The sequence below is a fragment of the Bacillus sp. ok061 genome, from assembly GCF_900108285.1.
GTDB classification, from domain to species: domain Bacteria; phylum Bacillota; class Bacilli; order Bacillales; family Bacillaceae_G; genus Bacillus_A; species Bacillus_A thuringiensis_S.
The window spans coordinates 1-57671 of the sequence record NZ_FNUW01000004.1; the positions used below are offsets into that span (position 1 = coordinate 1).

Sequence of the window (57671 nt, forward strand, 5' to 3'; positions counted from 1 at the left end):
TAAAAGATGTCCTTCTTCACTCGGATCAAGGAAGTATTTATACAGCAAAAGAATTTCAAGCGTATGCCAAAGAAAACGGCATGATCACCAGCATGTCCCGGAGAGGAAATTGCCATGATAATGCCGTCATGGAAAGCTTCTTTGGTCATTTAAAAAGTGAAGCTTTCTATTCACAAAAGATAACAAAAGTATCCAACACAACTGTGCGAAAGATTGTGCTAGAATACATTCATTACTACAATTGTGTGCGAATTCAAGAAAAATTAAACCACCTATCCCCTAAAGAATTTAGGGAACAAGTGGTTTAGGTGTTTTGATTGGTGTCCCGTTTTCGGGGTTCACTTCAAAATCTCCTCAGCTTTTTTTTATTACTTCGTTACGATACCGTGTACTAAAGTTGGTGCATCTACGTGTTCTTTAGAGATCTTCATGTTCTCATAAATTTTCGCTTTTACATCTTCAACATTTTCGCGGTTTGCGTAAATTGTAACAAGGGATTCACCTTGCTTCACGCTATCGCCTACTTTTTTGCGCAGCATTAAGCCAACTGCTAAATCAATTTCTGACTCTTTCGTTGCACGTCCTGCTCCTAAAAGCATTGCTGCTGTTCCGATTTCGTCTGCAACGATCTCTGATACATATCCGTCTTCTTTCGCTTCCACTTCAATTTTAAATTGTGCTTGTGGCAATTTAGAAGGGTCATCAACAACAGATGCGTCGCCGCCTTGCGCTGATAAGAACGTTTTAAATGATTCTAGCGCTTTTCCGTTGTTCATTACTTCAATTAGCTTTTCACGTGCATCTTCTAAAGATGAAGCTTGTCCAGCAAGGTACACCATTTGACTTCCAAGTGTTAAACATAGCTCTTCTAAATCTTTCGGCCCTTTACCTTGTAATGTATCAATTGCTTCTTGTACTTCTAATGCGTTACCGATAGCTTCACCGAGTGGTTGACTCATATCAGAAATAACTGCCATCGTATTACGACCAACGTTATTACCGATGCGTACCATTGCTTCTGCTAAACGTTTTGCATCTTCATCCGTTTTCATAAATGCACCTGCTCCAGTTTTTACATCAAGAACAATTGCATCTGCACCAGCAGCAATTTTTTTACTCATAATCGAACTTGCAATAAGCGGAATTGAGTTTACTGTTGCTGTTACATCACGAAGTGCATATAACTTTTTATCAGCAGGTGTTAAGTTACCACTTTGGCCGATAACAGCGATTTTGTTTTCATTTACAAGACGCATGAATTCATCGTTTTCAATTTCCACATGGAATCCTGGAACTGCTTCTAATTTATCAATTGTACCACCAGTATGTCCTAAACCGCGTCCAGACATTTTCGCTACTGGTACATCTAAAGCAGCTACTAATGGACCTAATACAAGTGTCGTCGTATCACCAACACCACCTGTCGAATGCTTATCTACTTTTACACCTTCAATAGCTGATAAGTCAATTGTATCGCCGCTATTTACCATTGCCATCGTTAAATCCGCACGCTCTTGATCGTTCATATCTTGGAAGAAAATTGCCATTGCAAGTGAACTTACTTGATAATCAGGAATATCACCATTTGTATATCCTTCAACAATAAAGTTAATTTCTTCTGTCGTTAATGCATGTCCGTCACGTTTTTTTGCAATTAGGTCCACCATTCTCATTGTGAAGTCACCCCTTCATTTGTTTTACGATTGCTTTTACTAATGCTAAGAAGTTAGCTTTAACACGTTCTGTCGTTTCAATTACTTCATCGTGATGAAGTGGCTGATCTAAAATACCAGCTGCCATATTTGAAATACAAGAAATACCTAATACTTTCATTCCAGCATGACGTGCTACAATTACTTCAGGTACTGTTGACATACCAACTGCATCTCCGCCAAGTGTACGAAGCATACGAATTTCAGCAGGTGTTTCATATACAGGACCTGTCATTCCAACGTATACACCTTCTTGTACTTTAATATTTAAGTCTGCTGCAACTTGTTTCGCCATTTCACGAAGTTCTACTGTATATGATGTAGACATATCAGGGAAACGTACGCCCATTTCAGAATCATTTGGTCCGATTAATGGATTCGTACCCATGAAGTTAATGTGGTCTGAAATTAACATAAGATCGCCTGGCTCGAATGATGTATTTACACCACCAGCTGCGTTTGTTACAACAACCGTTTCTACACCTAGTTCTTTCATAACACGAACTGGGAATGTTACTTTTTGCATGTCGTATCCTTCATAGAAGTGGAAACGTCCTTGCATTGCTACTACTGTTACACCTTGAAGTGTACCAAATACTAGTTGACCTGCATGGCCTTCTACAGTTGATACTGGGAACTCAGGGATTTCACTGTAAGGTACTGTTACTGCGTTCTCAATTTCGTCTGCTAATACACCAAGTCCTGATCCAAGGATTAGTCCTACTTGTGGTGTCTCTTGAAATTTCTCTTTTAAGTATGAAGCTGATTTTGTAATAAGTTCACGATTCATTTGTTTATCCCCCTATTTCTTTAGCTCGTTTAAGAAGCTTGTTCCGTATTCTGGCATTTTCACACCGAAGTTTTCTGCTACTGTTGCACCAATATCAGCAAATGTTTGACGAAGTGGTAACTCTTGTCCGCCTTCTTTCATACTTGGGCTATATGCTAATAATGGTACATATTCACGTGTATGGTCAGTACCAGGGTGAATTGGATCATTACCGTGGTCTGCTGTAATTAATAATAGATCATCTTCTTGTAGTTTTGCGAATACTTCTGGAAGACGTGCATCATATTCTTGCAGAGCCTCTCCGTATCCTTGTGGATCACGGCGGTGGCCGAATAATGCATCAAAGTCAACTAAGTTTAAGAAGCTAAGACCTGTAAAGTCCATATTTAATGTATCTACAAGCTTATCCATTCCATCCATGTTAGACTTCGTACGAAGTGATTCCGTTACCCCTTCACCATCATAGATGTCAGAGATTTTACCGATAGCAATTACATCGTAGTCACTATCTTTTAATTCATTCATTACTGTACGGCCGAATGGTTTTAATGCATAGTCATGACGGTTTGGTGTACGTGTAAAGTTTCCAGGTTCACCAACGAATGGACGAGCAATAACACGACCTACCATGTATTTCTCATCTAATGTTAATTCACGTGCAATTTTACAGATTTTATATAACTCATCAAGTGGCACTACTTCTTCGTGTGCTGCAATTTGCAATACGCTATCAGCAGAAGTATAAACGATTAAAGAGCCGGTTTCCATTTGCTCTTGACCAAGTTCATCAAGAATTTCAGTTCCAGAAGCTGGCTTATTACCGATAATTTTACGGCCTGTTTTTTCTTCTAATTCATCAAGTAATTCTTTCGGGAATCCTTCCGGGAACACTTGGAATGGTGTATCAATGTAAAGGCCCATGATTTCCCAGTGACCTGTCATTGTATCTTTACCAGTAGATTTCTCTTGCATTTTTGTGTAATATCCAAGTGGTTTCTCTACTTTAGAGATACCTTTCATTTCACGAATGTTACCAAGACCCAATTTCACCATGTTAGGCATTTGTAAACCATTCATATGTTCAGCAATGTGACCAATTGTGTCAGATCCTAAATCACCAAATTGCTCAGCATCTGGTGCTTCACCGATTCCCACAGAGTCCATTACGACTAGGAATATACGTTTATATTTATTCATAACTGCGACCTCCTATAAGTTCAGTTCTACTTCTTGTAGTATGTTCAAAACGCTATAAAGTGAAACTGTTATCCATAAGAATTCTCATTGTCAAACAGTACTTCTTTAAACCATTCTCTAACCTATTTCGTTTTACTTGAAACGACTCAAAAACATTTCTAGTTTTTTCTAAGTCAGATGTCAGACATCTGATACTGATATCATAACATGTTTACGCTTTCTTTTTAATACATTTTCGTAGAATTTCTCATTTTCTTCACACTTCTATTGTAATCCATTCTGCAACGAAGTGCTAATTATTTTATGATTTATTTCTTCATAACAAAAATAAAAAGTAGCTCTAAAGAGCTACTTTTTATTTTACTTCTACCGTTTCTTCTTTATGTTCATGCAATTCGCCTTTTCTTACATGCACTTTCACTTTGTAAGCACCGTTCTCTTTGAAAGTATGTTTCGTTTCATACTCTCCTTTATTCCCTTCTTTCGCTGGAATAAATTCGTGTTTTTCAACACCATCTTTCCAAATCTCTAGTTGTACTTCAGCACCAGTTAATGCTTCTTCTTTTTGCTTTAAATGAACTTTCATTGTAGATTCAGCATTTGCCTTTATGTCTCCAGCCATAAGATGGATCATTGTGTCACTTTTATGATCTCCATGTCCTGCACTGTGGTCGCTGTTTTCTTTTTTCGCATCTTCTACTTTCGCATTTCCTACAGCAACTTTATGTTCTGGCATAACGTGCATATCGCGTGCATTTGTATGAGGAATAATATGATATACTCCGTCAGTTTCAAATGTTTTCTCTACTGCATAAACACCTTTTCCTTTATGCTTACCATCTAACATCTCATGTTTCTCGTCGCCATCTTTCCAAATTTCAAACTTTACGTCATCAGCATCCGTTACTCTTTCTTTTCCTTGTGTAACAAGTGCTTGTACTTCTGTTTTTTCACCAGGTTTAATTTCTTTCGGATTCGTTTGAATCGCTACGTTTACACTTTCAAGTTTCTTTTCTTTTTTCGGTTCTTCTTTGTTTGTATTACAGCCAGCCAACGCTAGCATCGCGATAAATAAAATCATAATAAGTTTTTTCATCATCATTTCCTCCTTTATACTTTATTTAGTATAGAGGAAATACATTGTAATATTCCAGTCTTCTGCTGAAAACAATATACGAAATGTTTGTGAAGTTTCTGTGAAACGGTCTTCCCCTCTTAATCTATGAAAAAAAGAGCATAGTAACTATGCTCTTGGATGAAACTGTTTATATACATCTTTTAATCTAGTTTTTGAAACGTGCGTATAGATTTGCGTCGTTGAAATATCTGCATGGCCAAGCATTTCTTGTACAGCACGTAAATCTGCTCCATTTTCTAATAAGTGCGTAGCAAACGAGTGACGCAACGTATGAGGTGTAAGCTCTTTTTCAATATTTGCTTCTTTCGCTAATCGTTTTAATATTTTCCAAAATCCTTGTCTTGATAATCGATTACCATGGTGGTTTAAAAAGAGTGCATCTACTACTTTTTTCCCCATTAATTCTCTTCTTCCTTTTTCAATATACTTTTGAATCGCTTCCGTTGCTAAACTTCCTAGTGGAATAATTCTTTCTTTATTCCCTTTCCCTATGCAACGAACAAATCCCATCGTTAAATGTACATCTTCTAAATTGAGTGCAATCAATTCTGAAACACGAAGTCCTGTCGCATACAGTAACTCTAGCATCGCCTTATCACGAATCCCAAAAGCACTTGTCATTTTTGGTGTTTGAAGTAACGCCTCTACTTCATCAACTGATAATACTTTTGGTAATTTCCGTTCCCCTTGCGGCGTTTCAATATGTACGGATGGGTCGTGTTCTACCGCTCGTTCACGAAGTAAAAATTGGTGGAACGAACGAATTGATGCGATATGACGCGCCAATGTTTTCGAAGATTTTCCGTTCTCTTTTAAATACTGCAAAAAGTTAACAATGTGTAAACGGGTCACTTCATGAAAAGTTTTCGTCTGTTCCACATTTTGCAAATACTTTACGTAGCTTTTTAAATCCCGTTCATAAGATACTACTGTATTCTTTGCTAATCCTTTTTCGACAACCATATAATGAATAAAATCTTTTAATTGATCTTCCACTCTACACTACTCCCCATTTTCATAGAAAAACATCATTCTATTTACGAAAGCATCCTTTGCCGGTTCTTCATTCCCTGATACTTTTTCTACAGTCTCTTCTTTAGGTTTTTCATAACGATGATAGCTTTCATATTCTTCATTTATCCATAGTATAGCGAAATAAAACAAAATCGTACAACTTGTAAATAATAAAAATACTTTTATTCCATCAAAAGTTAATTTTAAAGCTCGGCGCATTGTAAATTCCTCCAAAATATAAGTTATTACAACATATGCCAAGCTTTCATAAATTTATACCTTATTCAAATAAAAAACCTCTTCCTAGATAAATAGGAAAAGGTTATTTTTCATCCGTTTCATTTTCTTGACAATTTTTACAAATCCCATGGAATGTTAAACGATGATCTTTCACCTTAAAGCTCCAGTCTCGCTCTACTTTCCTTTCCACTTCACCAAGTAAATCTTCTTGTATTTCTTGTACAGCACCACATTGTGTACAAATCAAATGATGGTGGAAACGCTGCGCACCTTCTTGGCGTAAGTCATAGCGTGAAACACCGTCTCCGAAGTTAATCTTATCGACAACTTTTAACTCAGATAATAGTTCTAAAGTTCGATAGACGGTTGCTAATCCGATCTCTGGCGACTTTTCTTTTACAAGGAGGTAAACATCTTCTGCGCTTAAATGATCTTCTTCATTTTCTAGCAGCACACGAACTGTTGCTTCACGTTGCGGTGTTAATTTGTAGCTCGCTGCATGTAATTGCTTCTTAATTCGTTCAATTCTTTCTTCCATTCGGTACTACTCCCTCCTCGCCACTCTTACACCATTATATCAGAAGAAGGGCTTCTGTCAAAAGAAAAACAATAAAAACAAATTGATAATTATTCTCAAAAAATATTTATTTTTTATTGATAGCCTCAACAACTTCTTTCATTAAAACTGGTGATGCGTAAGCCTCCACACTAGAAGCAAGTGCTAACACCACTCCAATTACAAGAAAGAAACATGTATACCGGATTAATAATGGTAATAGTGGCTCGGTTATTTTTCTAATAAATTGATGCCTAATCATCCGTAAAGAAAAACTTGCAGCAATGGTTGTCATAATGAGAAAGACTGGAATGATAATTAAATTTTGTGGCAAAACAGATACAAATGCTAATAATAGTCCATTCCATCCATGCTGACTTACTAAAAAACCAACTGTAAATCCAACAACAACTCCTTTTACAAATAATAAAATAAAAATAAGTGGTAATCCAATAATTGAAATCCCTAAAATCCAAATAAATCCGATGTATTTTAATTGCGAAAAGTAACTTTCTCGAAACATTTCGCCCGCAATGGCAAATTCTCCTTTAGAGACTTGTCCAAAAAAACGTTGTAAATAAAATGATAAATCTTGTTTTTGATTGATTTGTAAACTATTCACAAGAATGGCTCCAAATATTACTCCCATCAATAATAAAACAGCGTTAAATATATATAATGAAGAGTTTTCCTGTATGTGAGACATTACACGGTCTTGCCAATTTTTTCGCCACATTTTTCTTCCCTCCGTTCACACTCTTATTAAAAATGTATGAAAGAAAGAAAAAAGTATGACGAATTAACATTGAAATTCCGCTCTACTTTGCTAAACTAAAAAGTAGAGAATAGGAGGGATTTCTCTTGAAACCATTATTATTAGATTTTCCAACATTATTTCAAACTGAACGCTTGCAAGTTCGTAAACCATTTCCAGGTGATGGTGCAGAAGTATATGAAGCAATCCAAGCTTCTCTAGAAGACTTAGTACCGTGGATACCAATTAACGCTGAAACAGAAGAGAGTGCTGAAGAAATTGTTCGCGAAGCTCACGGACAGTTTTTACTTCGTGAAACACTTGATTTTCACTTATACGATAAAGTATCTGGTACATTCATCGGAGCAATTACACTAAAGCCTGAAAACTGGGATATTCCAAAGTTTTCACTTCACTTCTGGCTACATAGTGCCTATACAAAACAAGGCTATATGACCGAAGCTGTTAAAGGTGCAATTCAGTTCGCCTTTGATAAACTAGGCGCTAGAAGAATTGAAATTCGTACTGATGCAACAAATATAAATGCATGTAGCTTAGCAGAACGTCTAGAATTCATTCTAGAAGGTACAATGGAAAATGATTTCCTAGCACCAGACGGTAGCTTACGTGATGCACGTGTATATGCAAAAATCAATTAAAAAACACTCGCCTTTGGCGAGTGTTTATTTTTGTAGTTGTAAATATTGTACTGCAAACATCGTCTTCGCATCATGAATACGAAGATTTTTCATAAGAGTAATCGCTTCTTCTAACGATACTTCCATTAATTCCACAAACTCATCTTCATCTAACTCAGCTTTATTTTCTTTTTTTGTCAAACCTGTCGCTTTATATACATATAAAATTTCATCTGCGAATCCTGGAGATGTATAGAAAGAAGTAATAAGCTCCATATTTTCACATACATATCCTGTTTCCTCTTCTAATTCACGAACTGCTGTTACCTCTGGTTTTTCACCAGGCTCTAACTTGCCGGCTGGAATTTCTATAATCGCCTTTTCAAGCGCTTTACGATACTGCTCAACAAGCACAATTTTCCCCTCATCCGTAATAGCAATAATCGCAACTGCACCAGGGTGATTTACAATTTCACGTTTACTCATTTCTCCATTTGGTAATACTACATCATCAACACGAACTTTTATAACTCTACCATCAAAAATCGGCTCAGTTTTTACTGTTCTCTCTGTAAGATTACTCATACTACTTCATCTCCCTGTTCTATTTCCTATTCTTTCTTCATACATTTTACCACATTGAAAGGAGCGTGATAGAAATGAAAGTTTATATTTTACCAAATCGCATCACGTTAGTCGGAAAAGCATGGCAAATTCGCCATAAGCTAAAACAATATAGCAAAGAGTATACAACTGTACAAGAGTGGATTACAGCAAATAAAGTGAAACATTAATCCGTTAAGCTCACATTAATTATGCTTTTGCGGGCAGTTAATGCGAAGCGAAAAGGAAACGTTTGTCAACCTCTTTTCCCTCTCGTACAATAAAGGTAAGGAGGTTGACCTATGAAAAAACGTCAATTAGGAAACTCAGATTTATTTGTTACAGAAATGGGCCTTGGCTGTATGTCTCTCGGTACATCTGAAACAGAGGCTATGCGTATTGTCGATGAAGCAATCGATTTAGGAATTAATTTTTTTGATACAGCAGATTTATATGATTACGGATTAAATGAAGAATTTGTTGGAAAAGCCTTGAAGGGGAAACGAGACAAAATTGTTCTTACAACGAAGGTTGGAAATCGTTGGACAGAAGAAAAAAACGGCTGGTCTTGGGACCCTTCTAAAGCTTACATAAAGGCTGAAGTAAAAGAAAGTTTACGTAGACTTCAAACTGATTATATTGATCTTTACCAACTTCATGGCGGAACGATTGAAGATCCAATAGATGAAACAATTGAAGCTTTTGAAGAATTGAAAAAAGAAGGTATTATTCGCCATTACGGTATTTCTTCTATTCGTCCAAATGTAATCCGTGAATATGCAAAACGCTCAAACATCGTTAGTATACTAATGGAATATAGCCTTTTAAATCGTCGTCCAGAAGAATGGTTCCCGCTTCTGAATGAACACCAAATTAGCGTCATTGCTCGCGGACCACTTGCAAAAGGAATTTTAACTGATAACAATGCAAGAAAAATAGAAAGAGTAAAGGAAAAGGATTACCTCTCTTATTCTTACGATGAATTACATACAACTCTAGCGAGTGTAAAAGAAACGATTGGAGAAAGCTCTTTAACAGGAACAGCTATTAAATATTGCTTACATAATAAGACTGTTGCAGCTGTTATACCTGGCGCAAGCTCTCTTCAACAATTGCAGGAAAATATACGAGCTAGCCAACAGTTACCTTTAACTAAAGAAGAATATGTACAACTTCAAAAAATTTTTAAATATGACACATATGCTTTGCATCGTTAAAAATATCGAATTACCGATAAACAGAAGACTGTCTCCTTTATTAGGAGACAGTCTTTTTTATAACGTATCATATTTATCAGGATTTGTGCCTACATGTAAATCGCGATTCAACGTGTTAATTTGATTTATCTCTTCTTCAGTTAGTGAGAAATCAAAAATAGTAAAGTTTTCTTTAATACGAGATGGTGTAACAGATTTAGGAATTGTAACAATCCCGCTTTGAATATCCCATCTTAATATAACTTGCGCAGGTGTTTTTTCATATTTGTTAGCAATAGCCTGAATGATTGGATGCTGAAATACTTCTCCGCCCCTCATTAACGGACTCCACGCTTCCATTTGGATTTGCTCACCTTGACAATAATTACGCAATTCAAATTGCGTTAACATCGGATGAAGTTCTACTTGGTTCACCATCGGCTTCACTTTGCAATTTGGTAATAACAGTTCTAAATGATGTTTATGAAAATTAGAAACACCAATTGCACGCACTTTACCTTCTTCATATAATTTTTCTAACGCTCGGTACGTATCCACATACTTCCCTCTTACCGGCCAATGTATTAAATATAAATCTACATAGTCCATTTGTAATTTCTTTAAGCTTTTTTCAAACGCCTCGAGTGTCTCCTCGTATCCTTGATCGTCATTCCAAACTTTTGTTGTAATAAATAGGTCTTCTCTTGGAATTCCTGATTCACGAATCGCTTCTCCGACACCGCTTTCATTTTCATACACAGTTGCTGTATCAATCGAACGGTATCCAACTTCTAACGCTGTTTTTACTGCTTGTTTTACTTCGTTGCCTTCTTTTGCTTTATAAACGCCTAGACCAATCATCGGCATTTTCACACCATTATGAAGTGTAGTTGTTGGAATATACACAGTCGTCTCCCTTTCATTGTTACATTTTTATAAACCATAACTTTATTTCAACAAGATTCATTCAAAAAGTCAAAACATACGTACAGTTTACATAACACATTTATATAGCTAAAAAAATAACGTGAACTCATTTATTCACGTTATTTTCTCTCCATTCTTTCGCTTTTTCATCCACATTGCGCACAAACTCATTTTTCCCTTCCGTATATAACGTGCCATCATATGTATACTTTTCGGCTAATTCTTTCTTTAAGGTTGCATATGCCTCTGCTTCTTCACAATGAGCCATCATATAATCACGAAACGCTAAATGCCTTACTATCTCTGGGTTTCCTTTTTCAAACACGTGTAAATGATACGAACGTTTTTCTTCCGTTCCATGGATAAAAAATCGGCGTCCTGAAATACCATTTTCCCCTTTTACGATGTAACCAAGCTCTATAAATCGTTCATTCCACCTATCTACCCTTTCGATACTTTCTACTTCCATGATCATATCAATAATAGGTTTAGCTGCCAGTCCTGGCACTGACGTACTTCCAATATGATGAATTTTCACCCTTTCTGGCATCGCTGTTTTTAATCTTTCAGCCTCCATTTGAAATTTTTCACTCCAATGATTTTCATGCGGAACAACTACAATTTTCCTCATACTAACTCCCCTTTTCTTACAAGCTCGTCAAAAAATGATCAGTGAATTTCACTGATCATTTTTTTATTATTTAAAGTCTTTCCAAGTAAGGTTACTTTCACTTAGCAGTTCTTCAAATGATTTATTCTTTTCACGTTCTTTTTGTTCTTTGCGCTTTCTTTCCAGTTCAGCTGCCTCTTTTTCCTCTTCTCTCACTTGCAACTCTTTCTTCTTACTCTTTAATTGTTGCATGAGTGAATCATTTAATTGATCGCCTAATGTAAGTGTTTCTTTCTTTGGTTGATTCACTTGCGATTGTCTTTGCATTTGTCTTTGTTTCTTTTTCTTCATGCTACTCACCTTTTACTTTTTTCTCCATTATAGTAGATACACGATGAAATCGACAATAAAAAAGGGTCTTTACTCTATTATTCACTTTTTGTAAATGTGTTAATTTTTCGAAAAGACTAAATTTTTATGTAGCTATAATTCTATGAATCTATTAAAATTATGTCGTATGATGTCAGATTATAAAAAAGGAGAAATGAACTATGTGGAAAAAAATTATTCCTGCCGTTGCTGTTTTAAGCACTATTACTTTTTCAAGCGTATTTGCCGCTCCCCCATCTCAGAATCCAGCTGAACAAAACCGCTACATAGACGTACAAATGCTTGGTATTAATGATTTCCATGGACAACTAGATACTGTTAAAAAAATTAATAATAAAGAAGCTGGTGGCGCTGATTACTTAGCTACTTATTTAAAAGAACGTAAAAAACAAAACCCTAATACACTTCTCGTACATGCTGGTGATATCGTCGGAGCTAGTCCACCAGTTTCAGCATTATTACAAGATGAACCGACGATTGAATTTTTAAATGACTTAAAATTTGATGTTGGTACAATCGGGAACCATGAATTTGATGAAGGCATTGATGAAATGAAACGCCTCATTTACGGTGGATATCATGAAAACACAGGGAATTTCAAAGGGGCTAACTTCCCCTATGTAGCTGCTAACTTCTATAACAAATCAACTGGCCGCTTATTTTTACCACCATTTACTGTAAAAATGGTAGATGGTGTTCCTGTAGGATTCATTGGTGTTGTTACAACTGATACACCAAATGTCGTTATGCCTACGATGCTTAAAAATGTACAAATTACTGATGAAGTAGAAGCAATTAATAAATCAACACAACAATTAAAACGCCTCGGCGTTAAATCTATCGTCGTTCTTGCTCATGTCGGTGGAACAACCGATGAGTCTGGGGTAACAAATGGCGACCTTACTCGAATTGCAAATGAAACAGACCCAGAAGTTGATGTTATTTTCGGTGGACATAGTCATACGTATGTAAATGGTACAGTAAATAATAAACTAATTGTCCAAGCAAATTCTTACGGCACGGCTTTCTCAGACGTGGATGTAACAATTGATCGTAAAACAAAGGATATTATAAAGAAAAAAGCTGAAGTTGTTACAACGTATCATGAAGGTGTAGAACCTGATAAACAAGTAAAGAAAAAACTAGATCAATATAAAGAAAAAATCGCACCACTTGTAAATGAGGTGGTCGGAAAATCTACAGCATCTATCGACCGTAAACAAAATGATGCTGGTGAGTCCACTCTTGGAAATTTAGTTGCCGATGCTCAACGTCAAACGATGCAAACTCAAATCGCCCTCATGAATCCTGGTGGCATTCGTAATGACTTAGATGCTGGTGATATTACGTGGGGTGAGTTATACGGCATTCAACCTTTTGGAAATCAATTGATTAAAGTAGATTTAACAGGTCAAGACATTCGCGATATTTTAAATCAGCAATGGCAAAAAGGAACAACAAGAATGCTTCAAATTTCAGGTATTCAATATGCATGGGATGCAAATAAACCAAACGGTGAAAAAGTTACAAATATACGTTTAACAAACGGAGAAGAATTATCTCCATCTAAAACGTATAGCGTAGTTGCAAATGCTTTCTTAGCTTCTGGCGGTGACGGATTCGTATCATTTAAAAATGGTAAAAATGCAGAAACTGGTCCAAACGACTTTGAAGCGTTAGTCGATTACGTAAAACAATTAAAAGAACCAATTCAGCCAGTTATTGATGGAAGAATCCAAAAAGTAAATTAAGTGTTTCTCTAATAAGAAATTTCATTTTTCACGCTATAAAGGATTTGCACTGATCCTGTATTTATACGTAATATACATCATAAAAAGGATACTCGTTCTTCCAATGAACATAGTATCCTTTTCTTTAGTTATCAAAATGTGATGTTTTGTTAAATTCATATTGCTGTAAAAATTGTTGCAACGCCTCTTCTACAATTTTAGATTTTTGAATTCCTTTCGATTCTGATATAAGGTCCAATCTTGCTAATATTTCTGTATTAATAGAAAAGGTGCGTCTCTTTTTCTCTGTACTTTTACTCATAATTGGTGCAATTACTTCTTCTCTTCTTCTTAATAATTCATAAATACTTTGTAATTGCTCATAAATTAATAATTGATAATCTGTTTTCTCATATTGAAGGGCGGTCGCTTCTTGGAGTTGTAAGTGACGTGGTTCTTCTCCATCTCCTACAAAAATACGTTTCTTCTGCTCTCCATCATATTCGTATCCAATCAATCTTAATTTCTTCGATAATGTATACGGGCTTATTTCAAGACGTTTTGCTATAATAGCGATGGATTCACGCCTATTTAAACCATCTATAATTTCTCCAATCGTCACAATTTCCCTCCTCCCGTGTTGAAATGACACTAGTATGGTATGTTACAATGATTTTCTAACAGTATATGCAAAATGAATAGCCTGTGCGATTCATACGATTTCACAAAAGGAGGTTTTCAATATGCTTTTGCGTAGCTATACCCCTCAGTTCTATAATGAAAACAAACAACTCATTCCTAATAGTATCGCTACGATAGAAAGCGTTATGATTAATAATCGAAAACAAACTCTCCTTATGCGTGGGCAAAACGTAGAGCAGCCTATTTTATTATGCTGTCATGGTGGACCCGGCATGGCACAAATCGGATTTATTCGTCATTTTCAAAAAGAATTAGAGAAGCACTTTATTGTTATTAATTGGGATCAGCGCGGGGCAGGTAAATCTTTTTCAATGAAAGATTTCGGAGCAAATTTTACAATCGAACACTTCGTTTCCGATGCAAAAGAAGTGATTCAATATGCACTTAGAAGGTTCAACAAACAAAAACTATTTCTCGCTGGTCATTCTTGGGGAAGTATTATTGGGCTTAACATAGCACATCAATATCCAAAGTATATCGAGGCTTACATCGGTATTGGGCAAATTGTACATATGAAACAAAATGAAGAATTACTATATCAACATTTAATTCATTCTGCAAAAAAACATGATCATAAAAAAGCATTAGCTTCCCTTTTAAAATTAGGCAAACCACCATTTTTAGATACGAGACGTCTCATTATTCAAAGAAAGTGGCTTGGCACATTTGGAGGCGCAATCCAAAACGGATCTTCCTTTTCTTTCATACGAAAAGGTTTCTTTTCTCCTGAGTATACGCTATTAGATTGGTTCAAGTTTCTCGCAGGAAATTTAAAATCTGGTGTTTTATGGGAAGAAATGCTGACAATCGATTTCTTTTCTTCTATCTCAAGTTTATCTATTCCAGTTTATTTTTGTTCTGGTCGCTATGATTATCAAACTCCTTATGCACTCGTTCAGGAATATTGCGATATTATTGAAGCGCCTATAAAAAAGATGATTTGGTTCCCAAATTCAGCACATTCTCCTGATTTAGAAGAACCAGAATTATTCGCCAATTCTTTGCGATCAATTAAACAAGAGCTAGCTTTTCAGCATTAGTAACAAAAGGCTCTTTTACATTTCATAGAAAACATTTTATAATAATATGTCGCAAGTATGTATAAATATAGCAAAATGTTTCATATTTACTTGTCTTAACAGAATAAAAATTTAGGGAGATTACATTTATTATGAACGCTGTACTCGTCGCAGTAGCAATTATGCTATTGCTTAGTTTGTTACGTGTCCAGGTCATTGTCGCCATCATTGTTGGAGCTTTAACAGGCGGAATTATCGGCGGACTCGGTATTTCAGAAACGATTAACACTTTTACAACTGGTCTTGGAAACAGTGCTCCAATCGCTTTAAGTTATGCAATGCTTGGTGGTTTCGCTATTTCCCTTTCCAAAACAGGACTTCCAGATGCTATGATTCAAACTGCATTAAAATGGATTGGCAATGAACAAGACACGAAAAAACAAGTTTATTCTAAAATACTTATTTTATTCATTATTTTAACGATGGCTTGTTTCTCACAAAATGTGATTCCTGTTCACATTGCTTTCATCCCCATCTTAATTCCAGCACTTTTAAAAGTATTAAATGAGCTGAAAGTGGATCGCAGACTTGTCACATGTATTATTACATTTGGATTGATTACTCCTTATATGTGGATCCCTGCAGGATTCGGAAAAATTTATCATGACGTATTACAAACCAACGCTGCGCAAAGCGGCCTTACATTTAATGTCACACTTATTCCAAAAGCAATGACTATTCCAGCAATTGGTATGATTATTGGATTATGTGTAGCGGTATTCATTACGTACCGAAAACCTCGTACGTATGAAACAGAACAAATTCATTCTACCGAAAATGAAATCGTTCCCTATACAAAACGTAGCATTACTTTCGGGTTATTATCTATCATTGCTACATTAACTGTTCAATTAACAACAGAATCAATGATTTTCGGTGCTTTAGCAGGTATTATCGTCTTATCAGTTAGTGGCAGTCTACCACTTAAAGAAGCAGATGCGATATTAACAAGCGGAATGCGTATGATGTCCTTCATTGGCTTTGTTATGATTGCTGCCGCTGGATTCGGCGCTGTTCTTCGAAAAACAGGACATGTTGAATCTCTGGTGCAAACGAGTGCACATATAATCGGAAATAACAAACCACTCGCTGCATTTCTTATGCTCGTTATTGGACTTCTCGTTACGATGGGAATTGGTTCATCCTTTTCAACCATCCCTATCTTAACAACCATTTTTGTACCTCTTTGCATTCAGCTTGGATTTAGTCCAATGGCCACAATTGCAATTATCGGTACAGCCGGAGCACTAGGTGACGCAGGATCTCCAGCATCGGATAGTACCCTTGGACCAACATCCGGTTTAAATGCTGATGGTCAGCACCATCATATATGGGATACATGTGTACCCACTTTTCTACATTACAATATACCGTTACTTATATTTGGCTTTATTGCCGCAATTACATTATAAAAAGGTGCGTATAAAACGCACCTTTTACTTTTTTATTTTTCCTTTTAATTGTTGAAAAGCTACTTTTCCGTTATCTTTGACATAGCTTTCAATTGTCGGTAGTGATGAACCTATCCATTCACACTCTATACTCCCATTGGGTCCAACAATTTTTAATTTATCTGGTATATGTATATTTAGAAATCTCGCTGACCGAATTAACTCAATAGCAATCTGATCACTTGAGGCTACAATTCCATCTACATACGGATTGTTTTGCAATAATGTAATAAATTGTTTATTTGTATACCCTTGTACACATTCTTCTCGATAAGAGATTCCTTCATCCCAAACAGCGTCTAAAAACCCTGCTATATGATCTTCCATTTCTTCACTTTCTTCTCCCTCACCGAAATATGCAAGAAAGTGACACCCTTTCTCTTTTAATAAAGAAACAGCTCTCTGTCCACTTTCATAATAATTTCCATGTGATTGTTGCTCATCGATCACAACAAACGGAAATGGAATTTTTCCTACACTTTTAAAAACTGCTCTTGTCAAAATAACACCTGCAATGTTATTTTGCTTCAGCATATGTATGTATCTATCTTTATTCTCTATATTACAAATAATGATTTGATAACCTTCTTTATATGCTATTTCCTCAATACAATGTAGCAAAGTGATGTTTGATTGGTTACATAAATTATCTACAAGTAATGCAATTATCGTTGAATTCTCTTTAAATAGTGGCTTCGCTGCACTGTTTGGCCTATAACGTAATTCTTCAATTGCTTCCTTTACTTGTTTTACTGTGTCCTCATGAACGTATCCTTTTTCATTAATAACTCGTGAAACGGTTGCGACTGAAACACCTGCCAATTTTGCAACATCACGTATAGTTGCCACATCGTCACCCCTTAATATGGTAATAGATTACAATTTTACGGTAAACTAAATTACACTATCCGTCAAGATTAATAACTCACATTTCTGAAAATTGTTACATCATTTCACTAAACGATACTCCAACTGAATTTCATGTAAAATTGGGATATTATCATATCCAATACGTGGAATTTCTTTCTTTATTTTTCGTGCCTCCTCTACCGCATTCACATATAAATTAGTCATTACAAAATTACGTTTTTGGTAAAATCGTAACGCATTCATATTATCATTTGTTGTAATAAGGCAAACCTGTCTGCACCGTTCTTCTTCTGCAACTTGTAATACACAATCCACAAGTTTCGTCCCTATTCCTTTTCTTTCTTCAAAGCTATCTAGCGATACAATTTCGCACATATTCCCGGTCACTTCATACGTTATAATTCCGATTATTCTGTCATCTAAGAGCGCAACAAATCCTGGCAACTCTTCTAACTGATGTCCCTTACCACGTGAAACCATCAATGAACTTCCCCAGTTCTCACACATGAACATTCGGATTGTTTCTTTCATCGCTGGCGTAATTTTTTGTATATGCAGCATTTCCTATTTCTCCCCTTTTATATCATTGTGATACAATATAAGTGTATCACATGTAACGGTATTTGGAGGATGAGGTAAAGTATGAAACGTTTTTTTGCAGCATTGTTTACTATACTAGGTGCAATAACTGCCCTTGGGATTTTCTTTACAAATAAAGTGATGTACTTAAAGAAAAAAACAGAGGAAGAAGTACTCGAAAGAGAAACGAAAAAACATTTTCGTATAGAGGATTTTGATGCTCTTCATAAAGAAGAAATTCATATCCCTTCACAATTCGGATACGACCTTCACGGATATTACATTCCTGCTGGTCATTCCACCAATAAGTTTATGGTTTTTTGCCACGGTGTAACTGTAAATAAAATAAACTCTGTAAAATATGCAAACTTATTCTTAAAAAGAGGATATAACGTCCTCATTTACGATCATCGTCGTCATGGTAAAACTGGCGGAAAAACAACAAGCTATGGATACTATGAAAAACATGATTTAAAATCCGTAGTTGACTGGCTAAAAAACCGTTTTGGCACCAATATTACACTTGGTATTCATGGTGAATCTATGGGAGCTGCAACACTTCTTCAATACGCAGGACTTGTAGAAGATGGTGCTGATTTCTATATTGCAGATTGTCCTTTCTCTGATTTTCACGGACAATTACAGCACCGTTTAAAGGTTGAATTCCATTTACCAAAATGGCCTTTATTACCTTTAGCAAACGCATTTTTGAAAGTTCGTGACGGTTATACAATTCGTGAAGTTTCACCAATCGACTGTATAAAAAACATTAACAATCCCGTTCTCTTTATTCATAGTAAAGATGACGACTATATTTTAGCTGATATGACAAAAGCGTTATATGAAGCGAAAGAAAATAATAAGCAGCTTTATATTGCAGAACACGGTGCACACGCTTGCTCTTATAACGAAAATAAAGAAGAGTACGAAGCAGCCGTCGATCAATTTTTAAACACATATGTGAAAGAAACAAAAAACAGGCTTGCATAAGCCTGTTTTTTATTGCGCTAAAACGTCTGTAACTTGTTCCATATTTTCAGAAATCCATTGCATTGCATCATCTAACGTTGGGAATTCTGTCGTTTGAAATGTTACTTCATCTTGAAGTAACCAAACATCCTTTGCCTCTTGCCCTACACCTGCAATGGACCAATGTAACAAACTATATGGATGATTATCATTCAAAAATGATGCCCACGTGCGCTCATTTGCAATGTTTCGTAATGTATGTAATTGTTTATCCATCTCTCGTCACCTTACTCTAGTCAGTTATGAAAACTATTATAACACTCTCTTCTTTCTCAAACAAAGTGCTCTTTTTTCCCCGCTATTTGCGGGCAGTAAAACTCCCACCTCAAAATTCGGCTGAAACAAAGACGTTAGGTGGGAGATTAACTGCCCCTAAAAGCCCGATTGGTTCAACTAATAATTAGTGGGGGATGCCTCCCCCACTAATTAAAGTTTCACTTTATATTGCCAAGCACTTCCCTTGATTATATGATGAAATTAAGCGTTTGGGAAGGAGGGATAACGTTGGCAAAAGTACAAATTAAAGTAAATGATAATGGCTCTTTTCGCGTTACAGGGGACGTGGAATTAGTCGACTCACAAGGGAATGTATTCCCAGCAAAACCGGCATTTTCTTTATGCCGTTGTGGTTTATCAAAAAATATGCCTTATTGCGACGCTTCGCATAAAGGTAAATTCGAGTCTGTTGTTAGAGCACCAGAGGCAGAATAATTTTACATGTGACATGCACATTTTTTTGTGCATGTTTTTTTCTTTTTAGTAACTCCGTTATATCCCTTCTCCTTACAACATTTCTAATACTTTTATTTCCATTCCAGCCCACATATATTTTCACACAATTCTTCACATTCGAATATTTTTTACTAGCCTTTTATTTTTTTTGTGCTATAATTTGAGCAAACAGCATCCTTCGGGGTCGGGTGAAATTCCCAACCGGCGGTGATGAAGTGAAAACTTCTAAGTCCGTGACCCGTTTTCAACTCGAAAACGGTGGATCTAGTGAAACTCTAGGGCCGACAGTATAGTCTGGATGGGAGAAGGATATGTTTCTAGTTTTTTATATAGTGAATACACTTTTATTTCAGTATGCATATTTTTAAAGATTCATTTTGATTCTTTATATATGTTTAATTTTCTATACTTATTTTTTATACTGAAATAAAAAGAGACAACTAGCGTTTAAAAATTCGATATTTTGCTGGGTTTTTTCTTTATGCAGAAATATCAATTATCGTTAGGTTTCTTTCCTATGCTTTCGTATTCAAACTATATTTCTAGAAATCACGTCTCCCAAACCCCAAGGATATTAAATCCTTGGGGTTTTTTGATTTTTTTAGGAGAGGTGAAGAAAATGACAGATCAAGAATATATGAGGATTGCCCTGCAGTTAGCAGAAGGGACATCAGGACAAACAAGTCCAAATCCTATGGTTGGTGCTGTTGTTGTAAAAGATGGAAACATCGTTGGTATGGGGGCTCATTTACGAGCTGGTGAAGAACACGCAGAAGTTCATGCCCTTCAAATGGCTGGTCAGAACGCCAAAGACGCTACCGTTTATGTAACACTGGAACCGTGTAGCCACTTTGGAAAAACACCACCTTGTTGTGAATTGCTCATCGAAAAAGGAGTTAAGCGTGTTGTAATTGCTACTCTCGATTGTAATCCGCTCGTTTCTGGTAACGGAAAAAGAAGATTAGAGGAAGCTAGAATTGAAGTAACTACCGGTGTTCTTGAAGCAGAAGCAGTTTTATTAAATCGCTACTTTTTTCACTACATGAAAACGAAACGCCCTTTTGTAACAATCAAAACAGCGATGAGCTTAGATGGAAAAACAGCAACTGTAACTGGTGAAAGTAAGTGGATTACAGGTGAAGAAGCACGTGCTGATGTTCACCAATATCGCCATACACATGATGCAATTCTTGTTGGAGTGAATACAGTTATAGCTGATAATCCTCATTTAACAACAAGAATTCTAAATGGGGGAAAACATCCTATTCGCGTTGTTTTAGATACCCATTTACGAACGCCACCATCTTCTCATGTTATAACAGATGGTTTAGCACCGACATGGATTATTGTCGGTAAGGATGTAAAGAAAGAGAAGATATCTTCTTATGAATCTAAAAATATAGCTATATTCCAAATGGAAACGAAGCATATAGAAATCGAGGACCTTCTTTCCTTTCTTGGAGAAAAACAAATTCTTTCTCTATTCGTTGAAGGTGGCCAATCGATTCATGCAAGTTTCTTAAAAACAAACAATTTTAATGAAATTGTAACCTATATAAGCCCGAAATTAATTGGTGGGAAAGATGCTCCTACTTTATTTGGAGGATATGGTTTTTCAAAATTACAAGATGCGCTTTCCTTGAAAATTCAAGAGATGAAACAAATTGGTGATGATATAAAAATCGTTGCGAATGCCCGAAACGAGGTGACGGAATGTTTACAGGAATTGTAGAAGAATTAGGAACGATAGCAAACATGCAACAAAGCGGAGAAGCGATGAAATTAACGATTCATGCAAAGAAAATTTTATCAGATGTTCACTTAGGTGATAGTATCGCGGTTAACGGTATTTGCTTAACTGTAACAAACTTTACAACTACTTCATTTACAGTTGATGCAATGCCTGAAACGATGCAGTCGACATCGCTTCGCATGCTTAAACCCCACTCTAAAGTAAATTTAGAGCGGGCAATGTCTGCAAACGGAAGATTCGGTGGACATTTCGTTTCAGGACATATTGATGGCATCGGAACGATTTTAACTAAAAAACAACATTACAATGCCGTCTATTATAAAATAGCAATTTCTGATGAATTGCTACACTATTGTTTGCATAAAGGGTCCATTGCTGTTGATGGAACGAGTTTAACGATATTTGATATAGACGAAGCTTCCATAACGATTTCACTCATCCCGCACACAGTAAGCGAATCTGTCATTGGAGAAAAAAATGCCGGAGATATCGTAAATATTGAGTGTGACATGATTGGTAAATATATCGAACGCTTTATTACTAAACCTGCAAAACGAGTAGGTTCAATGACCGAAAGTTTTTTACAAGAAAACGGATTTCTATAAGGGGGAAGCACAATGTTTCATCGTATTGAAGAAGCTCTAGAAGATTTAAAACAAGGTAAAGTCGTTATCGTATGTGATGATGAAAACCGAGAAAATGAAGGCGACTTTATTGCTTTAGCAGAGTACATTACATCAGAAACAATTAATTTTATGATTACACATGGCCGTGGTCTCGTTTGTGTACCGATTACGGAAGGGTACGCAGAACGTCTACAATTAGAACCAATGGTATCTCATAATACAGATTCACATCACACTGCGTTTACAGTGAGCATTGACCATGTTTCTACAACAACAGGAATTAGCGCTCACGAACGTGCAACTACGATACAAGAATTGTTAAACCCTGCATCAAAAGGCACTGATTTCAATCGGCCTGGACATATCTTTCCATTAATTGCGAAAGAAGGCGGTGTCCTGCGTCGTGCAGGTCATACAGAAGCTGCTGTTGATTTAGCAAAGCTATGCGGTGCCGAACCAGCTGGAGTTATTTGCGAGATTATAAATGAGGACGGCACGATGGCACGTGTACCTAATTTAATAGAATGCGCAAAACAATTTGATATAAAAATGATTACAATAGAAGATTTAATTGCTTATCGCCGCCATCATGAAACACTTGTGACGAGAGAAGTGGAAATTACATTACCTACAGATTTCGGTACTTTCCAAGCAATTGGCTATTCTAACTCATTAGATACGAAAGAACATATCGCACTTGTAAAAGGTGATATTTCAACAGGTGAACCGGTACTTGTACGTGTTCATTCTGAATGCTTAACAGGAGATGTATTCGGTTCATGCCGCTGTGATTGTGGACCACAACTCCATGCAGCACTTGCTCAAATTGAGCGTGAAGGAAAAGGCGTTCTTCTTTATATGAGACAAGAAGGACGAGGCATTGGGCTTCTTAATAAGCTTCGCGCTTATAAATTACAAGAAGAAGGATTCGATACTGTAGAAGCAAATGAAAAACTTGGCTTCCCTGCTGATCTTCGTGATTACGGTATCGGTGCTCAAATATTAAAAGATTTAGGTTTACAAAGTTTACGATTATTAACGAATAACCCAAGAAAAATTGCTGGCTTACAAGGTTATGATTTAGAAGTAGTCGAGCGTGTACCGTTGCAAATGCCGGCAAAAGAAGAAAATAAATCGTATTTACAAACGAAAGTAAACAAATTAGGACACTTACTAAACTTATAATTAAAGGAGAGATTTATTATGGTATTCGAAGGTCATTTAGTTGGTACAGGATTAAAAGTTGGAGTTGTTGTTGGACGTTTTAATGAATTTATTACAAGTAAGTTACTTGGCGGCGCTTTAGACGGATTAAAGCGTCACGGTGTAGAAGAAAATGATATTGATGTTGCTTGGGTTCCTGGTGCATTTGAAATTCCTTTAATCGCTAAAAAGATGGCGAGTAGCGGAAAGTATGATGCTGTTATTACATTAGGTACTGTAATCCGAGGTGCTACAACTCACTACGATTACGTTTGTAATGAAGTAGCAAAAGGTGTTGCGTCTTTATCACTACAAATGGACATCCCAGTTATTTTCGGCGTATTAACGACAGAAACAATTGAACAAGCGATTGAACGCGCAGGTACGAAAGCTGGTAATAAAGGATATGAATCAGCTGTTGCTGCAATTGAAATGGCTCACTTATCAAAACAATGGGCATAAAAAGAGGCTGCGGCCTCTTTTTATTTTTCCACCTTTTTTTGTACATCTTTTATTAATTCATTCATCGTTTTTCCTTCTGTTTTTATATGAAGAGCTTGTGCTGTTCTCCATACATTCTCTCTTTTTTTCGCTTCTTCTATGATAGTAATTTCTTTTCTAACTTCCTTTAAATCTTTTCCTTCCGTTTTCAATCCAAAATGTTCAGCTTTCGTTCGAAAGTGTTGTTCGATTCTTTGTTGCATCTCTTTTTGTTCAGGATTTTCAGCAGCCTTAACTGGATCAGAACTTATTGCTTTTATTAAAATTAAACAAGTCATAATCGCTAATATGTATTTGTACATGTAAAATCCTCCAACCCAATATAAATTACATATTTACTATGTACAACTAGGGCTTGGAAAATTCGTCCACAAAAATTCTTTTTTTCGTTCAAAAACCAATAGTATCAAGCGTTCACAACTATTTATTACATTTTATTTACAAAAAAAAGCAAACCCTTTTACAAGTTTGCTTTTTCATCTATCTTATAATGCACATTCTTCAATCTCAAATCCTAAATCTGCAATCATACCCCAGTCCGCAGTTGGCTCTTGTCCAGCTGTCGTTAAGTAGTCCCCGACAAAAATAGAATTTGCTGCAAATAGACCGATTGGCTGTACAGAGCGTAAATTGATTTCACGTCCTCCTGAAATACGAATTTCTTTTGTTGGGTTTACAAAACGCATCATTGCCAGTACTTTTAAACATTCTACTGGCGTTAACTCTTTTTGCCCTTCAAGAGGTGTCCCCTTTACAGCAACAAGGAAATTACAAGGGATAGAGTCTGCATCTATACGTTGTAATTCAAATGCAATTTCAGCACGCTCTTCAATTGTTTCTCCCATGCCAAAAATCGCTCCAGAGCATGGTGAAATACCAGCTTGTTTCGCTTTTTGAACTGTATCAACACGATCATCATACGTATGAGTTGAACAAATACTATCGTAATTATTTGCATGTGTATTTAAGTTGTGGTTATAACGATGCACGCCAGCTTCCGCTAAACGTCCTGCTTGATCTTCATTTAAGAAACCTAAACAACAACAAATCTTCAAATCTGTCGTTTCACGAATTTCCTTAACTGCTCCAATTACGTGATTTACCTCTTTATCCGTCGGACGACGACCAGACGCTACAATACAATATGTACCTGCTTTACGGCGTATTGCTTCATGTGCCCCTTCTACAATCTTCTCCTGCGTTAACCATGCATATTTATCAATCGGTGCTTCTGAAATAATAGACTGTGAGCAATATCCACAATCTTCAGGACATAATCCAGATTTCGTATTAATAATCATATTCAATTTTACTTTCTTACCAAAGTGATGATGGCGAATGATGTAAGCTGCATTCATAATTTCTAAAACTTCTGTATCATCAGCTTCTAATATCGCTATTGCATCTTCTTTCGTAATCATCTTCTCTTCCACTACATCGTATGCAAGCTTTTTCCAATCCCTTTTTGTTTGTACTTGTTTCATTTCATCTCTTCCCCTCTTTTGTTATATGCATAAATAAAGCATGATACGTTGCCATTATCCCTTCATTTCCCGTGAAGTCCCTTTCGTATATGCGTAGCATCGCACGAAAGAGTGAGGGACTTTGACAATATGATCCTTCATTGCTATTAGTTGCTCCTACTTTTCGAATAGAATGCAGAAACTCCTTAACTTCTGTAAAACTCTCTATGTAACATGTTTCAGAAACATGCACATCTCCTGTTTCTATCTTGCATATATGAAGCAACTGATCTTTCGAATAAAAACGTTGACCAATCGCTGTTTCATTTTTTATATTTTTTTCTTCTTTCGCACGTTGGAACGAGGCATGCAATTCTTGAAATGTTTCATGTCCAAACGTTGAAAAGAGTAATATCCCATCTATAGACAAATGATGAAATAAATTTCTTAACACTTGTTGTAAATTATTTAACCATTGAAATGTAGCATTTGAAATAATGACATCATATGATTCTTCTAATCGTAATTGCTCAATATCTTCACAGTGAAACGTTACATTTTTTACATTTTGTCTAGTTTGCGCAATCGCAATCATACTTTCAGCAAAATCAACTGCTGTAATATGTGCTTTCGGAAATAACTTTGATAATTGCTCTGTTACATACCCCGTCCCGCACCCCAATTCTAAAATACGTATTGATGCCGTTTCACTATATCGTTCCTTTAAGATTGAAAGTAATGAACGTGCCATCTTTTTTTGTACATTTGCATATCGATCGTAAGATACGGCTGCCCCATTAAACCGTTTTTGTAGTAACGTTTTGTTGATCATGTCGTATCCCCTCTACAAATTGAATTATCTCATTTGCACAATATTCAAAATTCGTTACACATAATGCATGCCCTGCTTCACTTACTACTTTCAGCTCGCTGCTGCTATTCTCCGTCATACTACGTGCCGCAGACAATGGGCATATTACATCCTGTTCTCCGTGAATAAGTAGTATAGGTACTTTAATTTCTTTTAGTTCTTCTCTCATATCTGTTTCTATTAAATAATCCAAACCTAGTTGTAAAGACTGAATAGAATCACCTTTAAAACGGTCTACAATGTCTTCAAAGTTTTTATTCCCTTTTAGCTCATCTTTCGTAAACATATTTTCATAAAACCGCTTGAGCGTATCTTCTTTCCTTCTCAACAAATTCCTTTTCAGCCGTTCTACATGCAAGGCATTCCATCCGTTACTGTAATCGCTCGTATTTGTAAATTTAGCAGTACCACCAATTAATACGATGCCTTTTGCCTTAATCTTTTTATAAGCTTCAACTGCTGCTAACGCTCCTAGTGACCAACCAACTAAAATTACGTTGTCGTTATGCGCTACATCTATAATTCGTTCCACAAATTCACTTCGTTCGTTCATATTACGCCAATCTATGCATTGAACAGGATATCCTTTAAAATACGGAAGTACTAAATCCCAAATATTCTCTTCCATTCCCCATCCGGGGATAAAAATAATCTTTAGATCGTTCATACGAAAAGCTCCTCTTCTTTCGCAATGTGGATAATTCGGTCAATAGCCCATTTTAAATCAGCTATTGTATGTTGCGATGTAACTGCAAAGCGAATTCGAGAACTATGAACCGGCACAGTTGGCGGACGAATTGCAATGGCCGCAATCCCTGCTTCTTGTAACCTTTCACTAAACCGTAAAGCATGTTCATTCGAACCGACTACAATCGGTACAATATGAGTTGAACTATTCCCAATATCAAAACCAGCATCCCTTAATTTAGTTCTGAAGTATTCTCCATTTGCTATAAGGTTCTCTCTTCTTTCGTTATCTTCTTTTACAATTTCAATTGCTTTTTGCACCGCCCCTAACGTACTTGGTGGTAAAGCTGTAGTAAAAATAAAGCTTCTCATCATATTTTGTAAATACTCTATATAAATTTCATCACCTGTCAAATACGCACCATAACACCCTAAAGCCTTGCTAAACGTCCCCATATGTATATCAATTTTTTGAGCAAGATTTTTTTCTATGTGAGATAATCCAGCTCCGCCGATTCCATATATTCCACTCGCATGTGCTTCATCGACTATAATGATTGCTCCGTATTTCTCTTTCAGTTGTACTAAATCTCTCAAATACGCAGTATCACCATCCATACTAAAAACGGTATCTGTTACGATTAATTTCCTCTTTTCAGGCGAAGCCATTTTCAAAAGCTTCTCTAAATGATCCAAATCATTATGACGATACCTTTTATGCTCTGCCCCGCTTAATATGATTCCATCAACAATACTTGCGTGATTTAACTTATCACTAAAAACAATATCTTGCCGAGAGGCTAAAGAAGATATGGCACCTATATTTGCCGTATACCCACTATTTACAATTAAAGCTCTTTCAGTACCTTTCCAGTCACATATGCTTCTCTCAACCTCTTCATATAATGGATGATTTCCTACAACGAGACGAGAGGCAGTCGCTCCAGTTCCATATCTTTTTGTACAGGCAATAGCAGCTTCTTTTAACCTTTCATCTCCAGCTAACCCTAAATAATTATTTGACGCTAAATTTAACATCCTTTTTTTATCTCGAATAAGCCAAGTCTCTTCTGCCTGCTCTGTTACATATAAATTTCGATACTGCCCTTGCTCATGTAATTGTTGTAATTTAGATTGAAGGTGCGCCCGCCACGTTTGATTCATTTTGGATAAACTCCTCTAATTTTGAAATCATAATATGTTCTTTTGCAGATTCCAATACTTCTTCTTTCGTAAACTCACCTTCAAAGAATGGTAATAATCCTAAAACTGGTACCCCGCTCAACTCTTCAATCATCTCTTTATTTTCTTGCACTCTTTCCATTTCACATTCTTTGCAACCTGATAAAATGACACCCGCTACGGTTAGGCCATGCGCCTTTGCGTAAGCAATCGTTAACACTGTATGATTTACTGTTCCTAACGTAGGACGAGCTACTACAATAAGAGGCAACTGTAATTCTTTTGCAAAATCAATTACTAAAGCATCTTCTGTATATGGGACAGCAAGCCCACCTGCTCCTTCTACAAATAAGCTATTAAACTCTTTTAATAGTTCATTATAGTAATCAGTAATTTCTTTTAACTTTACTACTCTTCCAGCTCTTTTCATGGCAAGTCTCGGAGCAAGTGGTTCTTCAATAGAATAAGGGCAAATTTCATTTTCTTGTGTCGGTACACCTGATAATACTTTTAACCTTGCCGCATCTCCCTCAGGGTTTGATGCAACATGCCCACTTTGCAACGGTTTATATACCCCTACGTTATATCCTAATTCTCTAAATACACCTGCTATAGCACCTGCAACTACTGTTTTTCCAACTTCAGTATCAGTTGCTGTTATGAAAAAACCACTCATTATTCTCCCTCCGTAACATCCGAGATTGCCTTATATAAGATGCGTAACATATCATCAATCTCTTCAAAAGTAGAAGCAAGTGGCGGCATAAATACAATCGTGTTACCTAGCGGTCGTAAAATCATACCCAGCTCTCTTGAGCGTTTACATACTTGAACACCGACTCTTTCTTTCCAGTCAAAAGCTTCTTTCGTTTCCTTATTCTTCACAAGCTCGATACCAACCATTAATCCGCACTGACGAATATCACCTACATGTTTATACGCAAAGAGCTTTTCTAATTGTGCTGCCACATAATCCGTTTTACGTGCCACTTCTTCTATTAAATTTGTTTTTTCATATAGTTCTAGATTCGCGATTGCTACGGCACACCCTAACGGATTGCCTGTGTAGCTATGTCCATGGAAAAATGTTTTTTGTTCTTCATATTCTCCTAAGAAGGCATTATATATTTCATCTGTCGTTACCGTAACTGCAATTGGTAAATATCCACCTGTTAAACCTTTACCAGCAGTTAAAATGTCTGGCGTCACATTTTCATGTTCACACGCAAACATTTTCCCTGTACGCCCAAATCCAGTCGCTACCTCATCTGTAATAAATAATACATTGTACTTTGTACATAAATCGCGCAGTCCTTTTAAATATCCTTTTGGCATTGTAATCATTCCGCCAGCACCTTGCATTAATGGCTCTACAATGATGGCAGCTACTTCTTCATGCTTTTCTTTCAACAATTCTTCCATTTCTTCTAAATGGCTTTTTACAATTTCCTCCTTATTATTTCCGTAAGGAGAACGATATGTATATGGATACGGCATTTTAATCGCATCAAATAAGAGCGAACTATACACTTGGTGAAACAAGTCTATTGCCCCTACTGAAACAGCTCCAATTGTATCACCGTGATATGCTTCTTTTAATGTAACGAATCTTTGTTTTTTTGGTTTCCCTTTATGCTGCCAATATTGGAAAGCCATCTTAATTGCAATTTCAACAGCGGTAGAACCTGAATCAGAATAGAATACCTTCTTCAATCCATCTGGTACAACCTCAATAATTTTTTCTGCTAATAAAATAGATGGAACGTTAGCAAGTCCTAACATAGTAGAATGAGCAATTTTATTTAATTGCTCACGAATTGCTTCATCTAATTCCGGTACTTGATGTCCGTGAACATTTAACCATATAGATGAAACACCATCCCAATATTCATTACCATTTACATCGTATAGCTTTCTTCCCTCTCCACGTTCAATAATGACAGGATCTTCTTCTAAATAATCTTTCATTTGTGTAAATGGGTGCCATACGTAAGCTTTATTTTTCTCTGCTAATTCTTCATATGTATAAGATGATTTTTCAATCGTTCTACTATTTATTGTCACAACTGTCACTCCTAATGTTAACTTGTTTATAAATATAGTTAACATTAAATCCGAATGACTGTCAATTATTTTAAAATCAAATAGTTCTTAAAAAAGAACAACTTATCATACGATAAGTTGTTCTACTTTCCATGCTGTATCTTTCCAATTTCTAAAATAATTTCTTCATCTTTTTTTCCCTCTGTATCAATTCCAAGTTGTTTAGCGTGCTCAATTAATAAATCATGACGCTTCTCAAACCTAGCGGTATTTACTTCTTTCGTAACCTCTTCTTTTGTTTTCCCCTCAGTAGAAACTCCTAGTTTCTCTGCTGCTTTTTCCATTGATTTCTTCTCTTCTATTTCTTTTACTTTCTTCACTTCTGACTGTTGTATTTGTTTTTGTTTCAACTGCTCTGATTCAGCCGCAAAAGCTGTGTAAATTCCAGCACTTCCGCCAACGACTAGTAAGGTGGTAAAAAGAATTATTTTTTTCTTCACTCTTTCCTCCCCTTTCAAATTCATTATAACGTACAAAATTAGAGCTTTAAAACAATTCTCCTTTATTTCCCTAAAAAAACATTTAATATTTTTATTGACATTTAAGATGAAAATGTGATAAAAATTTAACTAACATCATATGAATCGGCGATGATAGGATTTAGTAGTATTTCGATTTCTGATTTCAGAGAGCTGGTGGTCGGTGCGAACCAGTACAGAGCGAATTATGAATTACCCCCTGGAGCTTCTTTTACGAAACGTGAGGAGTAGTGAAAGACGGTTATAGACCGTTATGTCTAAAGAGTGGTGAAACGACACTGTTTCACAATTTAGGGTGGTACCGCGAATTTTTCGTCCCTGCATATATTGCAGGGGCGTTTTTTATTTTATAAGCGCATATCATATGACCCTTTATTTTGTGATACATTCATTTCACAAGCTAGGGTGGTACCGCGATTTCTTCGTCCCTGCATAATTATATGCAGGGACGTTTTTTTATCCAATCATTTCCGCATCATATAGAAGAACCAACAATTACCGGTAATTTGTCAAAAAATTCTAAAATTTAGAAGGAAATATACAATATTGGCGAATTTTATATAAAAAAGAGCTATTTCACATTACTTAGGAGGGGAAAACAATGGTTTCAAAAATTGAGTCTGTTCTTTTAACAACTTTTATCTTTTTCTGTATTGGTTTTAGTGTTATTCAATTAGAAGTTTCACCACACATCCCAATTTTATTTGGTATCGTTCTTTTATTAGCATTTGGATTCCTGAAGAGAATCTCTTGGTCTACTATGGAGAAAGGGATGATCAGTAGTATTTCAGCTGGTATTCCATCTATATTTATTTTCTTACTTGTAGGCGTATTAATTAGCGTTTGGATCGCAGCTGGAACTATTCCAACTTTAATGGTATATGGCTTCCAACTTGTATCTCCAAAAATTTTCGTTCCAACTGTTTTTGTTGTTTGTGCAATTGTTGGAACGAGTATCGGTAGTGCATTTACAACTGCTGCAACTGTAGGACTTGCCTTTATGGGAATGGGTACTGCCCTTGGATACGATCCAGCTCTTATTGCTGGTGCAATTATTTCTGGTGCATTCTTCGGAGATAAAATGTCTCCTTTATCTGATACAACAAACTTAGCGCCTGCTGTAACGGGTGTAGATTTATTTGAACATATTCGTAACATGCTTTGGACAACAGTACCAGCTTTCATTATTGCTTTTATCGCATTTTTCATTTTAGGAAGCGGATCTGGTGGAAACGTTGATTTCTCAGCATTTATTAACACACTAGAAAAAAATGCAACGATTTCTATCGTTACGCTGATTCCCATTTTATTACTGTTCCTATTCGCATTTAAAAAGGTACCCGCAGTTCCAACATTACTTGCAGGAATTGTGGTAGGGATTATTATTCTCTTTATTTTTAAACCTAGCACTTCTTTAGCGGATTTAATGAAAATTATGCAAGACGGATACGTTTCTAAAACTGGTATTAAAGATATTGATAGCTTATTATCTCGCGGTGGTCTGCAAAGTATGATGATGTCAATCGCTCTTATTTTCCTAGCTCTGTGTATGGGAGGATTATTACAAGGAATGGGCATTATAGCGCAGCTGATGAATATTATCTCTAGCTTCGTAAAAAATAGCACACGCTTAATTATTTCTACTGCTTCAACTGCAATTGGTGTAAACTTCTTACTCGGTGAGCAGTACTTATCCATCGTTTTAACAGGACAAGCATTTGCTAATAAATACGATGAAGTCGGTTTAGAGCGTCGTAATTTATCACGAGTATTAGAAGATGCTGGTACAGTAATTAATCCACTCGTACCATGGGGTGTCAGTGGCGTATTCTTAACAAACGTTCTTAGCGTTCCAACATTCGATTACCTGCCATACGCAATCTTCTGTTTAGCTTGTCCAGTCGTAACCATTATCGTCGGCTTTACTGGATTCGGTCTTTCATGGAAAAAAGAAAAAGCAGTACCAGTTTCATAATATAACAAAAAGGATTACCAAATCGGTAATCCTTTTTATATTTCTCGACTATCTATTCGCTTTCTTTCTTCTAAATAACATAAGTAATCCCGCTCCAACAAACGCAAGACCAGCTCCAATTGTAGAAGCAATACTTGCACCTGTTTTCGGTAAATCACGTTCATCTTTTTCAGCTTCTTTATTTTCACTTACAGTTGTTGTTTCTTTTGTATTTTGATCATCTGTTGTAGTTTGTCCAGATCCGGTATTATTTCCATCTTGCTTTGGTTCATTACCATTATTACCTTCTTCTGTTGGTGGTGTTGGGTTTTCTCCATCACCTTTTGGTGGTGTTGTTGGGTTTTCTCCATCACCTTTTGGTGGTATTGTTGGGTTTTCTCCACCAGTTTCTTTATCATCATTCTTCTTCGTTATATCAATTGCATATTTAGCAAATTCATTTTCAGATGGTCCAACATATGATATGTTCCCATCTTTCTTTATATACTTTTGTGCATTTGGTGAAGAATCAAATGTTGTATTTAATTCATCTGCAACAATCGGTTTAAACGTCCAATTTTGATCAGCTGCTGGATCAATATTTTTTATTTTTTGCATATACTTCACAATGATTTGACGTGTTTCATCTTGTGATTGGTATACAACTTCCCCTTCACTTACACCTGGGAACGTTTGACTACTTCCACGATAGTTATTTGTAGCGACGATGAACTTTTGATCATCAGCTACTGGCTTACCTTCATATGTCATATTTACAATACGATTCGTATTTGCATTTACAATTTTTCCATCTTTATCGTATTTCGCCGGTTGTGTTACATCAATTTCGTATTTTAAGCCATCTAAAATATCAAAGTTATATGTAGGATAGCCTATATTTACTAACGGTTGTTCTTCTGTTTTCTTTTCTGGATAAATTTGATTAAACTGACCTGCAGACATTTCAAGCCATTCTTTCACTTGTGCCCCATTTACTTTTACAGCATATAACGTATTTGGATATACGTATAAATCTGCAACGTTTTTAATCGCTAACGTTCCAGCTGGAATATCCGTATAATATGTAGCACCGTTTCGGCCACCTGCTTTAAATGGTGCGCCTGCAGATAAAACCGGAATATCTTTAATCTTTTCGTACTCTGGTTTTTTAAGTTCTTGTTCTACATACCATTTTTGTGCATTTGTCACAATTTGTACGGAAGGATCATCTTGTACTAATGAAAAATAACTATTAATTGGTGCTTTCGTTTCACCTACAGGTGTATTTACATAGTCGATTGTCGCTTGATGCTCATCTTTAATTTCATTAACTAATTTTTGATCAGATTCTACTAATGGGGTACCTTTACTATTAGCAATCGGGCGAAGTTGTGGCTTAGATTGATCTTTTTGTACTTCCCATGTTCCGTTTACTTTTTTCAATTGCATATCAATAATACCTAAGTTACTACCAAAAACACCAGGCATTACAACTGGAACACCATTAAATACATCCTCCACTTCAGTATGTGAATGTCCCATTAATACTGCATCTACGCCAGGAACTTGTGTTGCTAAATGATATGATGCATTTTCCATTTTATTCACTTCTTTATATTCGCTCTTATCGACGCCTGAATGAGCCAATGCAACGATAATATCCGCACCCTCATTTTGCATTTTTTTCACCATTATTCTTGCTGTTGCGACGATGTCTTTCGCTTTTACTTTTCCTTCTAAGTTCGCTTTATCCCAGTTCATGATTTGTGGTGGAACAAATCCCATTACACCAATTTTCACTATTTGTTTTTGGCCTGCTTCATCCACTACTTCTTTCTTTAAAATATGATATGGTTTAAAATAATTTTCATCGTTCTCTTCCTTATCATCATGGTCAACTTTATATACATTCGAGTTAATAACCGGGAAATCCGTTTTTTCAATCACTTTGTTTAAATAATCTAAACCGTAGTTAAATTCATGATTCCCAAGAGAGATGACGTCATACTTCATTAAATTCATTACACGATATAATGGATGTGTATAACTAGGATCCACACGATTCTTCGGATCTTTTATTTTATTCGCTACGTAATCCCCAAGCGGTGTCCCTTGTAATGCATCCCCATCATCAAATAGGACAGAGTTTTTCACTTCTTCACGTGCTTTATTAACGAGTGTTGCCGTTTGTACAAGTCCTACTTTATTATCTGTTTTCGTTTGATAATAATCGTAATTCATTAAGTTAACGTGAATATCTGATGTTTCTAGAATTCGTAAGTTAACTGTACTCTCCCCAGTGTTCTCATCTGCATGAGCTGTTGCTGGCATTACTTGCGGCGCTATAACACCAATCGCAAGAGTTGCTCCAGCTAGCATTTTTTTTGACTTTTTCACAAAAAATCCCCCTTATACAATTACCAAAAATAATGAAATGAATCCCTATCTGTCTCTAACCACATACCTTTTTTCTTCTATTAGAGACACAATTTTCATTTCACCCTGCGCTAACGAGTAGTCCCCTTAAACGCCCGATTGATGAAGACCATTAATTAATCGGAAATAAAGCTCCCACTAATTAAAGTTTCACCTTATCTGACATTATCATATATAAAGTTCTTTCCTATCGTCAATATTTTTTGACAAACTTCAACAAATTTTCTGTAAAGTTATTATAAACTTTTCATAAACATATAATATGCCCTTACATTGCTAATACTGCTGAATATGATACAATTACCAATTACAAGGAGGATGAATTTATGAAAAAAGTCATCTTAACAATTGTTTGTCTCCTCCTTCTGATCATTTCTTATTCTTATTTTGAAAAGAACGACGAGACAAAACAAAATGAATCTGAAGAAAAAACAGAAAAAACATCTGCCCCAAATTGGATTGATAAGCAAACAAACGAATCTTTTTATCATCTTGTATTAGGTGATTCACTCGCTAAAGGATATGGATCGACACAAGGTGGATTTGCTGAATTAGCTTCTAAGCAAATAGAAGCACAAATTCATAAACCAATTACAGTAGAAAACCTTGGGGTAAACGGTCTTACAACAGATCGTCTCGCTAAAAAAGTTCAATCAGAAGATGTAAAGGAAAAAATTAGAGCAGCAAATATAATTACAATTAATATTGGAGGAAATAATTTATTTCGTTTAAATCGTGATGTTGGTGTTATAGATGGTATAAAAATGTTAAATAAAGAAAAAGCCCATTTTGAAGCGGATATAAAAAGTATTGTAAAGACAGTTCGAGATCAAAATCCGGATGCTTTACTCATTCTCTCAGAACTCTATAACCCGTTACAACTCGATGACTCCATCGCAAGTTATGCAGATATGTTTTTAGATGGCTGGAATGAATCTGTTTATTCCATTTCCAAAGCAAATCAACCATCTATCGTTTTACCAATTCGTAAATTAATATCGAATGATAAAAAAGAGTTATTATTTGACCAAGTACACCCAAATGATAACGGCTATGCGATTATTGCCAATACATTTACAAAGCAAGTGTTATCCTACAAATATTAAAGCGACCATGAAACAATTCTATTTTTATAACATGTCTTTTTTGTTACAATGATAGTGGAAGGGGGCCTTTATATGGAATCACGCGAGTGGGAACGTATTGTTGATCATCTTCTTTCGCTAGTGCCTCTTTTTTATCGCAAATTTATGCTTCCTGGAGAATTTTCTTCTCAAAGACATATGCCGCCATCACATACACAAGTATTACTGCTTTTGCATGAAAACGGCACATTAGCAGTTTCCGAAATCGGCAAGCGGCTAGCGATTTCACGGCCTAACATGACACCTCTATTAAACAAACTTATTCAAGAAGAACTAATAGAGCGTCATTATAGCGAAAAAGATCGACGGGTCATTTTAATTTCCCTAACAGCTGAAGGGAAATTATTAGTAAATCAGTATCAGCAATTCATTTTAGACAAACTAAAAGAAAATTTCCAAACATTATCTGAGGAAGAGCGCGAAAAGCTCATTCATTCTCTTCAAACCATTCAAAATTTAATTTTGAAAACAAACGTATAAAGCTGCTTCTAAATAGAAGCAGCTTTATGATTCGTAATAGTTACCATAGTACACATTGGAATATGGCCATGTTGTTAAATATGGTTTTTTTTCCTGTGTAGGCTGTTGTTGTGGTATTTGTGGTATTTGTGGTATTTGTGATAATTGCTGTAATTGTTGTTGCCGATATAATTCGTATTGTCTACTCGTATCATAAACCGGATAATAATTTACATATGGATATACTTGAGGTACGTAATAATAATACATTATCCTCTCCTCCTTTTTCTTAAACATATTCAAAGGAGAAAATGGATGTGACATTGTTTATAATTGTACAAGTGGTTCTCTCACTCGTTTCTTCCTTTTCTTCAAGCGTAACTTACGGTTCTTTTCGTATAAATAATGCACAACGAAATACGAAATGAGACCAAACACAACTCCTAAAATCGTCATTCCAATTAATACATACACTTCACTTTGTAATAAGCTCTTTAATATCGTAAAAATGTGACTTGAAAACAAGTCTGATATCTTAAATGGTTCATGATGAATTTTCTGTACATGAAATGGATAAATCATTTTTCCTAGCGCATACGCAAGCGGAAATAAAAATACTGGGAGAAACGATATTTTCCCAATAATATTGCCAATAACTGCCGCAGGAAAAGATCCCTTTGCTAACCTGACGATTGGATAAAATATTACATATACGAGCGATGCCGTATAAATGACTAACATTTCTAAGCCGAATCCTATAGCAAACCCTAACGATACTTTCTTTGCGCCTTCTGGCGATCGAAGCAACTTATAATATTGAAACTTTAATATTCTCCACATCCGCTGAAAAAACGAATATGTTTTCTTAGTTGTTTTCACCCTCATCATCTCTTTAACTATATTTTTATATGTAGTATGTCCTTACACACTCTGAAAAACAAATTTAGTTTTCTCTTTTATTATAAATGATATCGAAATGGTTAACCAAATATACATCCGACATTTTAATATAAAAAAACCTCCCTTTTAGGAAGGCTCTTCTACATTTTTAAATAAACTCACTAATAACGCTTTTTGAGCATGCAATCGATTACCAGCTTGCTCAAAGACGATAGAATGTGGTCCATCTATAATTTCTCCTGTTACTTCTTCTTCACGATGGGCAGGTAAACAGTGTAAGAAACGATATGTTTGCTTCGCATGCTTAACAAGTTCGTTATTGATTTGGTATGGCTGAAATAAAGTATATTTCTCTTCTTCGCCCTCTTGCCCCATGCTCATCCAAACGTCAGTATAAATGAAATCTGCTTCATTCACCGCTAATTCAGGATCATGCAAAACTTCAATTTCAGCTCCTGTTTCCTTGGCAATCGCTAACGCTTTTTTTACAATCTCTTCATTCGGTTCATATCCTACAGGCGTTGCAACAGTCATATGCATTCCGACTTTTGCACTCGCTAGCAACAATGAATGACATACATTATTTCCGTCACCTACGTAAGCCAATTTTATTCCTTTAAATGTATTTGTTTCTTCATATATCGTCATGAGGTCTGCCAATGCTTGACAAGGATGATGATCATCCGTTAAACCGTTAATAACAGGAATACTCGATTCTTTTGCAAGCTCTTCTACATCCGCGTGTGAGAATGTACGTATCATGATCCCGTCAATATACTGCGATAATACTTTCGCAGTATCTGAAACGCTTTCTCCTCTTCCCATTTGCATCTCTTTCCCACTTAAAAACATACCATGTCCCCCGAGTTGTACCATTCCCGCTTCAAAAGATACACGAGTACGAGTTGAATGCTTATCAAAAATAAGCCCTAATATTTTGCCTTGTAATAAAGGCTCTTGCTTATTCTTTTTTAAATATATAGCGAACTCAATTAACGAAATAATTTCTTCTTTCGTTAATTCTTCTAATGTTAAAAGATCTTTCGTATTTAATTTCGGTACTTGTACAGTTGACATGAAACTTCCCCCTTATATGATTGATACGTTTTTTGTACAAACTACTTTTTTTATTATATATACTGCCTGTTCTAACTCTTCATTCGTAACAATGAGTGGCGGTAATAGTCTTATAACATTAGGCCCTGCTTGTAATACGAGAAGTCCTTCGTTTTCTAGTTGTTCTATAAAATTTGCAACTTCATGCTTACACTCAATCCCAATCATAAGCCCCTTACCACGTATATTTTGAATACATTCGACATGTTGTAATTCCTCTTGCAACTTCTCTAATACGTACTCGCCTTTTTCTTGTACTTCTTTTAAAAACGATGGTCTTTTACTTACTTGCAATACTTCTTTCGCTGCAGCCATCGCGATGTAATTCCCGCCAAAAGTTGAACCGTGCGATCCTGCAGTAAACGACGTTCCGAGCTCTTTCCGGCCAATCATCGCTCCGACAGGAACCCCATTCCCAAGTGCCTTTGCCACGGTAACGATATCAGGATCTATTCCCACTTGTTCATAAGCGAATAGTGTTCCAGTTCTTCCTATCCCTGTTTGAACTTCGTCTATAATAAATAAGGAACCGAACTTATTACATAATGTTTCAATCTCTTTCAAAAAAGGTAGATCAGCAGGTATTACTCCTCCCTCTCCTTGAACAACTTCTACCATTACCGCCGCAACTTCTTCATTCATTACTTCCTCTAATGCTTTAATATCGTTAAAAGGGATATGTAAAAAAGATGGAAGTAATGGACCAAATCCTTCTTTTACCTTATCTTGGCCCGTTGCACTCATCGTTCCAAATGTTCTACCGTGAAAAGACTGCTGGCATGTTACGACGAGAGATTTTCCAGTATGCTTACGTGCTAACTTTAAAGCCGCTTCATTTGCCTCTGCCCCACTATTACAGAAAAACACATAATCTAATGCTCTATTTTCTGTTAATAATGACGCAACTTCTTCTTGCAAGCTGTTTGTAAACAGGTTAGATATATGCCATATATCATCAAGTTGCTCTTGTACACCTTTGAGAACAGTAGGGTGACAATGTCCTAAATTACATACGCCAATTCCTGATGTGAAATCTAAATATTCCTTACCGTTATTATCAATAACTTTCGTTCCAGTTCCATTTACAAACTCAATAGTTCTTCTGCCATACGTTTGAAAAAGATGACTCGTCATGCAATACTCACACCTTTCGTTACCGTCGTTCCAATACACTCTCCCGTAACCTCAGTAAAATCTTTTGTACCATTCACAATACTTATCTTTTGCACTCCCATTTTCAATGAAACTAGCGCCGCCTGTACTTTCGGAATCATCCCGCCTGTAATAACTCCTTTTTCTATAAGAGTTGTAATTTCAGATTCATCCGTTTCCTTTACCAAATTCCCTTCATGTAATATTCCATCTACATCCGTAATAAAAACAAGCTCTTTTGCCCCTAACGCGGCCGCAATCCCAGCCGCAGCATTGTCCGCATTTATGTTATAAATTTCATTACCATTTACCCCGATTGGAGCAATAACAGGAATATACTCCATATTTATTAATCCTTTTAATAAGGCTGTTTCTACATAACTTACTTCCCCCACATATCCTATCTCTTCGCTGACAGGTTGAACTTGAAGTAAATTGCCGTCACACCCTGAACAACCTACAGCAAGTAAATTATGCTTTTGTAAATTCATTACGAGTTTTTTATTCGTACTTCCGCATAGCACCATTTGAACAACATCCATAACTTCTTTTGGTGTTACGCGTAATCCATCTCTTTTTTCTACGTTGATGTTACAATCTTTTAATTTGGCATCAATTTCTGGCCCACCACCATGGACAATCACTACTTTATACTTCTGCTGTAATTTCTTTATACAATCAAAAAACACACCATTTAATTGATTCAACATACTACCGCCGCATTTCACTACAATATAATCGCTCATCTTCCCTCTCCTTATGTACGATAACAAGCGTTTATTTTCACATACTCATAGCTTAAGTCACAGCCCCAAGCTGATCCTGTCTCTTCACCTAAATGTAAATACACATTAATGACTATTTCATCTTCTTGTAATCTCTCTTTCATTTCTTCTTCAGAAAATGTTTGAGGCTCACTATTTTTTAATACCGATATAGATTGAAGAGTAATGTCAATTGTATTCGGATTAATAGCTACTTCACTTTGTCCAATACTGCTAATAATTCGCCCCCAGTTTGGGTCTTCACCATGTATTGCTGTTTTCACAAGACTCGAACCGACTATTTGCTTTGCAATTTTTTTTGCCTCTTCATTCGTTTGAGCTCCTAGCACATTTACTTCTATTAACTTCGTAGCGCCTTCACCATCTTGCGCAATTTTTTTCGCTAAATCTTCACATACCTTCTGTAAAGTACCTACGAAAGTTTCCCAATCTGTATGTTCCATATTTATCGGCCTTGTTTCTGATAATCCACTTGCCATAACGATGACCATATCATTCGTAGAAGTATCTCCATCTACCGTGATTTGATTAAATGTATGATTCGTTATTTGTGATAACGCTGTTTGCAATACGTCATGCTCTATATGAGCATCTGTCGTAATAAAACTAAGCATCGTTGCCATATTCGGATGAATCATCCCTGAACCTTTTGCAACACCCGCAATCGCCACTTTCTTCCCATCAATAATCATTTCATAGCAAGTTTCTTTCGTTATAAGATCCGTCGTTAAAATTGCTTCCGAAAAAGAATATGCTTCACTTTCTTCCTTCGTCGGTATAAGAGTTGCAACTCCCTTTCGGATTATATCCATCGGCAGTGGAACACCAATTACACCTGTTGAAGCTACTGCAACGTAATTTTCTTTCATCCCAAAATGTTCCGCCCCTAATGCGCGCATCTCGTATGCGTCTTGTAATCCTTTCATTCCAGTACAAGCATTTGCATTTCCACTATTAACGATAATTGCTTGTAACTTCCCTTCTGCCGTTATACTATCCTTCGTTACTTGCAAAGGAGCTGCTTGTATTTGATTCGTTGTATACACAGCGGCACATGATGCTGGTACATCACAAACGATGGCACCTAAATCCTTTTTCTCCTTTTTTAAACCATTTGCAGTACCAATTGCCGAAAAGCCTTTCGGCGTTACAATTGAACCATTTTCTAATTTTGTAATAGACGCTACTTTAATCATCATGTCCCCCTTATAGATAAAGCGGCATATGTTGTAAACCTGTTGTCTCTTCTAGTCCCGCTATTATGTTTGCATTTTGAATCGCTTGCCCAGCCGCGCCTTTCATCATATTGTCTATAACAGAAACGACCGTAACTCTTTCAGTTCTTTCATCGTAAGCTATGCCAATATCACAATAATTTGAGCCTCTCACTTCTTTTGGACTTGGAAATTTCCCTTGCGTACAAATTCGGATGAAAGGCGATTGTTCATACGTTTCTTCATACAATTTTTGAAGTTGCTTTATTTCCATCTTTTGTTTTACATTTGCATAAAGTGTAATCATGATTCCTCGTGATATCGGTATTAAATGTGTGCTAAATGTAATTGGCTGTAATTCACTATTCCATTCTGTAAGCATTTGCTCAATCTCTGGAACGTGCTGATGCTGGTTTACTTTATAGATATGTAAGTTATCGTATAGCTCAGGAAAATGAGTCATTGTTGTTGGTGTTTTTCCTGCTCCTGATACCCCTGATTTCGCATCAATAATAATCGAATCTTCTTCAATCATGCCGCTACGTACTAACGGCGCTATCGCTAGCAATGTGGCTGTAGCAAAACATCCTGGGTTTGCAATTAAATTTGCCTTTTGAATCCTAGTCCTCTTCCATTCACTTAACCCATACACTGCTTCTCTAAGAATTTCTTCTTTCGCTGCTGGCCTTTTATACCATAGTTCATATGACGAAGGATCTATCATACGAAAGTCTCCAGATAGGTCAATTACTTTTAAACCTTCTGCTACTAACTTGGGAGTTAACTCCGCCGATACTCCTGCTGGGGTTGCTAGAAATACAATTTCTGCTTCTTTTCCTATCGTCTCCACATCAATTTCTTGTAACGTATGAAAAAGGACATTTCGAAGATGCGGATATACATTTGTTATACACTCACCAACTTGTGAAAAAGAATGGAGAGATGCTATCGAAAAATATGGATGTTGTTCTAATAAACGAATTAACTCAATGCCCCCATATCCAGTGGCTCCAATAATTGCGACTTTCATAAGTTCCTCCTCATATCGATTCTTTAAATTAAGTATGATTATAATATTGTATATTTATAGAGTCAATTAAATATTTATAAATTTTTAAATCTAAAAAAACTTAATTTTACTAGAAAAATAATATACTCAACCTAATTTTTATACAAAAATAGTGCATAGTAGTTTTTTTATTTCACTTCAAGTACAATAAAACAATACATACGTACATACAGGCGGGGAAAAATATGAACGAAAAATTAATTGAGAAAATGATTATAAAAAGTTTTCAACAATATCAATGCAGTCCAATATCAACAGAAGATCTGGAAATGCTAGTGAAACATATTCAAACGGTGACTCATTCAAATATTGAAATTGATTTATACGAGGAAATTGAGGATATTGTTTATGATTATGTAACTGGAAAACAATAAAAAATAGGAGATTTCCATATGGAAATCTCCTATTTTTTACTTAATGATTTACCTGCTACACGTTCAAATAAACTTGGGAATAAAGCATAAAGTTTCGGGCCAATTCCCATCCACTTCGGTAAGTTTACTTCACGTTTTTTCGTGTGCATCGACTTTACGATTTGTTCTGCTACGTATGTTGGTTTTAACATGTAACGTCCCATATTCTTTACATATGTACCAGATTGATCCGCTATTTCAAAAAAGTTTGTATCTATCGGACCTGGATTAATTGCTGTAACATAAATATCTGTATTCGCTAATTCCATGCGTAAACTATTCGTAAATCCTAATACAGCATGTTTCGTTGCTGCATACGCACTTGATTTCGGAGTTGCAATTTTTCCGGCAAGGGAAGCAATATTAATAATATGTCCTTCGTTCTTGTTTACCATATAAGGTAGTACCGCTTTCGTACATGCTACTAATCCAAATACATTTACTTGGAACATATCTTTTACTTCACCCATTGACGCATCTTCAAACGTTTTAAAAATACCAAATCCCGCATTGTTTACTAATATATCAATACGTCCTACTTCTTGTAATACCTTTGAAAAAACAGACTGTACTTCCATCTCTTCACTTACATCTAATACATAATAATAGCAAGGCGTATTATAAGTTTCTTTAATTTTGTCTACTAACGCTTGTAGTTTCTCTTCTGTTCGAGCCATTAATACTGGAGTCGCTCCCTGTGCTGCAACTTGCATTGCAACTTGCTCACCAATCCCACTAGAAGCACCTGTAATGACGATTACTTTATTTTGTAAACGTCCTGTCATTGCTGTCACCTACTTTGCATAATAAATCAATTGTTGCGACGACTCATCAATCATCACTTGTTGATTATATGCTAAATAGTCCAATTGTCCAACCGTTTCTGAAATAGTAAGTGGTAATTGTTCTTTATATAATACCGGAAATAGTTTTACACATACTTCAAATGCTGTCATTGGTTTTTCCTTTAATAACTCAAGTACTTTAAAAGCACGTGTTTCTTGCTTTTGTAATCTCGTTTCAATAAGTTGTTTCACATTTAGAACATCTTCCCCATGCCCTGATAAAATGCGTGAAATATTCATTTCGCTTAAACGCTGTAATGTTTGGTTATATTGTAGTAATGGGCGTGCCCGTTCTGTTTGCCCTTCATATGGTGGTTCTAGTATTGGATTCGAAGAAATATGACTGATGAGAGCATCTCCACCAATTAATATTCCATCAGATTCTCTATATAAAGAAATATGAGTAGAAGCATGACCTGGTGTTTCAAGTACTATAAATCCAGGCAAAGAATCAATACGATCTCCTTCTCTCACAGTATGCGTTAACGATCTATTACAAGAATATTTAAGTGTCCTCGTCGTCAATAACGACTCGTCTTTCAAAAATGCTGCTGGCACACCAAACTGTAAGGCCGTCTCTCTAAAAAATTCATGATACCGCTTTAAAAATTCTGGATTTTGTGTGATCCAAGGCTCATTCCAAGGATGTCCAATAATATTCGTCTTCTCAGAAAATATATTTAAAAGTCCACAATGATCTGCATGATGATGCGTAATGACTACTGTTTCAATATCTTCTATCGTATGTCCTAATGCACCTAATTGACTTTCTAACGCATTCCTTGCCTCTTCTGTATTCGTCCCTGTATCAATTAATGTTAATGTCTCCCCCTCAACTAAAAACACATTCACAGTTTCCACTGCAAATGGTACAGGAATCTCCATTCGGTGAATCGCCGTCATGCTTAGCCCCCCTGTCTCTTTCCGGTTCAAAAATGAATACTTCTTCAGTTTACAACTTCTATATATATTTGTCATTATTTTCAGATAAAAAGAGGTGTTTCCTCTAAAAAAACGAATGTATGTACATTTATAAGAATTTCTAACCAAAATTAAAGGAGGAACATCATGTCTATTCAAAACATTTCCTTTCTCGGTGCAGGCTCCATTGCCGAAGCCATTATTGGTGGCTTGTTACATGCAAATGTTGTTAAAGGTGAACAAATTACTGTAAGTAATCGTTCTAACGAGACAAGATTACAAGAGCTACATAAAAAATACGGTGTCAAAGGTACTCATAATAAAAAAGAATTACTTACTGATGCAAATATTCTTTTTCTAGCAATGAAACCAAAGGATGTTGCAGAAGCGCTTACCCCTTTTAAAGAATACATAAATAATAACGTGCTTATTATTTCATTACTAGCAGGTGTTTCTACTCACTCAATTAGAAAACTACTTCAAAAAGACGTTCCAATTATTCGTGCAATGCCAAATACATCCGCAGCCATTTTAAAATCAGCTACCGCTATCTCCCCTTCAAAACATGCAACAGCGGAACATATTCGCACTGCAACATCTTTATTTGAAACGATTGGTCTCGTCTCTGTTGTAGAGGAAGAAGATATGCATGCTGTCACTGCATTATCTGGAAGTGGACCTGCTTATATTTATTACGTAGTGGAAGCTATGGAAGAAGCTGCAAAAAAAATTGGTTTAAAAGAAGATGTTGCAAAATCACTTATTCTTCAAACGATGATTGGTGCTGCTGAAATGCTAAAAGCAAGTGACAAACACCCTTCTATTTTGCGAAAGGAAATTACTTCTCCTGGTGGAACTACTGAAGCAGGTATTGAAATATTACAAGAACATAAATTTCAACAAGCACTTATTTCTTGTATTACACAGGCAACGAAACGATCACATAATCTTGGAAAAACATTAGAACAACTAACAAAAGAAAAATAGAAAAAGGAGCTCAAGTTTATTTGAGCTCCTTTTTCTATAATTACACTTAGTTATTGTTCTTCCCAAAAATCTCTTCTTGCAGGCGACGACCAGTCGGCGTTGCTGCAAGTCCACCTTCTGCTGTTTCACGAAGTGCTACTGGCATCGTTTGTCCAATTCTAAACATTGCCTCAATTACTTCATCACATGGAATTGTACTCGTTACACCAGCTAATGCTAAATCTGCTGAAATCATCGCATTCGCAGCTCCTGCTGCATTACGTTTTACACAAGGTACTTCTACAAGTCCTGCAACAGGATCGCACACTAAACCAAGCATGTTCTTTAATGAAATTGCCATCGCTGTAGCTGCTTGATCTTGTGTTCCACCAGCCATCTCAACTGCAGCTGCAGCCGCCATTCCACTTGCTGAACCAACTTCAGCTTGGCATCCTCCTGCCGCACCAGAAATACAAGCATTATTCGCAACAACCATACCGAAAGCTCCTGCTGTAAATAAGAACTCAATCATTTCTTCACGTGTAGGCTGCAATTTTTCTCTTAGTGCAAATAGTACACCTGGCACTGTTCCAGCAGACCCTGCTGTTGGTGTTGCACAAATAATTCCCATCGCTGCGTTTACTTCATTTGTTGCAACAGCTTTGCTTACTGCATCCAAAATCGTATCTCCAGATAAGCCTTTTCCACTCTTCATATACGCTTGAACTTTTACAGCATCTCCACCAGTTAAACCAGTTGGTGATTTCACGCCGCGAATACCACGTTCTACTGCTTGTTCCATCACGACTAAGTTCTTTTCCATACCAGCAATTACTTCTTCACGTGAAATACGTCTTGTTTCCATTTCACATTGAATCATAATTTCTGCGATTTTTACATTTTGTTCTTTAGCTTGCGCCACTAGTTCCGCTGCGTTCCGAAACATGGTGTGTCCCCCCTGCAATTAATCCATAATAGTTACTTGACAAATATTTTGTTGCGCTTTTATTTCTTCAATCACTTCATCTGCTAATAATTCATCTGTTTCAATAACCATAAGCGCTCTTCTTCCTTTTTCTTTACGAGAAACACTCATTGTACTAATGTTAATCTCGTGTGTAGCAAGGATTGAAGCCACCGCTGCAATAGCACCAAAGCGATCGTTATTTACAATAAGTAGTGCTGGACTTGTGCCTGATAATTGAAGATCGAATCCGTTTAATTCTACAACTTCAATTTTACCGCCACCAATTGAGCAAGCAACAACTTCAATTTCTTCTTCACCTTTATACAAACGAATTCTTGCTGTATTTGGGTGAGGTGCATTGGCATCTTCTTCAATGAATTCCACTTCAATTCCGCGCTCTTTTGCTATTTCTAGCGCCTCTGGAATACGTAAGTCATCTGTTTCAAATCCCAATATTCCACCGATTAGTGCTACATCCGTACCATGCCCTCGATACGTCTTTGCAAATGATCCATATAACGAAATGCTTACTCTTTCTGGTTCATGACGAAACAGCTGGCGAGCAACTTGCCCCATTCTTGCCGCGCCTGCTGTATGTGAACTTGATGGTCCAATCATAACTGGACCGATAATATCAAATACTGAGCGATACTTCATCATAACTCCCCCTAAACCTCTATGCAAAAATTTATTCTACTATTCTATTAAGCTGCTACATCTGTCGCTTTTCCAGTTGTACCACGAATTTGTTCTGCTGTATGAATTGGATAATTTTTGAATAAAAGTAATCCAATATAACCTGAAATAATACCAGTTATAATAATACATAAGAATCTTAGCATTATTCTCATTAAAAAATGATATAAGATCCTCCACAATAAAGTCTGGTAGCAATCCAAAGTTTAACACAGAAGCCATTGCAAGGACAGCATAAACAAGTGATATAACCATTGCTAATACAACTAAATTTGCACCCGCTACTCCGCCTAGGCTACCTGCTGATGTTCTGAACTCTTTTAAAGAGTGGTGTACCAATTAACTCTCCACCACCTTATTAATAAAAAGCTTCTACTAAGGAACTCGCAATAGTTACACTAGCTAATCATATCGTTTAGCTAAAAAGTGAAAAAGACTTAGTACACATAATAGTAATATCTTTCCTATTATAATTCTCGTGTTACTCTCTCATGGTTTAGTCAACTTCACTTGTTACGATAATGACTAAAATGCATGTGACTTATCATAAATTATAATCTGTCCTCATTATAGCTTGTTTTTTATAAAACGCTTACTTTTGTTGAATTTTAAAAGTTCTGAATAAAAGTCCGTTTCTGCTATTTGTATCACTTGTATGTCATCTGACTTATATAACAGTTTTTCTAAATGATCATTATTTCGTATTTTTATCCTATATATTCAAACCATCCTAATTTTCTGTATCATCCAAGTATAAGTATAAAATAATAACAGTTTTATTTTTAAATTTTTTTAGACATAAAAAAATGGCAACCCGTTGTTACCATTTTTTACAAAACTATCATTTTTCTACTGGGAATGATTTCAAATCCGTCGCTATTTCTGTATTAGAAAACAACTCTCTTGCCTCTTTCAATAATTCCTTATATGTATCTCCTTGATAGCGAGAACTAATGTGAGTTAAGATTAATCGCTTCGCATTTGCCTGAAGTGCAATGCTCGCAGCTTGCTTAGATGTGGAATGAAAATAATCATGCGCTTGTTGCTCATCTGCTGCTGCGAAAGTCGCTTCATGGACAAGTACATCTGCATCTTGCGCAAGCTCCCTACTCGCTTCGCAATATCGCGTATCACCTAAGATAGTAATAATTCTTCCTTTTTGGGGTGGGCCGATAAACTCATTTCCATTTAATATCGTGCCATCCTCTAATTCAACTACTTCTCCATCTTTTAAACGTTTAAAGATTGGACCTGGTTTCACACCCATCTCAAGCAACTTATCAACTAAAAGAGCACCTTGTATATCTTTCTCTACAATACGATATCCAAAACATTCTATGCCGTGTGACAATCTTTTCGTTTCTACACAAAATTCATTATCTTCAAATACGGTACCTTCTTCTGTTATCTCCACAACTTCAAGTGGATATTTCACATGTGTCGTACTTACCGATAATGCCACTTCAATAAATTGTTTAATTCCTTTCGGCCCATACACCGTTAAAGGCGTAGTTCCTCCTTGAAATGAACGGCTACCTAATAAACCAGGCAATCCAAAAATATGATCGCCATGTAAATGCGTAATAAATATTTTCTCAATGCGGCGCGGACGTACCGATGTATGTAATATTTGATGTTGCGTGGCCTCGCCACAATCAAATAACCAAGTCTGTCCTCGTTCTTCTAACAATTGTAAAGCAATTGCTGAAACGTTCCTTCCTTTTGAAGGAACACCTGCACCAGTTCCTAAAAATACAAATTCCACTTTCTTTCCTCCAGCTCTAAATATACTCTATCTCTCATCTTACGGAATGTTATTTCAAATGGCAAATCGAATTTACATAACCAATCATCTAGACAACTATATAACACGAACGTTATACTTAAAAAATTTAGCAATCGTTCGTGTTTTGTGGTAAAATAATTATACTACATTTTAAGGGAGCGTTTTATTATGAAAGAAGTATTTCGTTTACAAACTGATTTTTCATCTTCATTTGATCGCTGGGTAAGTTCTTTCGTGTCTGATCACCCAGCACAATTAGAATGGACAACTTTAAAGGAATTAATCCATGAATATACAACATCACATACAAATGATACGTTACCAGCATATATTTCTTCAGCTTTAACATATTACGCCCAACGCGTTCCAACTACAAACAGTTCAGAGATTGTTATTTTTGAAAACCCTACAATCTTGTAATCTATAATAAAAAAGCACTGGTTACAGTGCTTTTTTATTTATACTTATTTAGCAAATGATCATATTCCGTCCAAAAGTCTGTATACATGCTTTGATCAAACTCATCTAAAATTATCTTTTCACTTGATTTATTGAATAATTCTTTTGCTTGTAGTGCAAAAGAAACAATTTGTTTTTTATATTCATTTTCATTCAATTCTATATGAAGCCCTTCATAGTATATAGCCTTTTGATCAGTAGAAATAACTTTGACACAATCCTTTAAAACCACATTTTCACCTATATGGTTTATAGTCCAATGAATTGAAATTGGGCATCCTAACATGAGCATAGTGCCACATCCGTGTAAAATAAGCCCATCTTCATTTTCAATATCACAAATATATTCTTTATCTAAAGTTCGTAACAAAGCTAAAGCTGATTCACTTATTCCCCACTCCTCATCCATACCTGTTTGTGTAATAATCGTTCCAGCCACATTTAAATATATTTCTCCGTGTGAACATAAATCTTCCTGCTCATTAAACAACCACTTTTGATTCTCAATATTTATAATAAAATTTTGTGGTACCATTACAAATTCCCCTTTTATAAAAATATTTATTTTCCACATTATTTATAATCAATATCATGCATTTCATCCCATATATCTATTATAAATCCATTTAATATTTTAAAAACACAGATAAAAAAGATATTGACACTACGATTTTACAGTGCTAATATTCAACATGTAATTGAATATGGTCTCTGTTAGGTGAGGCTCCTGTATAGAGAAACGCTGCTGCCCAAAAATGTCGAGAGACGCCAATGGGTCAACAGGAAAGGTCGGAATGAAGGCCTTTTTTAACGTAGCTGGTTTCAGTACCTATGCTATACAGTGCTAAAACTCAACGAGGGAGAGGTGCATGTATTTTGTCATACACAAAAACTGTTTTTATTTATGTCTACTAACAGTCTTTGTTGTGGACTCTTTTAACTGCGAATTCAGACCTTTACTCGTTTTGAGTAAAGGTCTTTTTACGTCTATATGCACCTTACTATGAAACAAACATAGCATATTCAGAAACTACTAAATTGTACGGAGGTGAGGAACAGTTGGCAATTGATGATTCGGCCCAGATACTCATACGTTTTACATTCATATTTCATCATGTAGGTAGGAAAGAAACTGTTCCTCACCATTTCAAATAGTTAGGTAACAGATTGTTTCCTCCTTCATGACAGAGGAGGAACTACCGATGTTTAATTTACAAAGACAAGAAACAAAGCATGCTTATGAGCAAGATAGCATGAAAACAAATAACGAATTATTAGTGGAGGTTGCAACACAAGATGTAAGCTCTGCGTTAAAACTTTTAGAAACAACACAAGATGGATTATCTAAACAAGAAGCGTCTCGTAGACTTTCTTTATATGGTCCGAACGAAATAGCTCATAATAAAATGGCGCCGTGGTACATTCAATTTCTGTTGGCATTTAAAAACCCATTTATTTTCGTTTTATTAGTTCTTGGAGCACTCTCCTTTTTCACGGATGATATGCAAGGAACGATTGTCGTATCTGTAATGGTCCTACTTAGTGCAACGATTCGGTTTTCACAAGAATTCCGTTCTCAAAAAGCTGCCGATAAGTTAAAAGCTATGGTTCGAACAACTGCGAGCGTATTTAGAATAAATGGATTTGTACATGAAACAAAAAATGTAAAGAATTTAAACCGAAATTACACAACAGAAATTCCAATTGAGGAACTTGTACCTGGCGATATTATTTCCCTTTCAGCTGGTGATATCGTTCCAGCTGATGTGCGTGTTGTATCCGCTAAAGATTTATTTGTTAATCAATCTTCTTTGACAGGGGAAGCACTTCCTGTAGAAAAATACGAACGCTGCTACCATACAGAAAATAAGCATATCTTACCGAAAAACATGAAAAAAAATTACAATCCACTCGATATGGAAAACCTTTGCTTCATGGGAACAAATATTGTAAGTGGTAGCGCAAAAGCTGTTGTCATCTCAATAAGTACCGATACGTATTTCGGCTCTTTAGCAAATAAGGTAATTGGAAAGCGTGTAGAAACAAGCTTTGATAAAGGTGTAAACAAAGTAAGCTGGCTCTTAATTACATTCATGCTTATTATGGCGCCTATTGTCCTTCTCATTAATGGATTCACAAAAGGAGATTGGCAAGAAGCTTTCTTCTTCGCTATTGCCGTTGCTGTTGGCCTTACACCTGAAATGTTACCCATGATTGTAACTGCTAATCTAGCTAAAGGTGCCGTTAACATGTCTAAGCAAAAAGTAATTGTAAAACAGCTAAATTCTATTCAAAACTTAGGCGCTATGAACATTCTTTGTACAGATAAAACCGGAACTTTAACAGAAGATAAAGTTGTCCTTGTTCGTCACTTAGATCCTAATGGAAATAAATGCAATCGCGTCTTACAATTTGCCTATTTAAATAGTTTCTATCAAACTGGATTGAAAAATTTAATAGATAAAGCTGTTATTAAGCATACAGAGGAAAATAATAAATTTAATCCATCAGCTTTTCAAAAGCTAGATGAAATTCCATTCGATTTCGCCCGCCGGCGTATGTCAGTCATCGTAAAAGATATTTCAGGTGAACATACAATGGTTTGTAAAGGTGCCGTAGAAGAAATTTTATCAATTTGTAATTACACTGAAGTGGATGAAAAAGTCGTTCCACTCACCGAGGAAATACGTTCAAATGTCAAAAAACTAAGTGAGACATTAAATAGTGAAGGTATGCGGGTTATTGCTGTGGCTTATAAAAAAGATAGAAGAATAAATGATAAAGAGTACGCAGTAAAAGACGAAACAGATATGATTCTCGCTGGATATATCGGCTTTTTAGATCCACCGAAACCATCTGCAGCAGCTGCAATTCAAGCATTACAAAAACATGGTGTACAAGTGAAAATTTTAACTGGCGATAACGAAATTGTTACAAGAAAGGTTTGTAAAGAAGTTGGATTAGATATCGGCGAACCAATCCTCGGTTACGAGATTGATTCTTTACCAGATAAAGCATTAGCAAAACTTGCTGAAGAAACGACTGTATTTGCGAAGCTTAATCCAATGCAAAAATCTCGCATTATACACGCATTACAAGGAAATGGACACACTGTAGGTTACATGGGAGATGGCATTAACGATGCTGTAGCATTACGTGAAGCTGATGTCGGAATATCTGTTGATACTGCTACTGATATTGCGAAAGAAGCTTCTGATATTATTCTACTCGAAAAAAGTTTAACTATATTAGAAGCGGGGATTTTAGAAGGACGTACTACATTCGGAAATATTTTAAAATATATTAAGATGACAGCTAGCTCTAACTTCGGTAATGTGTTTAGCGTGTTAGTAGCAAGTGCTTTCATTCCTTTTTTACCGATGCTTGCCATTCATCTTTTAATTCAAAACTTACTTTATGATATTTCACAACTTTCTATTCCATGGGACAAAATGGATAAAGAGTTTCTAGAAAAACCCCGAAAATGGGATACTGCAAACTTACGAAACTTCATTATTTGTATCGGCCCAATCAGTTCCATATTTGATATTATCACATACGTAGTCATGTGGAATGTATTTGGTGCAAATACACCGAGCGAGCAATCATTATTCCAGTCCGGTTGGTTTGTGGTTGGATTGTTAACACAAACTTTAATTGTTCACATGATACGAACACAGAAGATTCCATTTATTCAAAGCGCTGCATCAACACCAGTCGTTTTATTAACCGCTCTTATTATGGCAATCGGGATTTATATTCCATTCTCACCACTTGGTGCAGCCGTTGGTTTACAATCATTGCCACTTAGCTACTTCCCTTGGTTAGTAGGAATACTATTAGGCTACGCTTTTTTAACACAGTTCCTGAAAAAGCTTTATATTAAAAAGTTTCATAGCTGGTTGTAAAAATAAGAATGAGTGGGTATTCCCCGCTCATTCTAAAAGACATAACACATATTTATATATGGAGGTGACCATGATGGTATGGTACGACATTATATTCAGATTAGTTATAGCAATTATTGTAGGAGCTTGCATCGGAATGGAAAGACAATGGAGACATCGAATGGCTGGGTTACGGACAAATGCTCTCGTATCACTTGGTGCCTGTATATTTGTTTTATTATCCGTCATGCTTAATCATGATGCTAGCCCCTCCCGCATTGCCGCTCAAGTCGTTAGTGGCATTGGCTTTTTAGGGGGTGGCGTTATTATCCGCGATGGTTTTAGTATTAGAGGGCTAAATACGGCAGCTACTTTATGGTGTGCAGCTGCTGTCGGTACTCTTACAGGCGCCGGTTTCCTCGTTGCAGCTATATTAGGTGCAGCCGGCGTGTTACTAGCAAATATACTCCTTCGCCCAATTGCTCTTTTTATGAATAAAAAATCAAAAGAAGAATCACCAGAACAAACGAACTACTTACTTTCCCTTACTTGTTCAGAAGAAAATGAAGCACATATTCGTTTTTTACTTATGCATATGGTAAGTACAGAAGGGCTCGGTTTAAAAGAGTTGTATAGTGAAGACGTAGATTCTAATCGAAAGGTGTGTATACAGGCTACATTACATTGCAAGACAAATGCGGCTATCTTAATTGAAAAAATAGTAAGTAGAATGCTATTAGAATCTGGCGTTACTGGAGCTGGATGGAAGACTTCTTTAGATTTAGAAGCGAGTTAAATAGGAAAGGTGTCATGATTTTACTACTTCATGACACCTTCTACATAAACTTATTTTCTAACTTTTGTTGAAACGACTTCTCTTGCTTACGTAGTAGTTGACTACCTCGTTGTAAAATCGGTGTTCCATACTTATCATTAATTTGATCAATGACAGCAAGTAGTGGTTCTTTTTTCGCATCCTCTTCAAATGAAAACAAATCTAATTGTTTCACCGATTCTGTCTTCCACTCTATTTCAGTAGCTGTAACACCTAGTAAACGAACGGAATCACCATCCCAATGTTGCTTCCATAAACGGGATGCTGCTTGAAAAATATCGCGTTCTTCCCAAATCGCATTTTTCAATTGCTTACTCCGTGTTACTGTTCGCCTATCATGGTATTTAATCATAATTTGAATATTATAGCTGACAAGGGTTCGCTTTTGTAATCTTTTACTCACTGATTTTGATAACCGTTCTAACATATCAAGTAATTCTTTCTCTTCATCCATATCCTTTGAAAAAGTCATCGAGTTACCGACACTTTTATGTTGGCCCATTTGACTCGGATCCACTTCCCTATCATCCGTACCTTTTGCACGCTTTTGTAAATCAATACCGTGCTTGCCAATTTTAGCGCGAATGATATGCTCGTCTCCCTTCGCTAACTGTTCAATTGTATGTATATGAATTTCATTTAATTTTTCAGCTGTTTTTTCTCCAATCCCATGCATTGCTTCAACTGGAAGTGGCCAAATCATTTCTGGAATATCACGTTTTCGAAGCACGGTAATACCGAGAGGTTTTTTCATATCAGAAGCTGTTTTTGCTAGGAAAAGATTTGGAGCGATTCCGATACTACACGGAAGCTGTAACTCTGTTAATAGTGCTTGTTGTATCATCTTTGCTATTTCAAGGGGCGAACCAAGTGCATAGCAATCTGTAATATCTAAATATCCTTCATCTATTGAGACTGGTTGTATCTTTTCTGTAAAACGGGAAAGGACTTGAAACATTTGAAATGAAGCTTCGCGATATAATGTGAAATTAGGACGCCTTACAACTAATTGCGGGCATAATCTTTTCGCTTCCCAAAGGGGCATCGTCGTACGTATTCCGTATTCTCTCGCCTCATAACTACATGTTATTATAATTCCTTTTCTCTCTTTTTCATTTCCAGCAACCGCTAATGGCTTTCCTTGTAATGATGGATCATGAGCAATTTCAACAGATGCGAAAAAGCAATTCATATCTACATGTAAAATAACACGACCATTTTTCGGATACATTTCTCGCATAGTACTCACTCCCTAATCAGAACGTTCGTTCTTTCATTATATCAAATTTTGCACAATATTTATAATAATTACTTGTTCTTTTTTATAATCGATATAAAGAGGATATATATGTGAAAGGGGCTGATTATGATGAAATCAACTAATAAAGTGAAACTTTAATCAGTGGGGGTTTTGTTCATCCCCCACTGATTATTAGCCCTCACCAATTGGACTTTTACAAGCAACCCGATCCCCACCTAACTTCTTTACTTTCGCTGAATTTTGAGGTGGGGGGCTTACTGCCCGGCAAATAGCGGGACAAACTCAACTATACATTCCTTGTAGTTATATTAATCATTGCAATTAATGATTTACTACTTCCGATTTTCAATATGAATACGTTAGGATTATTCCCTCGTCTAGTACATGTAGCAACTTCCATAGTTTTTCTTATATTGGCTTATACGTCTTATCAAAGCAATCAAATCAAAATAAAAAGCGTGTAAATCACAATTGATTTACACGCTTTTTATTTTCCATTACTTCGCTACTTCTTCAATAATTGCAACAACTAATTCTGCTGTTTTTGCTAATTCTTCAACAGGAATCTTCTCGTTTGTTGTATGAATTTCTTCATAACCAACTGCTAAGTTAACTGTTGGAATACCATGTCCTGCAATTACGTTTGCATCACTTCCGCCACCACTTTGGTGAAGAGAAGGTGTACGACCAATTTTTTCAGCTGCACGTTTTGCAACTTCTACAACGTGATCGCCATCAGCAAACTTAAATCCTGGGTACATAACGTTTACTTCAACGTCTGCATGACCGCCCATTTCTTTTGCAGTTGTTTCAAATGCTTCTTTCATTTTCGCAACTTGTGCTTCCATTTTCTCATTGATTAAAGAACGAGCTTCTGCAAAGATTTGTACATGATCGCAAACGATATTCGTTTGTGTACCACCTTCAAAACGTCCAATATTTGCAGTCGTTTCAGAGTCAATGCGACCAAGTGGCATCTTCGCAATTGCTTTCGCTGCGATAGTAATTGCAGATACACCTTTCTCCGGCGCTACACCAGCGTGAGCTGTTTTCCCGCGAATAATTGCGTTCACTTTCGCTTGTGTTGGAGCTGCAACAACGATTTCACCAACTTTTCCATCACTATCTAATGCGTAGCCATATTTCGCTGTAATACGCTCACGGTCTAATGCTTTTGCACCAACAAGACCTGATTCTTCTCCGACTGTAATAATAAATTCAATTTTACCATGAGGGATATTTTTCTCTTTTAAAACACGGATTGCTTCGAACATTGAGGCTAATCCAGCTTTATCATCCGCACCTAAAATTGTTGTACCATCTGATACGATATATCCATCTTTAATAGAAGGCTTAATTCCATTACCAGGAACTACTGTATCCATATGAGAAGTAAAGTAAATTGTATCAACACCATCTTTTGTTGCTGGTAAAGTACAAATTAAGTTGCCTGCACCATGACCAGTTACAGCCATTGTGTCATCTTCAAATATTTCTACACCTAAATCTGTAAATTTCTTCGTTAATACTTTGCAGATTTCTGCTTCAAATTTTGTTTCAGAATCTACTTGTACTAATTCCATAAATTCATTTACTAAAC

Annotated in this window: 62 protein-coding genes, 2 riboswitches and 1 other annotated feature (1 of these 65 running past the window's edge); of the genes, 21 read left to right on the forward strand and 41 right to left on the reverse strand. The window is 36.1% G+C overall.

Annotated features, from left to right (window positions below):
• On the forward strand, positions 1–308 hold a 308-nt coding region (locus C4S65_RS06800), incomplete at its 5' end, for an IS3 family transposase (RefSeq protein ID WP_142391526.1).
• A 60-nt stretch (positions 309–368) separates the two neighbouring features.
• Here C4S65_RS06800 and C4S65_RS06805 read toward each other — a convergent pair.
• The 8 genes from C4S65_RS06805 to spoIIM form a co-directional block, all read right to left on the reverse strand.
• A complete protein-coding gene (locus tag C4S65_RS06805; protein WP_001243069.1) occupies positions 369–1673 on the reverse strand; it encodes a pyrimidine-nucleoside phosphorylase in 1305 nt (434 codons plus the stop codon).
• A gap of 7 nt (positions 1674–1680) precedes the next feature.
• Positions 1681–2502: a purine-nucleoside phosphorylase gene (locus C4S65_RS06810; protein WP_001078446.1), complete on the reverse strand. Its 822-nt coding sequence runs from the start codon at positions 2500–2502 to the stop codon at positions 1681–1683.
• 12 nt (positions 2503–2514) lie between these two features.
• The gene (gene deoB / locus C4S65_RS06815) at positions 2515–3699 is read right to left on the reverse strand and encodes a phosphopentomutase (RefSeq protein ID WP_001046081.1); all 1185 of its coding nucleotides are present in this window, start codon (positions 3697–3699) and stop codon (positions 2515–2517) included.
• A 355-nt stretch (positions 3700–4054) separates the two neighbouring features.
• Entirely contained in the window at positions 4055–4798 is a 744-nt protein-coding gene (locus tag C4S65_RS06820; protein ID WP_042972652.1) for a FixH family protein, read from the reverse strand.
• A gap of 144 nt (positions 4799–4942) precedes the next feature.
• On the reverse strand, positions 4943–5833 hold the full coding sequence (xerD, locus tag C4S65_RS06825) for a site-specific tyrosine recombinase XerD (protein WP_000390088.1): 891 nt from the start codon (positions 5831–5833) through the stop codon (positions 4943–4945).
• A gap of 6 nt (positions 5834–5839) precedes the next feature.
• Positions 5840–6070: a YqzK family protein gene (locus C4S65_RS06830; protein ID WP_001250432.1), complete on the reverse strand. Its 231-nt coding sequence runs from the start codon at positions 6068–6070 to the stop codon at positions 5840–5842.
• A 103-nt stretch (positions 6071–6173) separates the two neighbouring features.
• Positions 6174–6629, reverse strand: coding sequence for a Fur family transcriptional regulator (locus C4S65_RS06835; protein ID WP_000392657.1), 456 nt, complete (start codon positions 6627–6629; stop codon positions 6174–6176).
• 106 nt (positions 6630–6735) lie between these two features.
• Complete coding sequence (gene spoIIM, locus C4S65_RS06840; RefSeq protein ID WP_223285805.1) at positions 6736–7353, reverse strand: stage II sporulation protein M; 618 nt, start codon at positions 7351–7353, stop codon at positions 6736–6738.
• 155 nt (positions 7354–7508) lie between these two features.
• Between spoIIM and C4S65_RS06845 the strand changes: the two genes are divergently transcribed.
• Positions 7509–8060, forward strand: coding sequence for a GNAT family N-acetyltransferase (locus C4S65_RS06845; RefSeq protein ID WP_000803479.1), 552 nt, complete (start codon positions 7509–7511; stop codon positions 8058–8060).
• Positions 8061–8084: 24 nt separating this feature from the next.
• On the opposite strand, the gene C4S65_RS06850 is transcribed toward C4S65_RS06845, so the two are convergent.
• Positions 8085–8624 (reverse strand): NUDIX hydrolase, encoded by a 540-nt coding sequence (locus C4S65_RS06850; RefSeq protein ID WP_000067931.1) that lies wholly within the window; start codon positions 8622–8624, stop codon positions 8085–8087.
• A gap of 74 nt (positions 8625–8698) precedes the next feature.
• Here C4S65_RS06850 and mciZ point away from each other — a divergent pair, with 74 nt between their 5' ends.
• Positions 8699–8833 (forward strand): Z-ring formation inhibitor MciZ, encoded by a 135-nt coding sequence (gene mciZ, locus C4S65_RS06855; protein WP_000870292.1) that lies wholly within the window; start codon positions 8699–8701, stop codon positions 8831–8833.
• A gap of 111 nt (positions 8834–8944) precedes the next feature.
• Positions 8945–9859: an aldo/keto reductase gene (locus C4S65_RS06860; RefSeq protein WP_061666329.1), complete on the forward strand. Its 915-nt coding sequence runs from the start codon at positions 8945–8947 to the stop codon at positions 9857–9859.
• Between the two features lie 57 nt (positions 9860–9916).
• Here C4S65_RS06860 and C4S65_RS06865 read toward each other — a convergent pair whose 3' ends face one another.
• The 3 genes from C4S65_RS06865 to C4S65_RS06875 all read right to left on the reverse strand — a co-directional run bounded on the left by C4S65_RS06865 (position 9917) and on the right by C4S65_RS06875 (position 11726).
• The gene (locus C4S65_RS06865; RefSeq protein WP_061666328.1) at positions 9917–10744 is read right to left on the reverse strand and encodes an aldo/keto reductase; all 828 of its coding nucleotides are present in this window, start codon (positions 10742–10744) and stop codon (positions 9917–9919) included.
• Positions 10745–10871: 127 nt separating this feature from the next.
• Positions 10872–11396: a GrpB family protein gene (locus tag C4S65_RS06870; RefSeq protein WP_061666327.1), complete on the reverse strand. Its 525-nt coding sequence runs from the start codon at positions 11394–11396 to the stop codon at positions 10872–10874.
• Positions 11397–11462: 66 nt separating this feature from the next.
• Positions 11463–11726, reverse strand: a complete 264-nt coding sequence (locus C4S65_RS06875; RefSeq protein ID WP_000727560.1) for a YqkE family protein — start codon at positions 11724–11726, stop codon at positions 11463–11465.
• Between the two features lie 200 nt (positions 11727–11926).
• Between C4S65_RS06875 and C4S65_RS06880 the strand changes: the two genes are divergently transcribed.
• On the forward strand, positions 11927–13516 hold the full coding sequence (locus C4S65_RS06880) for a 5'-nucleotidase C-terminal domain-containing protein (protein ID WP_000265546.1): 1590 nt from the start codon (positions 11927–11929) through the stop codon (positions 13514–13516).
• 124 nt (positions 13517–13640) lie between these two features.
• Here the strand turns inward: C4S65_RS06880 and C4S65_RS06885 are convergent, their stop codons facing one another.
• A complete protein-coding gene (locus tag C4S65_RS06885) occupies positions 13641–14117 on the reverse strand; it encodes a ribbon-helix-helix domain-containing protein (RefSeq protein WP_000151934.1) in 477 nt (158 codons plus the stop codon).
• A 121-nt stretch (positions 14118–14238) separates the two neighbouring features.
• On the opposite strand from C4S65_RS06885, the gene C4S65_RS06890 reads away from it, so the two are divergent.
• A complete protein-coding gene (locus C4S65_RS06890) occupies positions 14239–15237 on the forward strand; it encodes an alpha/beta hydrolase (protein WP_000926816.1) in 999 nt (332 codons plus the stop codon).
• 131 nt (positions 15238–15368) lie between these two features.
• On the forward strand, positions 15369–16688 hold the full coding sequence (locus C4S65_RS06895; protein WP_061666325.1) for a Na+/H+ antiporter family protein: 1320 nt from the start codon (positions 15369–15371) through the stop codon (positions 16686–16688).
• Positions 16689–16712: 24 nt separating this feature from the next.
• Here the strand turns inward: C4S65_RS06895 and C4S65_RS06900 are convergent, their stop codons facing one another.
• Both C4S65_RS06900 and C4S65_RS06905 read right to left on the reverse strand, forming a co-directional pair.
• The gene (locus tag C4S65_RS06900) at positions 16713–17576 is read right to left on the reverse strand and encodes a LacI family DNA-binding transcriptional regulator (RefSeq protein WP_000201351.1); all 864 of its coding nucleotides are present in this window, start codon (positions 17574–17576) and stop codon (positions 16713–16715) included.
• 99 nt (positions 17577–17675) lie between these two features.
• Positions 17676–18158: a GNAT family N-acetyltransferase gene (locus C4S65_RS06905; protein WP_061666324.1), complete on the reverse strand. Its 483-nt coding sequence runs from the start codon at positions 18156–18158 to the stop codon at positions 17676–17678.
• A gap of 81 nt (positions 18159–18239) precedes the next feature.
• Here C4S65_RS06905 and C4S65_RS06910 point away from each other — a divergent pair, with 81 nt between their 5' ends.
• Positions 18240–19166: an alpha/beta hydrolase gene (locus C4S65_RS06910; RefSeq protein ID WP_000819234.1), complete on the forward strand. Its 927-nt coding sequence runs from the start codon at positions 18240–18242 to the stop codon at positions 19164–19166.
• A gap of 9 nt (positions 19167–19175) precedes the next feature.
• Here the strand turns inward: C4S65_RS06910 and C4S65_RS06915 are convergent, their stop codons facing one another.
• Positions 19176–19421, reverse strand: a complete 246-nt coding sequence (locus C4S65_RS06915; RefSeq protein WP_000360793.1) for a DUF2552 family protein — start codon at positions 19419–19421, stop codon at positions 19176–19178.
• A gap of 288 nt (positions 19422–19709) precedes the next feature.
• Here C4S65_RS06915 and C4S65_RS06925 point away from each other — a divergent pair, with 288 nt between their 5' ends.
• From C4S65_RS06925 to ribH, 5 genes are all read left to right on the forward strand, one after another.
• On the forward strand, positions 19710–19916 hold the full coding sequence (locus C4S65_RS06925) for a CDGSH iron-sulfur domain-containing protein (RefSeq protein ID WP_001151582.1): 207 nt from the start codon (positions 19710–19712) through the stop codon (positions 19914–19916).
• A 191-nt stretch (positions 19917–20107) separates the two neighbouring features.
• Positions 20108–20251: riboswitch (FMN riboswitch) on the forward strand.
• 305 nt (positions 20252–20556) lie between these two features.
• Positions 20557–21669, forward strand: coding sequence for a bifunctional diaminohydroxyphosphoribosylaminopyrimidine deaminase/5-amino-6-(5-phosphoribosylamino)uracil reductase RibD (gene ribD / locus C4S65_RS06930; protein ID WP_061666323.1), 1113 nt, complete (start codon positions 20557–20559; stop codon positions 21667–21669).
• Positions 21651–22295 carry a riboflavin synthase gene (gene ribE / locus C4S65_RS06935; RefSeq protein WP_000493902.1) on the forward strand — a complete coding sequence of 215 codons (645 nt, stop codon included), beginning with the start codon at positions 21651–21653 and terminating at the stop codon, positions 22293–22295. The genes ribD and ribE overlap by 19 nt, the downstream gene beginning before the upstream one ends.
• Before the next feature lie 12 nt (positions 22296–22307).
• Entirely contained in the window at positions 22308–23501 is a 1194-nt protein-coding gene (ribBA, locus tag C4S65_RS06940) for a bifunctional 3,4-dihydroxy-2-butanone 4-phosphate synthase/GTP cyclohydrolase II (RefSeq protein WP_061666322.1), read from the forward strand.
• Positions 23502–23519: 18 nt separating this feature from the next.
• Positions 23520–23981, forward strand: coding sequence for a 6,7-dimethyl-8-ribityllumazine synthase (gene ribH / locus C4S65_RS06945; protein WP_000230895.1), 462 nt, complete (start codon positions 23520–23522; stop codon positions 23979–23981).
• A gap of 20 nt (positions 23982–24001) precedes the next feature.
• Here ribH and C4S65_RS06950 read toward each other — a convergent pair whose 3' ends face one another.
• The 8 genes from C4S65_RS06950 to C4S65_RS06985 form a co-directional block, all read right to left on the reverse strand.
• Positions 24002–24322, reverse strand: coding sequence for a hypothetical protein (locus tag C4S65_RS06950; protein ID WP_061666321.1), 321 nt, complete (start codon positions 24320–24322; stop codon positions 24002–24004).
• Between the two features lie 183 nt (positions 24323–24505).
• On the reverse strand, positions 24506–25504 hold the full coding sequence (gene bioB, locus C4S65_RS06955; protein ID WP_000815856.1) for a biotin synthase: 999 nt from the start codon (positions 25502–25504) through the stop codon (positions 24506–24508).
• Between the two features lies 1 nt (position 25505).
• Positions 25506–26315, reverse strand: coding sequence for a malonyl-ACP O-methyltransferase BioC (bioC, locus tag C4S65_RS06960; protein WP_061666320.1), 810 nt, complete (start codon positions 26313–26315; stop codon positions 25506–25508).
• Positions 26281–27021, reverse strand: a complete 741-nt coding sequence (locus C4S65_RS06965; RefSeq protein ID WP_061666319.1) for an alpha/beta hydrolase — start codon at positions 27019–27021, stop codon at positions 26281–26283. Before C4S65_RS06965 ends, bioC begins: the two co-directional genes overlap by 35 nt.
• On the reverse strand, positions 27018–28205 hold the full coding sequence (gene bioF / locus C4S65_RS06970; protein ID WP_001077299.1) for an 8-amino-7-oxononanoate synthase: 1188 nt from the start codon (positions 28203–28205) through the stop codon (positions 27018–27020). The genes C4S65_RS06965 and bioF overlap by 4 nt, the downstream gene beginning before the upstream one ends.
• On the reverse strand, positions 28171–28899 hold the full coding sequence (gene bioD / locus C4S65_RS06975) for a dethiobiotin synthase (protein WP_000012477.1): 729 nt from the start codon (positions 28897–28899) through the stop codon (positions 28171–28173). The genes bioF and bioD overlap by 35 nt, the downstream gene beginning before the upstream one ends.
• A complete protein-coding gene (gene bioA / locus C4S65_RS06980) occupies positions 28899–30332 on the reverse strand; it encodes an adenosylmethionine--8-amino-7-oxononanoate transaminase (RefSeq protein WP_003307757.1) in 1434 nt (477 codons plus the stop codon). The genes bioD and bioA overlap by 1 nt, the downstream gene beginning before the upstream one ends.
• 77 nt (positions 30333–30409) lie before the next feature.
• Positions 30410–30766: a hypothetical protein gene (locus C4S65_RS06985; RefSeq protein WP_000726908.1), complete on the reverse strand. Its 357-nt coding sequence runs from the start codon at positions 30764–30766 to the stop codon at positions 30410–30412.
• Between the two features lie 141 nt (positions 30767–30907).
• Positions 30908–31128, forward strand: a binding site (T-box leader).
• Positions 31129–31406: 278 nt separating this feature from the next.
• On the opposite strand from C4S65_RS06985, the gene nhaC reads away from it, so the two are divergent.
• Positions 31407–32780 (forward strand): Na+/H+ antiporter NhaC, encoded by a 1374-nt coding sequence (gene nhaC / locus C4S65_RS06995; protein WP_061666316.1) that lies wholly within the window; start codon positions 31407–31409, stop codon positions 32778–32780.
• Between the two features lie 48 nt (positions 32781–32828).
• Here nhaC and cpdB read toward each other — a convergent pair whose 3' ends face one another.
• Positions 32829–35156: a bifunctional 2',3'-cyclic-nucleotide 2'-phosphodiesterase/3'-nucleotidase gene (gene cpdB / locus C4S65_RS07000; RefSeq protein WP_103945176.1), complete on the reverse strand. Its 2328-nt coding sequence runs from the start codon at positions 35154–35156 to the stop codon at positions 32829–32831.
• 365 nt (positions 35157–35521) lie between these two features.
• Between cpdB and C4S65_RS07005 the strand changes: the two genes are divergently transcribed.
• Positions 35522–36301, forward strand: a complete 780-nt coding sequence (locus C4S65_RS07005; protein WP_000755850.1) for a GDSL-type esterase/lipase family protein — start codon at positions 35522–35524, stop codon at positions 36299–36301.
• A gap of 72 nt (positions 36302–36373) precedes the next feature.
• The gene (locus C4S65_RS07010) at positions 36374–36820 is read left to right on the forward strand and encodes a MarR family transcriptional regulator (protein WP_000445819.1); all 447 of its coding nucleotides are present in this window, start codon (positions 36374–36376) and stop codon (positions 36818–36820) included.
• 24 nt (positions 36821–36844) lie between these two features.
• On the opposite strand, the gene C4S65_RS07015 is transcribed toward C4S65_RS07010, so the two are convergent.
• The 7 genes from C4S65_RS07015 to argC all read right to left on the reverse strand — a co-directional run bounded on the left by C4S65_RS07015 (position 36845) and on the right by argC (position 42996).
• Positions 36845–37069, reverse strand: coding sequence for a hypothetical protein (locus C4S65_RS07015; protein ID WP_063675663.1), 225 nt, complete (start codon positions 37067–37069; stop codon positions 36845–36847).
• A 57-nt stretch (positions 37070–37126) separates the two neighbouring features.
• Positions 37127–37687, reverse strand: coding sequence for a DUF2062 domain-containing protein (locus C4S65_RS07020; RefSeq protein ID WP_002026296.1), 561 nt, complete (start codon positions 37685–37687; stop codon positions 37127–37129).
• A 138-nt stretch (positions 37688–37825) separates the two neighbouring features.
• Positions 37826–38776, reverse strand: coding sequence for an ornithine carbamoyltransferase (argF, locus tag C4S65_RS07025; RefSeq protein WP_061666314.1), 951 nt, complete (start codon positions 38774–38776; stop codon positions 37826–37828).
• A gap of 12 nt (positions 38777–38788) precedes the next feature.
• Positions 38789–39949: an acetylornithine transaminase gene (locus C4S65_RS07030; RefSeq protein ID WP_000200564.1), complete on the reverse strand. Its 1161-nt coding sequence runs from the start codon at positions 39947–39949 to the stop codon at positions 38789–38791.
• Positions 39946–40713: an acetylglutamate kinase gene (argB, locus tag C4S65_RS07035; protein WP_001286798.1), complete on the reverse strand. Its 768-nt coding sequence runs from the start codon at positions 40711–40713 to the stop codon at positions 39946–39948. Before argB ends, C4S65_RS07030 begins: the two co-directional genes overlap by 4 nt.
• An 11-nt stretch (positions 40714–40724) precedes the next feature.
• Positions 40725–41948 (reverse strand): bifunctional glutamate N-acetyltransferase/amino-acid acetyltransferase ArgJ, encoded by a 1224-nt coding sequence (argJ, locus tag C4S65_RS07040; protein WP_000598388.1) that lies wholly within the window; start codon positions 41946–41948, stop codon positions 40725–40727.
• 10 nt (positions 41949–41958) lie between these two features.
• Complete coding sequence (argC, locus tag C4S65_RS07045) at positions 41959–42996, reverse strand: N-acetyl-gamma-glutamyl-phosphate reductase (RefSeq protein ID WP_061666313.1); 1038 nt, start codon at positions 42994–42996, stop codon at positions 41959–41961.
• Positions 42997–43220: 224 nt separating this feature from the next.
• Here argC and C4S65_RS07050 point away from each other — a divergent pair, with 224 nt between their 5' ends.
• Entirely contained in the window at positions 43221–43409 is a 189-nt protein-coding gene (locus C4S65_RS07050) for a YqzH family protein (protein WP_001003226.1), read from the forward strand.
• Positions 43410–43438: 29 nt separating this feature from the next.
• Here the strand turns inward: C4S65_RS07050 and C4S65_RS07055 are convergent, their stop codons facing one another.
• Positions 43439–44233: an SDR family oxidoreductase gene (locus C4S65_RS07055; RefSeq protein ID WP_061666312.1), complete on the reverse strand. Its 795-nt coding sequence runs from the start codon at positions 44231–44233 to the stop codon at positions 43439–43441.
• Between the two features lie 9 nt (positions 44234–44242).
• Complete coding sequence (locus tag C4S65_RS07060; protein WP_000125118.1) at positions 44243–45196, reverse strand: MBL fold metallo-hydrolase; 954 nt, start codon at positions 45194–45196, stop codon at positions 44243–44245.
• 165 nt (positions 45197–45361) lie between these two features.
• Between C4S65_RS07060 and proI the strand changes: the two genes are divergently transcribed.
• On the forward strand, positions 45362–46201 hold the full coding sequence (proI, locus tag C4S65_RS07065; RefSeq protein WP_000027255.1) for a pyrroline-5-carboxylate reductase ProI: 840 nt from the start codon (positions 45362–45364) through the stop codon (positions 46199–46201).
• Positions 46202–46247: 46 nt separating this feature from the next.
• Here proI and sdaAA read toward each other — a convergent pair whose 3' ends face one another.
• The 4 genes from sdaAA to rnz all read right to left on the reverse strand — a co-directional run bounded on the left by sdaAA (position 46248) and on the right by rnz (position 49608).
• Positions 46248–47126: an L-serine ammonia-lyase, iron-sulfur-dependent, subunit alpha gene (sdaAA, locus tag C4S65_RS07070; protein WP_000489454.1), complete on the reverse strand. Its 879-nt coding sequence runs from the start codon at positions 47124–47126 to the stop codon at positions 46248–46250.
• Positions 47127–47144: 18 nt separating this feature from the next.
• Positions 47145–47804, reverse strand: a complete 660-nt coding sequence (gene sdaAB / locus C4S65_RS07075) for an L-serine ammonia-lyase, iron-sulfur-dependent subunit beta (protein WP_000877451.1) — start codon at positions 47802–47804, stop codon at positions 47145–47147.
• Positions 47805–47843: 39 nt separating this feature from the next.
• Positions 47844–48182, reverse strand: coding sequence for a hypothetical protein (locus C4S65_RS07080; RefSeq protein WP_086407224.1), 339 nt, complete (start codon positions 48180–48182; stop codon positions 47844–47846).
• A gap of 502 nt (positions 48183–48684) precedes the next feature.
• On the reverse strand, positions 48685–49608 hold the full coding sequence (rnz, locus tag C4S65_RS07085; protein WP_000397452.1) for a ribonuclease Z: 924 nt from the start codon (positions 49606–49608) through the stop codon (positions 48685–48687).
• A gap of 189 nt (positions 49609–49797) precedes the next feature.
• Here rnz and C4S65_RS07090 point away from each other — a divergent pair, with 189 nt between their 5' ends.
• A complete protein-coding gene (locus C4S65_RS07090; protein WP_061666311.1) occupies positions 49798–50049 on the forward strand; it encodes a DUF3932 family protein in 252 nt (83 codons plus the stop codon).
• Between the two features lie 34 nt (positions 50050–50083).
• On the opposite strand, the gene C4S65_RS07095 is transcribed toward C4S65_RS07090, so the two are convergent.
• Positions 50084–50623: a hypothetical protein gene (locus tag C4S65_RS07095; RefSeq protein WP_086407225.1), complete on the reverse strand. Its 540-nt coding sequence runs from the start codon at positions 50621–50623 to the stop codon at positions 50084–50086.
• Positions 50624–50791: 168 nt separating this feature from the next.
• A riboswitch (M-box (ykoK) riboswitch) is annotated at positions 50792–50959 on the forward strand.
• Between the two features lie 331 nt (positions 50960–51290).
• On the opposite strand from C4S65_RS07095, the gene mgtA reads away from it, so the two are divergent.
• Both mgtA and C4S65_RS07105 read left to right on the forward strand, forming a co-directional pair.
• Positions 51291–53996 carry a magnesium-translocating P-type ATPase gene (gene mgtA / locus C4S65_RS07100; RefSeq protein ID WP_140337951.1) on the forward strand — a complete coding sequence of 902 codons (2706 nt, stop codon included), beginning with the start codon at positions 51291–51293 and terminating at the stop codon, positions 53994–53996.
• Between the two features lie 73 nt (positions 53997–54069).
• Positions 54070–54771, forward strand: a complete 702-nt coding sequence (locus C4S65_RS07105; protein ID WP_061666308.1) for an MgtC/SapB family protein — start codon at positions 54070–54072, stop codon at positions 54769–54771.
• Between the two features lie 40 nt (positions 54772–54811).
• Here the strand turns inward: C4S65_RS07105 and C4S65_RS07110 are convergent, their stop codons facing one another.
• Both C4S65_RS07110 and C4S65_RS07115 read right to left on the reverse strand, forming a co-directional pair.
• Positions 54812–56050 carry a DNA polymerase IV gene (locus tag C4S65_RS07110; protein WP_001208856.1) on the reverse strand — a complete coding sequence of 413 codons (1239 nt, stop codon included), beginning with the start codon at positions 56048–56050 and terminating at the stop codon, positions 54812–54814.
• Between the two features lie 518 nt (positions 56051–56568).
• Positions 56569–57671, reverse strand: partial view of a tripeptidase T gene (locus C4S65_RS07115; RefSeq protein ID WP_000609800.1) — the 3' portion only. The gene runs 16 nt beyond the window's last position; the window shows 1103 of its 1119 coding nt (coding positions 17–1119); its start codon lies off the right edge, out of view — the gene reads right to left on this strand; its stop codon occupies positions 56569–56571.

What these genes read in the sequence shown, in the direction of transcription:
- C4S65_RS06805 (WP_001243069.1), bottom strand. Translation starts at nt 1,673, where the DNA reads ATGAGAATGGTGGACCTAATTGCAAAAAAACGTGACGGACATGCATTA.
- C4S65_RS06810 (WP_001078446.1), bottom strand. Translation starts at nt 2,502, where the DNA reads ATGAATCGTGAACTTATTACAAAATCAGCTTCATACTTAAAAGAGAAA.
- deoB (WP_001046081.1), bottom strand. Translation starts at nt 3,699, where the DNA reads ATGAATAAATATAAACGTATATTCCTAGTCGTAATGGACTCTGTGGGA.
- C4S65_RS06820 (WP_042972652.1), bottom strand. Translation starts at nt 4,798, where the DNA reads ATGATGAAAAAACTTATTATGATTTTATTTATCGCGATGCTAGCGTTG.
- C4S65_RS06830 (WP_001250432.1), bottom strand. Translation starts at nt 6,070, where the DNA reads ATGCGCCGAGCTTTAAAATTAACTTTTGATGGAATAAAAGTATTTTTA.
- C4S65_RS06835 (WP_000392657.1), bottom strand. Translation starts at nt 6,629, where the DNA reads ATGGAAGAAAGAATTGAACGAATTAAGAAGCAATTACATGCAGCGAGC.
- spoIIM (WP_223285805.1), bottom strand. Translation starts at nt 7,353, where the DNA reads ATGTCTCACATACAGGAAAACTCTTCATTATATATATTTAACGCTGTT.
- C4S65_RS06850 (WP_000067931.1), bottom strand. Translation starts at nt 8,624, where the DNA reads ATGAGTAATCTTACAGAGAGAACAGTAAAAACTGAGCCGATTTTTGAT.
- mciZ (WP_000870292.1), top strand. Translation starts at nt 8,699, where the DNA reads ATGAAAGTTTATATTTTACCAAATCGCATCACGTTAGTCGGAAAAGCA.
- C4S65_RS06860 (WP_061666329.1), top strand. Translation starts at nt 8,945, where the DNA reads ATGAAAAAACGTCAATTAGGAAACTCAGATTTATTTGTTACAGAAATG.
- C4S65_RS06870 (WP_061666327.1), bottom strand. Translation starts at nt 11,396, where the DNA reads ATGAGGAAAATTGTAGTTGTTCCGCATGAAAATCATTGGAGTGAAAAA.
- C4S65_RS06875 (WP_000727560.1), bottom strand. Translation starts at nt 11,726, where the DNA reads ATGAAGAAAAAGAAACAAAGACAAATGCAAAGACAATCGCAAGTGAAT.
- C4S65_RS06880 (WP_000265546.1), top strand. Translation starts at nt 11,927, where the DNA reads ATGTGGAAAAAAATTATTCCTGCCGTTGCTGTTTTAAGCACTATTACT.
- C4S65_RS06890 (WP_000926816.1), top strand. Translation starts at nt 14,239, where the DNA reads ATGCTTTTGCGTAGCTATACCCCTCAGTTCTATAATGAAAACAAACAA.
- C4S65_RS06895 (WP_061666325.1), top strand. Translation starts at nt 15,369, where the DNA reads ATGAACGCTGTACTCGTCGCAGTAGCAATTATGCTATTGCTTAGTTTG.
- C4S65_RS06905 (WP_061666324.1), bottom strand. Translation starts at nt 18,158, where the DNA reads ATGCTGCATATACAAAAAATTACGCCAGCGATGAAAGAAACAATCCGA.
- C4S65_RS06910 (WP_000819234.1), top strand. Translation starts at nt 18,240, where the DNA reads ATGAAACGTTTTTTTGCAGCATTGTTTACTATACTAGGTGCAATAACT.
- C4S65_RS06915 (WP_000360793.1), bottom strand. Translation starts at nt 19,421, where the DNA reads ATGGATAAACAATTACATACATTACGAAACATTGCAAATGAGCGCACG.
- ribD (WP_061666323.1), top strand. Translation starts at nt 20,557, where the DNA reads ATGACAGATCAAGAATATATGAGGATTGCCCTGCAGTTAGCAGAAGGG.
- ribE (WP_000493902.1), top strand. Translation starts at nt 21,651, where the DNA reads ATGTTTACAGGAATTGTAGAAGAATTAGGAACGATAGCAAACATGCAA.
- ribBA (WP_061666322.1), top strand. Translation starts at nt 22,308, where the DNA reads ATGTTTCATCGTATTGAAGAAGCTCTAGAAGATTTAAAACAAGGTAAA.
- ribH (WP_000230895.1), top strand. Translation starts at nt 23,520, where the DNA reads ATGGTATTCGAAGGTCATTTAGTTGGTACAGGATTAAAAGTTGGAGTT.
- C4S65_RS06950 (WP_061666321.1), bottom strand. Translation starts at nt 24,322, where the DNA reads ATGTACAAATACATATTAGCGATTATGACTTGTTTAATTTTAATAAAA.
- bioB (WP_000815856.1), bottom strand. Translation starts at nt 25,504, where the DNA reads ATGAAACAAGTACAAACAAAAAGGGATTGGAAAAAGCTTGCATACGAT.
- bioC (WP_061666320.1), bottom strand. Translation starts at nt 26,315, where the DNA reads ATGATCAACAAAACGTTACTACAAAAACGGTTTAATGGGGCAGCCGTA.
- C4S65_RS06965 (WP_061666319.1), bottom strand. Translation starts at nt 27,021, where the DNA reads ATGAACGATCTAAAGATTATTTTTATCCCCGGATGGGGAATGGAAGAG.
- bioF (WP_001077299.1), bottom strand. Translation starts at nt 28,205, where the DNA reads ATGAATCAAACGTGGCGGGCGCACCTTCAATCTAAATTACAACAATTA.
- bioD (WP_000012477.1), bottom strand. Translation starts at nt 28,899, where the DNA reads ATGAGTGGTTTTTTCATAACAGCAACTGATACTGAAGTTGGAAAAACA.
- bioA (WP_003307757.1), bottom strand. Translation starts at nt 30,332, where the DNA reads ATGTTAACTATATTTATAAACAAGTTAACATTAGGAGTGACAGTTGTG.
- nhaC (WP_061666316.1), top strand. Translation starts at nt 31,407, where the DNA reads ATGGTTTCAAAAATTGAGTCTGTTCTTTTAACAACTTTTATCTTTTTC.
- C4S65_RS07005 (WP_000755850.1), top strand. Translation starts at nt 35,522, where the DNA reads ATGAAAAAAGTCATCTTAACAATTGTTTGTCTCCTCCTTCTGATCATT.
- C4S65_RS07010 (WP_000445819.1), top strand. Translation starts at nt 36,374, where the DNA reads ATGGAATCACGCGAGTGGGAACGTATTGTTGATCATCTTCTTTCGCTA.
- C4S65_RS07015 (WP_063675663.1), bottom strand. Translation starts at nt 37,069, where the DNA reads ATGTATTATTATTACGTACCTCAAGTATATCCATATGTAAATTATTAT.
- C4S65_RS07020 (WP_002026296.1), bottom strand. Translation starts at nt 37,687, where the DNA reads ATGATGAGGGTGAAAACAACTAAGAAAACATATTCGTTTTTTCAGCGG.
- argF (WP_061666314.1), bottom strand. Translation starts at nt 38,776, where the DNA reads ATGTCAACTGTACAAGTACCGAAATTAAATACGAAAGATCTTTTAACA.
- C4S65_RS07030 (WP_000200564.1), bottom strand. Translation starts at nt 39,949, where the DNA reads ATGACGAGTCATCTTTTTCAAACGTATGGCAGAAGAACTATTGAGTTT.
- argB (WP_001286798.1), bottom strand. Translation starts at nt 40,713, where the DNA reads ATGAGCGATTATATTGTAGTGAAATGCGGCGGTAGTATGTTGAATCAA.
- argJ (WP_000598388.1), bottom strand. Translation starts at nt 41,948, where the DNA reads ATGATTAAAGTAGCGTCTATTACAAAATTAGAAAATGGTTCAATTGTA.
- argC (WP_061666313.1), bottom strand. Translation starts at nt 42,996, where the DNA reads ATGAAAGTCGCAATTATTGGAGCCACTGGATATGGGGGCATTGAGTTA.
- C4S65_RS07050 (WP_001003226.1), top strand. Translation starts at nt 43,221, where the DNA reads ATGAACGAAAAATTAATTGAGAAAATGATTATAAAAAGTTTTCAACAA.
- C4S65_RS07055 (WP_061666312.1), bottom strand. Translation starts at nt 44,233, where the DNA reads ATGACAGGACGTTTACAAAATAAAGTAATCGTCATTACAGGTGCTTCT.
- C4S65_RS07060 (WP_000125118.1), bottom strand. Translation starts at nt 45,196, where the DNA reads ATGACGGCGATTCACCGAATGGAGATTCCTGTACCATTTGCAGTGGAA.
- proI (WP_000027255.1), top strand. Translation starts at nt 45,362, where the DNA reads ATGTCTATTCAAAACATTTCCTTTCTCGGTGCAGGCTCCATTGCCGAA.
- sdaAA (WP_000489454.1), bottom strand. Translation starts at nt 47,126, where the DNA reads ATGTTTCGGAACGCAGCGGAACTAGTGGCGCAAGCTAAAGAACAAAAT.
- sdaAB (WP_000877451.1), bottom strand. Translation starts at nt 47,804, where the DNA reads ATGAAGTATCGCTCAGTATTTGATATTATCGGTCCAGTTATGATTGGA.
- C4S65_RS07090 (WP_061666311.1), top strand. Translation starts at nt 49,798, where the DNA reads ATGAAAGAAGTATTTCGTTTACAAACTGATTTTTCATCTTCATTTGAT.
- C4S65_RS07095 (WP_086407225.1), bottom strand. Translation starts at nt 50,623, where the DNA reads ATGGTACCACAAAATTTTATTATAAATATTGAGAATCAAAAGTGGTTG.
- mgtA (WP_140337951.1), top strand. Translation starts at nt 51,291, where the DNA reads ATGTTTAATTTACAAAGACAAGAAACAAAGCATGCTTATGAGCAAGAT.
- C4S65_RS07105 (WP_061666308.1), top strand. Translation starts at nt 54,070, where the DNA reads ATGGTATGGTACGACATTATATTCAGATTAGTTATAGCAATTATTGTA.
- C4S65_RS07110 (WP_001208856.1), bottom strand. Translation starts at nt 56,050, where the DNA reads ATGCGAGAAATGTATCCGAAAAATGGTCGTGTTATTTTACATGTAGAT.